This is a genomic window from Serratia sp. KG1D (genome assembly GCF_037150675.1).
Classification (GTDB): domain Bacteria; phylum Pseudomonadota; class Gammaproteobacteria; order Enterobacterales; family Enterobacteriaceae; genus Serratia; species Serratia nematodiphila.
Window position 1 is genome coordinate 1415551 of the sequence record NZ_JBAGIH010000001.1, and the last position, 56501, is coordinate 1472051.

General features: G+C 59.2%; 56 protein-coding genes and 1 pseudogene (2 of these 57 only partly in view). 24 read left to right on the top strand and 33 right to left on the bottom strand.

All coding sequences use genetic code 11. The annotated features are described in order from the left end of the window. The 5 genes from gloA to WFM45_RS07070 form a co-directional block, all read right to left on the bottom strand. A protein-coding gene (gloA, locus tag WFM45_RS07050) for a lactoylglutathione lyase (protein WP_004931325.1) crosses the window boundary here: on the bottom strand, positions 1-122 show its 5' portion. Its footprint begins 286 nt before the window's first position; the window shows 122 of its 408 coding nt (coding positions 1-122); it begins with the start codon at positions 120-122; its stop codon lies off the left edge, out of view. A 341-nt stretch (positions 123-463) separates the two neighbouring features. Beyond that, entirely contained in the window at positions 464-1567 is a 1104-nt protein-coding gene (locus WFM45_RS07055) for an alkene reductase (protein WP_033633184.1), read from the bottom strand. 91 nt (positions 1568-1658) lie between these two features. Further along, positions 1659-2279: a TetR/AcrR family transcriptional regulator gene (locus WFM45_RS07060; protein WP_021505463.1), complete on the bottom strand. Its 621-nt coding sequence runs from the start codon at positions 2277-2279 to the stop codon at positions 1659-1661. A 102-nt stretch (positions 2280-2381) separates the two neighbouring features. Beyond that, on the bottom strand, positions 2382-4019 hold the full coding sequence (gene eptA, locus WFM45_RS07065; RefSeq protein ID WP_004931319.1) for a phosphoethanolamine transferase EptA: 1638 nt from the start codon (positions 4017-4019) through the stop codon (positions 2382-2384). Positions 4020-4157: 138 nt separating this feature from the next. Beyond that, positions 4158-4799, bottom strand: coding sequence for an NAD(P)-dependent oxidoreductase (locus WFM45_RS07070; protein WP_004931317.1), 642 nt, complete (start codon positions 4797-4799; stop codon positions 4158-4160). A 139-nt stretch (positions 4800-4938) separates the two neighbouring features. On the opposite strand from WFM45_RS07070, the gene WFM45_RS07075 reads away from it, so the two are divergent. The 3 genes from WFM45_RS07075 (at position 4939) to WFM45_RS07085 (ending at position 7127) form a co-directional block, all read left to right on the top strand. Continuing rightward, a complete protein-coding gene (locus tag WFM45_RS07075; protein ID WP_193152098.1) occupies positions 4939-5868 on the top strand; it encodes a LysR substrate-binding domain-containing protein in 930 nt (309 codons plus the stop codon). 23 nt (positions 5869-5891) lie between these two features. After that, entirely contained in the window at positions 5892-6131 is a 240-nt protein-coding gene (locus tag WFM45_RS07080) for a DUF1289 domain-containing protein (RefSeq protein WP_015377731.1), read from the top strand. Positions 6132-6230: 99 nt separating this feature from the next. Beyond that, positions 6231-7127, top strand: coding sequence for an aldo/keto reductase (locus WFM45_RS07085; RefSeq protein WP_004931312.1), 897 nt, complete (start codon positions 6231-6233; stop codon positions 7125-7127). A 59-nt stretch (positions 7128-7186) separates the two neighbouring features. On the opposite strand, the gene WFM45_RS07090 is transcribed toward WFM45_RS07085, so the two are convergent. After that, positions 7187-9031, bottom strand: coding sequence for a polyurethane esterase (locus WFM45_RS07090; RefSeq protein ID WP_336954974.1), 1845 nt, complete (start codon positions 9029-9031; stop codon positions 7187-7189). Between the two features lie 241 nt (positions 9032-9272). Between WFM45_RS07090 and sodC the strand changes: the two genes are divergently transcribed. Continuing rightward, the gene (gene sodC, locus WFM45_RS07095) at positions 9273-9794 is read left to right on the top strand and encodes a superoxide dismutase family protein (protein ID WP_015377733.1); all 522 of its coding nucleotides are present in this window, start codon (positions 9273-9275) and stop codon (positions 9792-9794) included. Here sodC and WFM45_RS07100 read toward each other — a convergent pair whose 3' ends face one another. The 3 genes from WFM45_RS07100 to WFM45_RS07110 are packed head-to-tail and all read right to left on the bottom strand — an operon-like array spanning position 9795 to position 12932. Next, positions 9795-11825, bottom strand: a complete 2031-nt coding sequence (locus WFM45_RS07100; protein WP_060559599.1) for an FUSC family protein — start codon at positions 11823-11825, stop codon at positions 9795-9797. A 3-nt stretch (positions 11826-11828) separates the two neighbouring features. Further along, entirely contained in the window at positions 11829-12692 is an 864-nt protein-coding gene (locus tag WFM45_RS07105) for an efflux RND transporter periplasmic adaptor subunit (RefSeq protein ID WP_015377735.1), read from the bottom strand. Between the two features lie 3 nt (positions 12693-12695). Next, on the bottom strand, positions 12696-12932 hold the full coding sequence (locus WFM45_RS07110; RefSeq protein ID WP_004931303.1) for a DUF1656 domain-containing protein: 237 nt from the start codon (positions 12930-12932) through the stop codon (positions 12696-12698). A 180-nt stretch (positions 12933-13112) separates the two neighbouring features. Between WFM45_RS07110 and slyA the strand changes: the two genes are divergently transcribed. Beyond that, the gene (gene slyA, locus WFM45_RS07115) at positions 13113-13544 is read left to right on the top strand and encodes a transcriptional regulator SlyA (protein WP_004931301.1); all 432 of its coding nucleotides are present in this window, start codon (positions 13113-13115) and stop codon (positions 13542-13544) included. A gap of 93 nt (positions 13545-13637) precedes the next feature. Here slyA and WFM45_RS07120 read toward each other — a convergent pair whose 3' ends face one another. Next, the gene (locus tag WFM45_RS07120; protein WP_025159710.1) at positions 13638-14102 is read right to left on the bottom strand and encodes a glycine zipper 2TM domain-containing protein; all 465 of its coding nucleotides are present in this window, start codon (positions 14100-14102) and stop codon (positions 13638-13640) included. Between the two features lie 351 nt (positions 14103-14453). On the opposite strand from WFM45_RS07120, the gene anmK reads away from it, so the two are divergent. The 5 genes and pseudogenes from anmK (at position 14454) to tnpA (ending at position 18655) form a co-directional block, all read left to right on the top strand. After that, positions 14454-15575 carry an anhydro-N-acetylmuramic acid kinase gene (gene anmK / locus WFM45_RS07125; RefSeq protein WP_015377738.1) on the top strand — a complete coding sequence of 374 codons (1122 nt, stop codon included), beginning with the start codon at positions 14454-14456 and terminating at the stop codon, positions 15573-15575. A 45-nt stretch (positions 15576-15620) separates the two neighbouring features. Continuing rightward, positions 15621-15923, top strand: a complete 303-nt coding sequence (locus WFM45_RS07130) for an MliC family protein (RefSeq protein ID WP_004931294.1) — start codon at positions 15621-15623, stop codon at positions 15921-15923. Between the two features lie 89 nt (positions 15924-16012). Next, a complete protein-coding gene (gene pdxH / locus WFM45_RS07135) occupies positions 16013-16666 on the top strand; it encodes a pyridoxamine 5'-phosphate oxidase (protein WP_004931292.1) in 654 nt (217 codons plus the stop codon). 138 nt (positions 16667-16804) lie between these two features. Then, positions 16805-18079, top strand: coding sequence for a tyrosine--tRNA ligase (tyrS, locus tag WFM45_RS07140; protein ID WP_021505454.1), 1275 nt, complete (start codon positions 16805-16807; stop codon positions 18077-18079). Positions 18080-18380: 301 nt separating this feature from the next. Then, positions 18381-18655 (top strand): annotated as a pseudogene (tnpA, locus tag WFM45_RS24645) (IS200/IS605 family transposase). 378 nt (positions 18656-19033) lie between these two features. Here tnpA and WFM45_RS07150 read toward each other — a convergent pair. Further along, positions 19034-22126 (bottom strand): DUF4214 domain-containing protein, encoded by a 3093-nt coding sequence (locus WFM45_RS07150; RefSeq protein ID WP_336954975.1) that lies wholly within the window; start codon positions 22124-22126, stop codon positions 19034-19036. A gap of 522 nt (positions 22127-22648) precedes the next feature. Between WFM45_RS07150 and pdxY the strand changes: the two genes are divergently transcribed. Next, on the top strand, positions 22649-23509 hold the full coding sequence (gene pdxY, locus WFM45_RS07155) for a pyridoxal kinase PdxY (protein ID WP_048323250.1): 861 nt from the start codon (positions 22649-22651) through the stop codon (positions 23507-23509). Positions 23510-23548: 39 nt separating this feature from the next. Here the strand turns inward: pdxY and gstA are convergent, their stop codons facing one another. The 4 genes from gstA to WFM45_RS07175 all read right to left on the bottom strand — a co-directional run bounded on the left by gstA (position 23549) and on the right by WFM45_RS07175 (position 26542). Continuing rightward, positions 23549-24154 carry a glutathione transferase GstA gene (gene gstA, locus WFM45_RS07160; RefSeq protein ID WP_033633168.1) on the bottom strand — a complete coding sequence of 202 codons (606 nt, stop codon included), beginning with the start codon at positions 24152-24154 and terminating at the stop codon, positions 23549-23551. A gap of 92 nt (positions 24155-24246) precedes the next feature. Continuing rightward, complete coding sequence (gene dapA / locus WFM45_RS07165; protein ID WP_049240177.1) at positions 24247-25131, bottom strand: 4-hydroxy-tetrahydrodipicolinate synthase; 885 nt, start codon at positions 25129-25131, stop codon at positions 24247-24249. A gap of 356 nt (positions 25132-25487) precedes the next feature. Further along, a complete protein-coding gene (locus tag WFM45_RS07170) occupies positions 25488-25751 on the bottom strand; it encodes a DUF3811 domain-containing protein (RefSeq protein WP_019455965.1) in 264 nt (87 codons plus the stop codon). A 95-nt stretch (positions 25752-25846) separates the two neighbouring features. After that, the gene (locus WFM45_RS07175; protein ID WP_004938376.1) at positions 25847-26542 is read right to left on the bottom strand and encodes an HD domain-containing protein; all 696 of its coding nucleotides are present in this window, start codon (positions 26540-26542) and stop codon (positions 25847-25849) included. Between the two features lie 201 nt (positions 26543-26743). Between WFM45_RS07175 and WFM45_RS07180 the strand changes: the two genes are divergently transcribed. Then, the gene (locus WFM45_RS07180; protein ID WP_004938379.1) at positions 26744-27136 is read left to right on the top strand and encodes a nuclear transport factor 2 family protein; all 393 of its coding nucleotides are present in this window, start codon (positions 26744-26746) and stop codon (positions 27134-27136) included. Here the strand turns inward: WFM45_RS07180 and WFM45_RS07185 are convergent. Further along, positions 27133-27402 carry a hypothetical protein gene (locus WFM45_RS07185; protein ID WP_004938382.1) on the bottom strand — a complete coding sequence of 90 codons (270 nt, stop codon included), beginning with the start codon at positions 27400-27402 and terminating at the stop codon, positions 27133-27135. The genes WFM45_RS07180 and WFM45_RS07185 overlap by 4 nt on opposite strands. A 276-nt stretch (positions 27403-27678) precedes the next feature. Here WFM45_RS07185 and WFM45_RS07190 point away from each other — a divergent pair, with 276 nt between their 5' ends. Next, on the top strand, positions 27679-28059 hold the full coding sequence (locus WFM45_RS07190) for a nuclear transport factor 2 family protein (RefSeq protein WP_015377744.1): 381 nt from the start codon (positions 27679-27681) through the stop codon (positions 28057-28059). Between the two features lie 7 nt (positions 28060-28066). Here WFM45_RS07190 and WFM45_RS07195 read toward each other — a convergent pair whose 3' ends face one another. Continuing rightward, positions 28067-28447, bottom strand: coding sequence for a RidA family protein (locus tag WFM45_RS07195; protein WP_028128181.1), 381 nt, complete (start codon positions 28445-28447; stop codon positions 28067-28069). 190 nt (positions 28448-28637) lie between these two features. Between WFM45_RS07195 and WFM45_RS07200 the strand changes: the two genes are divergently transcribed. After that, entirely contained in the window at positions 28638-29483 is an 846-nt protein-coding gene (locus tag WFM45_RS07200; RefSeq protein WP_370456260.1) for an aminoglycoside phosphotransferase family protein, read from the top strand. Here WFM45_RS07200 and WFM45_RS07205 read toward each other — a convergent pair. Both WFM45_RS07205 and WFM45_RS07210 read right to left on the bottom strand, forming a co-directional pair. Next, on the bottom strand, positions 29448-29951 hold the full coding sequence (locus WFM45_RS07205; RefSeq protein WP_004938395.1) for a cupin domain-containing protein: 504 nt from the start codon (positions 29949-29951) through the stop codon (positions 29448-29450). The genes WFM45_RS07200 and WFM45_RS07205 overlap by 36 nt on opposite strands. A 100-nt stretch (positions 29952-30051) precedes the next feature. Next, positions 30052-31239 carry a benzoate/H(+) symporter BenE family transporter gene (locus tag WFM45_RS07210; RefSeq protein WP_336954976.1) on the bottom strand — a complete coding sequence of 396 codons (1188 nt, stop codon included), beginning with the start codon at positions 31237-31239 and terminating at the stop codon, positions 30052-30054. A 115-nt stretch (positions 31240-31354) separates the two neighbouring features. Here WFM45_RS07210 and WFM45_RS07215 point away from each other — a divergent pair, with 115 nt between their 5' ends. Both WFM45_RS07215 and WFM45_RS07220 read left to right on the top strand, forming a co-directional pair. Further along, positions 31355-31918: a helix-turn-helix domain-containing protein gene (locus WFM45_RS07215; RefSeq protein WP_015377747.1), complete on the top strand. Its 564-nt coding sequence runs from the start codon at positions 31355-31357 to the stop codon at positions 31916-31918. 194 nt (positions 31919-32112) lie between these two features. Next, a complete protein-coding gene (locus tag WFM45_RS07220) occupies positions 32113-34206 on the top strand; it encodes a prolyl oligopeptidase family serine peptidase (protein WP_336954977.1) in 2094 nt (697 codons plus the stop codon). A 75-nt stretch (positions 34207-34281) separates the two neighbouring features. Here the strand turns inward: WFM45_RS07220 and dtpA are convergent, their stop codons facing one another. The 5 genes from dtpA to rsxD form a co-directional block, all read right to left on the bottom strand. Then, positions 34282-35796 (bottom strand): dipeptide/tripeptide permease DtpA, encoded by a 1515-nt coding sequence (gene dtpA, locus WFM45_RS07225; RefSeq protein ID WP_021505447.1) that lies wholly within the window; start codon positions 35794-35796, stop codon positions 34282-34284. A gap of 604 nt (positions 35797-36400) precedes the next feature. Further along, a complete protein-coding gene (gene nth / locus WFM45_RS07230) occupies positions 36401-37042 on the bottom strand; it encodes an endonuclease III (protein ID WP_004938407.1) in 642 nt (213 codons plus the stop codon). Further along, positions 37042-37740: an electron transport complex subunit E gene (locus WFM45_RS07235; RefSeq protein WP_004938409.1), complete on the bottom strand. Its 699-nt coding sequence runs from the start codon at positions 37738-37740 to the stop codon at positions 37042-37044. The genes nth and WFM45_RS07235 overlap by 1 nt, the downstream gene beginning before the upstream one ends. Continuing rightward, complete coding sequence (gene rsxG / locus WFM45_RS07240) at positions 37737-38366, bottom strand: electron transport complex subunit RsxG (protein ID WP_004938412.1); 630 nt, start codon at positions 38364-38366, stop codon at positions 37737-37739. Before rsxG ends, WFM45_RS07235 begins: the two co-directional genes overlap by 4 nt. Before the next feature lie 9 nt (positions 38367-38375). Then, entirely contained in the window at positions 38376-39461 is a 1086-nt protein-coding gene (rsxD, locus tag WFM45_RS07245) for an electron transport complex subunit RsxD (RefSeq protein ID WP_336954978.1), read from the bottom strand. A gap of 365 nt (positions 39462-39826) precedes the next feature. Here rsxD and WFM45_RS07250 point away from each other — a divergent pair, with 365 nt between their 5' ends. Then, positions 39827-40720 carry a helix-turn-helix domain-containing protein gene (locus WFM45_RS07250; protein ID WP_016927894.1) on the top strand — a complete coding sequence of 298 codons (894 nt, stop codon included), beginning with the start codon at positions 39827-39829 and terminating at the stop codon, positions 40718-40720. A gap of 33 nt (positions 40721-40753) precedes the next feature. Here the strand turns inward: WFM45_RS07250 and rsxC are convergent, their stop codons facing one another. The 4 genes from rsxC to WFM45_RS07270 all read right to left on the bottom strand — a co-directional run bounded on the left by rsxC (position 40754) and on the right by WFM45_RS07270 (position 44905). Continuing rightward, entirely contained in the window at positions 40754-43183 is a 2430-nt protein-coding gene (rsxC, locus tag WFM45_RS07255; RefSeq protein ID WP_336954979.1) for an electron transport complex subunit RsxC, read from the bottom strand. Then, positions 43176-43748: an electron transport complex subunit RsxB gene (rsxB, locus tag WFM45_RS07260; RefSeq protein WP_004938428.1), complete on the bottom strand. Its 573-nt coding sequence runs from the start codon at positions 43746-43748 to the stop codon at positions 43176-43178. Before rsxB ends, rsxC begins: the two co-directional genes overlap by 8 nt. Then, the gene (gene rsxA, locus WFM45_RS07265; protein WP_004938443.1) at positions 43748-44329 is read right to left on the bottom strand and encodes an electron transport complex subunit RsxA; all 582 of its coding nucleotides are present in this window, start codon (positions 44327-44329) and stop codon (positions 43748-43750) included. The genes rsxB and rsxA overlap by 1 nt, the downstream gene beginning before the upstream one ends. A 135-nt stretch (positions 44330-44464) precedes the next feature. Further along, positions 44465-44905 carry a DUF2569 domain-containing protein gene (locus tag WFM45_RS07270; protein WP_004938446.1) on the bottom strand — a complete coding sequence of 147 codons (441 nt, stop codon included), beginning with the start codon at positions 44903-44905 and terminating at the stop codon, positions 44465-44467. A gap of 224 nt (positions 44906-45129) precedes the next feature. On the opposite strand from WFM45_RS07270, the gene WFM45_RS07275 reads away from it, so the two are divergent. Together WFM45_RS07275 and WFM45_RS07280 are read left to right on the top strand one after the other, a co-directional pair. Continuing rightward, positions 45130-46170, top strand: coding sequence for an oxidoreductase (locus WFM45_RS07275; protein ID WP_004938449.1), 1041 nt, complete (start codon positions 45130-45132; stop codon positions 46168-46170). A gap of 72 nt (positions 46171-46242) precedes the next feature. Continuing rightward, positions 46243-47247, top strand: a complete 1005-nt coding sequence (locus WFM45_RS07280; protein ID WP_004938453.1) for a bile acid:sodium symporter family protein — start codon at positions 46243-46245, stop codon at positions 47245-47247. 4 nt (positions 47248-47251) lie between these two features. Here the strand turns inward: WFM45_RS07280 and WFM45_RS07285 are convergent, their stop codons facing one another. The 3 genes from WFM45_RS07285 to WFM45_RS07295 all read right to left on the bottom strand — a co-directional run bounded on the left by WFM45_RS07285 (position 47252) and on the right by WFM45_RS07295 (position 49796). Further along, positions 47252-47797 (bottom strand): AAA family ATPase, encoded by a 546-nt coding sequence (locus tag WFM45_RS07285; protein WP_004938455.1) that lies wholly within the window; start codon positions 47795-47797, stop codon positions 47252-47254. A 109-nt stretch (positions 47798-47906) separates the two neighbouring features. After that, the gene (gene add / locus WFM45_RS07290) at positions 47907-48905 is read right to left on the bottom strand and encodes an adenosine deaminase (protein ID WP_075685791.1); all 999 of its coding nucleotides are present in this window, start codon (positions 48903-48905) and stop codon (positions 47907-47909) included. 135 nt (positions 48906-49040) lie between these two features. Further along, entirely contained in the window at positions 49041-49796 is a 756-nt protein-coding gene (locus tag WFM45_RS07295; RefSeq protein WP_021505440.1) for a DeoR/GlpR family DNA-binding transcription regulator, read from the bottom strand. A 97-nt stretch (positions 49797-49893) separates the two neighbouring features. Between WFM45_RS07295 and WFM45_RS07300 the strand changes: the two genes are divergently transcribed. Together WFM45_RS07300 and WFM45_RS07305 are read left to right on the top strand one after the other, a co-directional pair. Continuing rightward, complete coding sequence (locus tag WFM45_RS07300; protein ID WP_015377759.1) at positions 49894-50490, top strand: NUDIX domain-containing protein; 597 nt, start codon at positions 49894-49896, stop codon at positions 50488-50490. Beyond that, positions 50487-50855 carry an NUDIX hydrolase gene (locus WFM45_RS07305; protein WP_336954980.1) on the top strand — a complete coding sequence of 123 codons (369 nt, stop codon included), beginning with the start codon at positions 50487-50489 and terminating at the stop codon, positions 50853-50855. The genes WFM45_RS07300 and WFM45_RS07305 overlap by 4 nt, the downstream gene beginning before the upstream one ends. A 32-nt stretch (positions 50856-50887) precedes the next feature. On the opposite strand, the gene WFM45_RS07310 is transcribed toward WFM45_RS07305, so the two are convergent. Beyond that, the gene (locus WFM45_RS07310) at positions 50888-52069 is read right to left on the bottom strand and encodes a MalY/PatB family protein (protein ID WP_004938468.1); all 1182 of its coding nucleotides are present in this window, start codon (positions 52067-52069) and stop codon (positions 50888-50890) included. After that, positions 52062-53681 (bottom strand): maltose/glucose-specific PTS transporter subunit IIBC, encoded by a 1620-nt coding sequence (malX, locus tag WFM45_RS07315; RefSeq protein WP_015377762.1) that lies wholly within the window; start codon positions 53679-53681, stop codon positions 52062-52064. Before malX ends, WFM45_RS07310 begins: the two co-directional genes overlap by 8 nt. Before the next feature lie 223 nt (positions 53682-53904). On the opposite strand from malX, the gene WFM45_RS07320 reads away from it, so the two are divergent. The 3 genes from WFM45_RS07320 to WFM45_RS07330 all read left to right on the top strand — a co-directional run. Further along, on the top strand, positions 53905-54936 hold the full coding sequence (locus WFM45_RS07320) for a Mal regulon transcriptional regulator MalI (protein WP_015377763.1): 1032 nt from the start codon (positions 53905-53907) through the stop codon (positions 54934-54936). A 207-nt stretch (positions 54937-55143) separates the two neighbouring features. After that, the gene (locus tag WFM45_RS07325; RefSeq protein WP_085336962.1) at positions 55144-56082 is read left to right on the top strand and encodes an alpha/beta hydrolase family protein; all 939 of its coding nucleotides are present in this window, start codon (positions 55144-55146) and stop codon (positions 56080-56082) included. A gap of 76 nt (positions 56083-56158) precedes the next feature. After that, positions 56159-56501 carry the beginning of a LysR family transcriptional regulator gene (locus WFM45_RS07330; protein WP_085336961.1) on the top strand. 581 nt of this gene lie beyond the right edge of the window, so the window shows 343 of its 924 coding nt (coding positions 1-343); the start codon lies at positions 56159-56161; its stop codon lies beyond the right edge, outside the window.

The window sequence follows — 56501 nt, forward strand, 5'->3', positions numbered from 1 at the left end:
AGGGAGTATTTGTACTCCGGGTTTTCGCTGGTGCGCAGCAGGCGCATGCCTAATACCTTGGTGTAGAAGTCGATGGCGCGTTGCAGGTCACCGACGCGGATCATGGTATGGAGTAAGCGCATAATTCCTCTGAATTGACTGTGCCGTGGCAGACGGCGGGTGGATTGAAGCACAAGCGAGTATAGCCTTGTCCCGCAAGGGAATTCAACGTGACGAACTGGTGACAATGTCACTTTGTGGTCTCGCGTCGAGGGTGTCTAAATATTGATCGAGTGTACCGATCGATACAGAGTAATTGATCTGCACAATCAATTATCTATTCCAGCGGCGATCGTGTAAAAATCGAACGGCAATAAAGATCAACACCAGGGAACACCGGCCCGCCTCGTGCGGGCCTTTTTGCTTTGCGCGCGACGCATAAAAAACGGCCATGCGATTGCGTGGCCGTTGGGGTCAGGACAGGTTACTTCGCCAGAAACGGATAGTCGGTATAGCCTTCGGCGCCGCCGCCGTAGAAGGTTTCCGGCTTAGGTTCGTTCAGCGGGGCGTGCTGACGGAAACGCTCGACCAGATCCGGGTTGGCGATGTAGCTGCGGCCGAAGGCCACCGCGTCGATGAAACCTTTTTCGATCAAGGCTTCGGCTTTTTCGGCGGTGTAGGCGCCGGCACCGACGATCACCCCTTTAAAGTGGGCGCGCACCGAGTCGCGGAAGGCGTCGGAATACGGTTTGCCGCCGGCCCAGTCAGGTTCGGAGATGTGCAGGTAAGCGATATTGCGCTTATTCAGCTCTTCCACCAGATACAGCGCCGCTTCTTCCTGATCTTCGCCGTTGTCCAGCCCGTTGAACGGCCCCAGCGGCGAGATGCGGATACCGATGTGTTCGGCGCCCCATTCGGCGATGGTGGCGTCGACCACTTCCAGCGTCAGGCGGGTGCGATTCTCAATGTTGCCACCGTATTGATCGGTACGTTGGTTGGAAGCCGGTGACATGAACTGGTGCAGCAGATAGCCGTGGGCAGCATGCAGTTCGATGAAATCGAAGCCGGCTTCGCGCGCGTTGGCGGTTGCCTGGCGGAAATCGTTGATGATGCCCGGGATCTCGCTGGTTTCCAGCGCGCGCGGTGTGGAGGTCGGCACGCGCACCCAGGCGCCGGTTTCATCACGCACGGTGGTGCGGGTTTCGGCGTTGATGGCCGAAGGCGCGACCGGCGCTTGCCCGCCTGGCTGCAGGCTGGCGTGGGAAATGCGGCCTACGTGCCACAGCTGTACGGCGATGTGGCCGTTGTTGTCATGCACTGCCTGCGTGATGTTTTTCCATGCGGCGATCTGCTCCGGGGTATGCAGGCCCGGCGCGCCGGCGTAGCCTTTCGCCTGGAAGGAGATCTGCGTCGCTTCGGTCACGATCAGGCCGGCGCTGGCGCGCTGTGCGTAATATTCCGCCATCAGCGGCGTAGGAATATCGCCCGGCTCGATGCTGCGCAAACGCGTCAGCGGAGCCATAAACACGCGGTTGGGCAGGGTGATGGCGCCAACCTTCAGCGGAGAGAGCAATTTTTCAGTCTTCATAGTGCATCCTGTATTTAATAGACCGGTCGTCTAGTAATGGGCGATAAAAAACCATGAACTGCATTTTTTCAATAAAAATAAGTTGTTACCGTTACGGTTGCGGCGGGCGCAGCAGCAACTCGATGCTTTCCAGCGCGCTGGTCAACGGCGCCAGCGAGTGACGGATCTTGGCGCGCAGCGTGGCGCCGAGCCACAGTGAATACAGCGTTTCTGCGGTTGCCGCCGGGCTCATGGCTACCGACAGCGAGCCCTCGGCGATACCGCGCTCGATGGCCTCCTGAAGGTGGCCGATCACGCGAGCGGTGCCCGTTTCCAGCGCATGGCGCATCGGTTCCGACAGATCGCTCACCTCGGCGGAAAGCTTCACCGCCAGGCAGGCGTTGTGGCATTCGCTGCGGCAGTGGTAGCTGATAGCCTGGGCGTAATAGCCGAGCAGCTGGTGGCGGGCATCACCGCGTCTGTCGGCAAACAGCGCCTGCATTTCTGCATCATAATGCGCGAAATAGCGCTGCAGCATCGCTTCGCCGAAGGCTTCCTTCGAGCGAAAATAGTGGTAGAACGAGCCTTTCGGCACGCCCGCGGTGGCCAGCAGTTCGCTCAGCCCCATGCCGGTAAAGCCCAGGCGCAGGCTGAGGGTTTCGCCGGTGGCGAGCAGATGTTCACGTGTATCCACGTTGCAATGCGTTGATTTGGTCATCATGGTGCCGAGCATAATAGACCGATTGGTCTAGGTCAATGGGAATAAAAAAACCGGCGCACAAAACGCCGGTTGTCTGCAAACTATTGTGCCCCAGCAGCACGCGAAAGTTAAGCGCTACGCCGCGTTGCGGCAGCGTTGCAGGATATCCAACTGGGATTGATATTCGCGGGTTTGTACGTTCAGCATGCCCAACAGGGTGTGGAACAGGTTGTCCTGCGAAACCTCGTCCTTTTCCGCCAGCGTATTCAGACACTGGCGATCGATGCCGAAATTGCGCTGATAGTCGGCCGACATCCACATCAGGAAAGGCACGTGCGTTTGCTGGCTCGGCGCGAAGACATAAGGCGTGCCGTGCAGATACATGCCGTTTTCCCCCAGCGATTCGCCATGATCGGACAAATAGACCAGCGCGGTATTGAAACGGTCGTCATACTGCCGCAGCAGCTTGATGGTGGCATCGAGCATCGCGTCGGTATACAGGATTGAGTTGTCGTAGGTGTTCACCAATTGTTCATGGCTGCAATCCTGGATCTGATTACTGTTGCAGGTCGGCGAAAACGCCTGGAATTCTGGCGTGCTGCGGCGGTAGTAAGCCGGGCCGTGGCTGCCCATCTGGTGCAGCACGATCACGCCGTCGTCTTTCAGGCTATTGATGTAGTCGTTCAGCTTGTACAACAGCACGTTGTCCATGCAAACCTCGCCGTCGCAGTCCTGCTGCGGTTTCAGCTTGGTCATGTCGATGTGCGGCACCCGGTCGCAGGCGCCTTTGCAGCCGCCGTCGTTATCGCGCCACAGCACATTGACGCCAGCATGCGCCAGCACGTCGAGCATGCCTTCCTGGTGCGTCGCCTGAGTCGCGTCGTACTCCTTGCGTGGCATGTTGGAGAACATGCAGGGCACGGAGATCGCCGTTTCGGTGCCGCAGGAGCTGGCGTTTTTGAAGTAGACCACGTTGTCCTGCTTCAGGCGCGGGTTGGTTTCGCGTTCATAGCCGCCGAGGGAGAAGTTTTCGGCGCGGGCGGTTTCGCCCACGACCAGGATCACCAACGTTTTCTTGGCCTGCCTGGCGATCAGCGGCCCTTTACGCGCATCTTCGCCGATCTTGACCAGCGGCAGATTGCGGGTGAAGTAACGCTGTTCGGTAAACTTGATGGTGCCGGCCACGAAGTTGGACGGCGTCAACATCTTCACCACGCTTTTATTGTTGCGGATCAGCGAAGCGTAGTCTTTGTAGAACAGCGCGGCGACGATCAGGATCACCACCAACGACAGCATGACGTTGGCGGCGCGCAGTCCGACCATGTACCACCAGGGGCGAGTTTGGCGAATTTGAGTGAAGCAGACCGCCACCGCCGGCAGAATGCCGAGCAGCGTCAGCCACAATCCCATGCGCGGCGTCAGCAGCGCGGTCGCCTCCTGAGGGTTGGTTTCGAAGGCGTTTTGCATCATGTTGCCGTCGATCACCACACCATAGCTGAACATGAAATAGTTGGCTGCGGCGCTGCCGAGCAAGAAAAAGATGATCAGCGGCTTGCGCAGGTAGGGCACGGTCAATACGCTGAAGATGATATTCAACGCACAGAAGATCACCACCGGCATGCTGGCGGCGAAAATCACGCTGTGGGCGCTATCGAAGGTGATATACGACCAGGCGCGCTGCAGGAATAAGGCGTTCTGAAATAAAGTGAAGAACAGGGCGGCGGCGAGGGTAAAACCGAGGCTGTTGCACCGTAAGCGTTGACGTAACCACATTGCCAAATCGGGATCCTGAAAGTAGATAATGCCTTGAAATCTACCGGATGAAACTTAAGAAAACCTTAGAAACTCAGATTACTGGCGGCGGAGAATACGCGGAAAACGCCAGGCCGAGCGGCCTGGCGGCGGGGCGGTTTAGTAGGCGGCGGTGAATTGCGCGCGAATAAACTGAGGCTTTTCAATCTCATCAACGATAGCGACCGCCAGGTCTTCCACCGAAATGCTGGCCGGCGCTTCGCCGTTCATCAGCAGTTGCGTGGTGCCGAGGCGGAACTGGCCGGTACGTTTGCCCGGCTCCAGCAGGGCGGCCGGCGAAAGATAGGTCCAGTCGAGTGCCGACTCGTTACGCAGTTTGTTGCGCAGATCGCGCACCGCCTGCGCGCCGGGGCGGATATTTTCCGGGAACTGCGGCGTATCCACCAGTTCAACGCCCGGCGCCACTTCCAGGCTGCCGGCTCCGCCGACCACCAACAGGCGTTTGACGCCGGCCTGCTCGACCGCGGTGAGGATCTGCTGGGCGCCGCGGGTGGTTTTCTCATACAGGTTGTCTTCGCCCCAGCCGGGGTTGTAGGCGCTGATCACCGCGTCCTGGCCGCGCAATTGTCCCGCCAGCCAAGCCGTATCGGCGACGTCGCCCAGTGCGACGGTCAGATTGGCGTGCTCCGGCAACTCTTTTTTCTGGCGCGCGATTGCCGTCACCTGAATACCGCGAGCCAGCGCTTCATCCACCACGCGGCGGCCAACAAAACCGGTTGCTCCAATAATGGCTACTTTCATCTGTATGCTCCTTCGGGGATAGGTTCAGTATCGTGAGGCAGGCCGAGGTGCCTGCCGCGTGGTTTCTACTCTAGTCCTTAACAATAGCCGTGATTAGTGCCATATTCATGCTTTCTTGATTAAGTAAAACTTCATAATCGTGGATAAACTCAATCGAATGGCGGTATTCGCCACCGTGGTGGCGGAGGGCTCGCTGGCCGGTGCGGCACGGCGGCTGGGCATGACGCCGTCGGCGGTCAGCCAGCACATGCGCTCGCTGGAGAAGGCGCTTGGGGTGCCGTTGCTGCATCGTTCCACCCGCCGTCTGGCGCTGACCGAGGCAGGAGCGGCGTTCTATCCCGGCTGCGAGGCGATGCTGCAACAGGCGCTGCAGGCGGAGCAGCGGTTGGCGGAGCTGCGGGATACGCTGGTGGGGGAGCTGCGCATCGCCACCCCGGTCGGCATCGGCGGCCGATCGCTTGCGGAGGCGTTGTCGCCGCTGTTGCAGGCGCATCCCAAGCTGACGCTGCGAGTGCTGGCGGACGATCGCATCGTCGATATGATAGAACAGCGGGTCGACATTGCGCTGCGGGCCAACCGGCAGCTGGCGGACGCCAATATGATTGCGCATCCGCTGACGGCGTGGCCGATGGTGCTGTGCGCCGCACCGCGTTACCTCAGCCAGCATGGGGTGCCGGAAAAACCGCAGGATTTGGTACAGCACCGCTGGATCTCCAGCGGCTACAGCGGGGCGCATCTGGATTTGCAGCACCAGTCCGGCCAGCAGGTCAAGCTGCGGCTGGCGGAAGGACAGATCGTCAGCGAGAGCATGAACGTGATGCGCGCCTTTACCCGCGCCGGTCTGGGCATTTCCGTTCAGCCGCTGTATGAAATTGGCGACGAACTGCAGCGCGGCGAGCTGTTGCTGCTGTTGCCGGAGTGGCGGCCGGCGCCGCTGCGGCTGCACGCGCTGACGCTGGAACGCACTATGCCGGAGAAAAGCCGCCAGGCGCTGCGCTATTTGCGTGACTATTTTCGCCGCAATGGAGAAAAGGGACTTGCCAGCGGCGGCGATGGCGTCTTCAATTAGCAAGAGAACGCAGGAGGAGCCCCGTGGCGCAGCAGCTTGAGTTTTTCGACATCCCCAGCCCGTGTCGCGGCATTTGTCAGGCCGACGATCGTGGATTCTGCCGTGGCTGCCTGCGCAGCCGCGAGGAGCGTTTCGGCTGGATGAACATGAGTGATGCGCAAAAGCGCGAGGTGTTGCGCCTGTGCCGTCAACGCTTCCTGCGGCTGCAGCGCGCCAATAAAGCGCCTGACGAGCCGCTGCCGGAGCAGCCGTCGTTGTTTTAACCTTTCCTGATCTGCCGCACGTTCGTGTGGCTTACCGCTTCCCTGTGCATCACCGGCTTGTGTATGCTGGCTGACAACTAATGTCATGAGGTTTTCGCAATGGTAGAACGTATTCGTCTCGCGCCGCAGGGGCCTGAATTTTCCCGCATGATTTGCGGTTACTGGCGGTTGATGGAGTGGGGCATGTCACCGCAGCAGCTGCTGACGTTCATCGAACAGCATGTCGAACTGGGCGTCACCACCGCCGATCACGCCGATATCTACGGTGGCTATGCCTGCGAACAGGCGTTCGGCGACGCGCTGCGTCTGAAGCCGGCGCTACGCCAGTCGCTGGAATTGGTGACCAAGTGCGGCATCGCCACCACCGCCAAGCCCGGTAACCCGATTGGGCATTACATCACCGACCGCGATCATATCGTGCAGAGTGCGGAACAGTCACTGCGCCATCTGCATACCGATTACCTCGATCTGCTGCTGATCCACCGCCCGGATCCGTTGATGGACGCTGACGACGTAGCCGAAGCCTTCGTTGCGTTGCACAAAAGCGGCAAGGTGCGCCATTTCGGCGTATCCAACTTTACGCCCGCGCAGTTCCAACTGCTGCAGTCGCGTCTGCCGTTCACGCTGGCGACCAACCAGGTGGAGATCTCGCCGATTCACCAACCGGCCATTCTCGACGGCACGCTCGACCAGTGCCAGCAGCTGCGCATCAAACCGATGGCCTGGTCCTGCCTGGGCGGCGGGCGCCTGTTCAACGACGCCGAGTTTCAGCCGCTGCGCGACGAGTTGCAGCGGGTGGCGCAAGAGATCGGCGCGGAGACCATCGAGCAGGTGGTGTACGCCTGGGTGATGCGCCTGCCGTCGTCGCCGTTGCCAATCATCGGCTCCGGCAAGATTGAGCGGGTGCGTTCGGCGCTGAAGGCGCAGAAACTGGTGCTGAGCCGCCAGCAGTGGTTCCGCATTCGCAAGGCGGCGCTGGGGTATGACGTGCCTTAAGGCGGGCAGAAAGAGGAAAGCCGGGCGGCGAAAGCGCCCGGCTTTTTTTATGCCGATCTTTAGGCCAACACCACCTGATCGGTGCTGATGTGATCGAGCGAGACGCCGATCAGCGTGACCTGGCTGTGGCCGAAGGCCAGCACCAGATCGTCGTTTTGCTGCGTGGCGTAGTCGCGGATATTGCCGCTGGCGCCTTCGGTGCCGATAAATACCAGTTTATCGCTGGCGTTGAAGCCATACAGCTGGTCGCGGCCGAAATCGCCGCTGAACAGGAAGGTGTTGCCGTTGCCGACGCCCTTCAGGATGTCATCGCCGCTGCCGCCGACGAAGGTCAGGTTGCCGCCGGCGTGGCCGATCAGCGTGTCGTTGCCGGCGTTGCCGAACAGCCAGGCGTCGTGGCTGCGAGCCTGCAGCACGTCATCGCCGTCGCCGCCGGTGGCGGCGGCGGCATAGGCTTTGAGGCCTGAGTCCGATTTCAATCCGGCGGCGGTTACCTGATGATCCACTTCTTTGTTGAAGATAAGCCAGGAGGTTTCTTTGCTGCGCAGGGTGCTGATGTCGTCCGCCAGCGTAATGCCGCCCTTGGCGTCGCGCAGGTAAAGCGTGTTGCCGTCGTAGGCGACCTCGGTATTCTTCAACGCCTGCTGGGTATCGAAGATATTGTGGCCTTTGCCGCCGGCGATCAGGTTATAGCCGCCGGCGTCGCGGAAGATATCGTCGCCGTCGCGGCCCTCGAGATAATCGTTGCCTTTGCCGCCCTTGATCAAATCATTGCCGTCGCTGCCGATGATAAACGTCGGCCCGCTGTGCGTTTCCGCGTTGCGGTTCAGGTCTTCCACCCAGGTACTGCCGCGCGTGACGTTCGACAGGTTGGAGACGATGATGGTCGAGTCTTTGTCGGTCAGCGAATAAAACTCGGAGTTCAGCACCCGTATCAGGCCGTCCTGATAGAAGAACGGCAGGTGGGATAGCCAGGTCGGAATGTTGAGAATGGAGAACGGCAACAGATTCCAGGCGTCCGACGCGTAGTGATCGTTGAAGTTGACGATATTGTTGGTGGCGGAGGTATGCGGCGCATCGTGAACGCCCAATGACGGCAGGGTCAGCGAGGTGCCGTCGAGCGCGCGAAACACCGGATCGTTCTCATAGCCGATGTTGATCACCTTGCCGCCGGCTTCGTACTGGGTCGGCGAGGCGAAGGCGACATAGTTGGACTGCGCGTAGAAGCCGCCCCAGTTGGCGTCGCTCTGCGCCGCCATGCTGTTGACCGCCAGCCCGCCGAGGCTGTGGCCGCTGACCACCACGTCCTCGCCGCTCAGCCCGTGGGCCTGCGCGAATTTCGCCACGTCGCCCAGCAAGTTGCCGAACGCCTTCAGCGTGTAGCCGTCGGCGTAGCCTTTCGGCCCGAACCCGGCCAGCAGATCGTTAATCACATCGCCGATGGTATCGCCGATCAACGACTCGCGCGGGCCGCTGGTGCCGCGAAATGAGATGCCAATGGCGGTGAGATTGCCTTCGCTGTCATATTTTCCCAGCACCTCGGCCTGCGCGGTGGTGTAACCGGCGGTCTCGCCGTAGTAGGTGCCGCGCGCATCGGTTTTGCCGGCGTAACCCAACTGCGTGGCGCTGATCACCGACCAGCCGGCATTGTTCACTGCGTCCTGCGCGGCCTGTTCGGAGTCGGGGTTCCAGGGGAGACCGGGCAGGCCGCCCTGCGACTGGGTGCTACCGATGAGCGCCGTGATCAGCGTCAGCGGCAGACCGAGCCCGAAACCGGTCTGGTGATAGCCTTCATCGAAGCCGTTATCGATATTGTGGTAAGCGTAGGTAGAGATGGCCAAGGCGTCGGAAAACAGCGCCTTTGACGCGTTTTCGTCCAGATCCTTATAGCTAAAGATGCCCATATCAGTTCCTTATGAAGTATGCCGCCTGGCCGGGAAGTGAACTCTCGCGCGTCGGCGGTGGAAACAGGGAAACAACGTTAGCCGAACGACAGCTGGTCAGAGGACCAACATCGGTAGAATTATTATTGGTGCTAAATATTAGGCCCGCGAATCAAATTGGCGAGATTGTGCGTTGGTTAACAGTGCTGGCGTTGGCTCTCCTATACTGATAACTCGATATAGTCATTAAGGAGACTGATTGATGAAACGTTATTGGTATGCGGCGCTTGGCTTGATGGCGTGCGGAGCCGCTCAGGCGGCGACGGTCGACGTTGAGATGAATTTGGTGACCGGGCAGGGTATCGGTCAGGATATCGGCAAAGTGGCCATCAGCGAAACGCCTTACGGCTTACTGTTCACGCCGAGCCTGAAAGCCTTGCCGGCCGGGGTGCACGGTTTCCATGTGCATGAGAAAGGCAGCTGCGAGCCGGGCATGAAGGACGGCAAGGCGGTGGCGGCGCTGGCGGCTGGCGGGCATTTTGATCCGCAAAAAACCGGGAAACACCTCGGACCCTATGCCGACGGGCATCTGGGCGATTTGCCGGCCATCTATGTAACCGCCGACGGCATGGCGAACGATCCGGTGTTGGCGCCGCGGCTGAAAAAAATCAGCGAAATTGAGGGCAAGGCGCTGATGGTGCACGCCGGCGGCGATAACCACTCGGATCATCCACAGCCGCTCGGCGGCGGCGGTGCGCGCTTCGCCTGCGGCGTGATCAAGTGATCACCCGCCGCTAACGGCCGGTGCGGCGGCGGGCTGGCCCATCGCCTGTTGCAACTGCTGCAGCGAGCAGTAGAGCCGCCAAATCAGGCCGGCCAGATCGCGCGCCGCCTGTTCCGGGTGGTGCGCCAGGGCGTTGCTCATGCGCAGCAATTCCTGCAGCGTGGCGTCCAGCGAACTGTGCTGCACGCCTTTCTCCGTCATGATGCCGCGCAGGCAGTGGATACAGACGTTGCGCACCGCCGACAGCGGATCTGAGCGGGTTTGCCAGTCGCGCAGTTGCCAGACGATATGGCTGCAGTTGAGCAGCACCACGCCCCAGCGCAGCAACCAGGTGCGCGCCTCCTGATCCTGACTTTGATTGAGCTGGCTGATGCGATGGTAGATCAGCGATTCGAACTGGCTTTCGTTCTGCTGCGGCCGTTTGCTCAACTGATCGATAAAGTCGCGCCGCAGCGCGCGGATAATGCGGCGGCTTTTGCGTTTGTCCGAGCTGGGACGCAGGATCTGAAACGCCAGCCCGGCCAGCAGCACGCCGACGACTTTAGCGATGTTGTCATTGATAAAGGACTGGTAGTCATAGCTCGGCGGATTGCTGACGGTCAGAAACGAGCCCATAAAGACGATCAGCTGCCCCCAAAGCGCGGCATAAGGCGGGTTCTGCAGCTTGAGCATCTGCATGGTCACCAGGATCGGGAACAGGAAGGCGCAGAACACCCAGAAATCGTCAATCTGGATCATCAAACCGAATTTCACCACGAAGCAGGCGACCGAGAGCAGCAGCACCGCCTTGAGCAAGGTGCTGACGCTGTTGATCGGCGAAGGCGTGGAGGAGTAGAGCACGCAGCTGATGGCGGTGAGCGTCAGCGCCGCGCTGCCGGCGTCCCATTGCGTGTTGATCCAGTAGGCGCAGCCGATCACGATGCACAAAAAGGTGCGCAGGCCGTTGTAGGCGGCTTCATAGCTGTCGGTATGGCGCGCCAGCGAAGTGGCGCGCGGCGGTTGGAGATCGCTGACCGCCGTGGCGCTTTCCAACCGCCGCAGCCAGCGGCTGCAGCGCAGGTAAAGCCAACAGAAATCGCGCAACCGCAGCCAGAAGGCGCGATGGCGATAGTCCGCGGGATCGTGCGGCGCGATCTGCTGGAGCAGGCGCGCCAAGCGATATTTATCGGTGGCGGGATCGCGCAGCTCGTCCAGCAGTTGCGTCAGCACCGGCATCAGATTGACGGGGCGATCCGGCCAGTTCAGCAGCATGCGGCGCAGGCTGGAGATGACGCTGGTAATGCGCAGCTGCTGGTGCAGCAGATAGTTGAGCAGGTTATTTTGCCGCCGCAGCCGGTAGTGGCTCCAGAATGCCTGAATGCGCAGCAGGTTCATGGTCAGGATCTGGCCGATGACCCCTTCGTGCGAGGTGCGCATCTGCGCGGTGACCTCCGGCTGCCACAGCATGGCGGCGTGCTCCAGCAGGCGCAGTTGCATGCGCCGCAGCGAGGTCAGCAGGGCTTCGCCGTCGGAGGTGCTGGGCAGGATCATCATCATCAACCCGCCGCACAGAATGCCGGTGATCACTTCGCAAACCCGCGCCTGGGCGATGTCGAAGATCTGCTGGGTATCGGTGACGTTGACCGTGCCGAAGGCGATGATGGCGGCGGTATAGCCCGCCAGCGCGAAGGCATAAGAGACGTTGTTTTGGTAATGGTTGGAGACGTAGGTGCATAGCCCGATCCAGGCGGCGATGAACAGCGTAAACAGCCAGGGATCGTTCAGGCAGTGCCCGGCGATCGCCACCGAGGCGGCGGCGCCCACCAGGCTGCCGAAGATGCGGCCGATGCTTTTGCTGATCACGCCGCCGATGGTGGGGAAGCTCACCACCGCGGCGGAGGTGAGCGCCCAATAGGGTTCGTCGAGCTCGAGCACGAACGCGACCCACAGCGCCAGACACATCGCCAGCGAGTTGCGCAGCGCATAGCGCCATTGGCCGCCGGTCGCCTTACCCCAGGGGGTACGGCTCCACTCCAGAAAGGGCAGGTTCACACTTTAGTTCCGCTGATGAATCGAAATGGTGCAGGTGGTGCCGGCAACCAGCGTCAAATCGGCGGGCACGTTGAGCAATTTTATCCGCACCGGCACGCGCTGAGCCAAACGCACCCAGGGAACATTAGGCTTAACGTCCATTAATAGATCGTTGTTGCTGTCAACGCTCTGATCGTAAATGGCACGGCCGATACTCTCTACTTCCCCCTGCAGCGGGGTGTTGCCGTTATATAAGACAATATCGGCTTTATTGCCTTCTTTTATATGTTTCAGCTTGGTTTCTTCGAAATAACCGAGTACATAAAACGAATGGACATCCACCAGCGCGACCAAAGGCGTGCCGGCGTTGGCGTAGTTCCCGACTCGCGCCTGCAGATTGGTGATATAACCGTCGGTCGGCGCGTAAATTTTGGTTTTGCTCAAATTCCATTTGGCCTGTTCCAGGTTGGCCAGGGCGGCTTTATAGGCGGCCTTCATTGCCTGAGCGGCTAAATTGGACTCATCCAAATCTTCAGCGGAAATAACGTTGCGCGGCAAGCCGCGGCGGCGGGCAGCCTCGTGGTCTGCTTTGGCCAGATCCGATTGCGCTTTTGCCACCGCGGCCTCGGCATTGTCCAGCGCGATCTGGTAGGGCACCGGGTCGAGGGTAAAAATCAGACTTCCCGCAGGTACGAACTGATTGTCATTCGCGCTTATTTTCTCTAATCTTCCAGAGACTTCAGGGGTGATATTGACGAGTTCGGCGCGCACTTTTCCATCACGGGTCCATGGGGATTGCATATAATAATTCCAGAGCCACCAACCGGCGCAGACGGCAATGGCGCAGACGATCACCGTAGAGAAGTATTTTAATGTTTTATGCTGCATGGGTTACCAACTCGCTAAAATCCATAAGGAACCGCTGACGGTCAGAACGAAAATGGACAGGTCCATCAACATGGGATGCCAGATTTCACCGGAATACATCCAGTCTCTCAGCAGTTGATGAATCAGCAGCCATAAGACCAGTCCTAGTAAAAAAGCTTTAAATATAGGTGGAAAATAAAGCGATGCCCCCAGGACCAAATCGGGTAAGGGGGATGAGGTGTGTAACCATGATGTATTCACATTAACAATCCCTAAGGGTGAATATGTTGAATATTTGCATAACGATTAAACGATAACGGCCGAAAATAGTGGCTATTTCCACAATATACATTATATACATTTGTGTTTTTAATGTGAGTTACCCAAAATAGTCTAAACTCTGGGAGGTAATGTTAGCATGCTAATTATAAGGAGGGGGAAGTGGAGTCAACATTAGGTTCAGATTTAGCACGATTAGTTCGTGTTTGGCGCGCGCTCATCGATCATCGGCTCAAGCCGTTGGAGCTGACCCAAACGCACTGGGTCACTTTGCACAATATCAATCGTTTGCCGCCGGAGCAGTCGCAAATCCAGTTGGCCAAGGCGATCGGTATCGAGCAACCGTCACTGGTTCGCACGCTGGACCAATTGGAGGAGAAGGGGCTGATCACGCGTCACACCTGTGCCAACGATCGCCGCGCGAAGCGCATCAAGCTGACCGAAGCGGCCGATCCGATCATCAGGGAAGTGGACAGTGTGATCACGTCTACACGCAGTGAGATTTTAAGCGGCATTACCGCCGACGAAGTGCATCTGTTGGTAGGGCTGATTGGCAAGTTAGAACAAAATATCACCGAACTGCAGAACAAATAATAATATTCTTATTTTTCTACGATTACAGTTTCACAGCATCAGAAATAAAACCGGAGGCGATTGCCTCCGGTTTGCCGTGTGCCGCCTGCTGACTTACAGCGGAGAGACGGTGATGGTGTCGCCCATGCGCGCCATGCGCACGCGCTGACCCGGGCTGAACTTGGTGTCGCCTGCTTTCTGCACCACCACGATGTTCTCTTTCTGGTCGGTTTTGATTTCCAGCTCGTAGCCTGAGGTACGACCGGCCACTTCACCGATGCTGTTGCCCGCCGCGCCGCCGGCGATAGCGCCCGCCGCGGTAGCCAACGTACGGCCGGTGCCGCCGCCAACGGTGTTGCCCAACAACCCACCAATTACCGCGCCGCCGATCATCCCCAAGGCGTTGGAGCCTTCGCCGCCCTGAATTTTAACCGGACGCACGGAAACCAGCGTCCCGTAAGTGACGTTCTGCACCTGCTTGGCCTGCGAGGACGAGTAGACATCGCCGGACATGGATTCATTGGCACACCCAGCCAACGTAACGGCGGCGACGGCAACGACGAGAAGACGCTTGATCATATAAAACTCCTGATGGTAGTAGTCCATAACCTGGCAATGCTCACCAGGCAAGATTCAGTGAAAATGATAGACAAAGTATGGCTGAAAGTTGATACAGCGCCATGCCTCATCGCTGCACGCAGCTTAACTTTTCTCTGTTCAACCAATAATAAACCGCGGTTTACCTTTATGACAGCCTCACCGACATTCCGTTGCCGGTTAACGCACGGTTTAACACATAAAATGTGCCACAGAGACGCATCTGGCTCACGGCGCGTAAAAAAAGCATCATAATTCATGGCGTTAATTCGTCAATTCTGGTTTATTTGTCAGGATAAAATTTGCTTACCGTGCGGGTTAGAGGATGTTGCTATGAAGTCAGGCCGCTATATAGGCGTCATGTCCGGCACCAGTCTGGACGGAATCGATGTGGTATTGGCCGCGATTGACGATCGCATGGTGGCGCAGCAGGCCAGCTATAGCCATCCGATGCCGATGGCGTTGAAAAAAGAGATCCTGGGGATGTGCCAGGGGCAGCAAACTACGTTGGCCGCCGTCGGCCGGCTGGATGCGCAGTTGGGTACGCTGTTCGGCGAGGCGGTGCTCGGCCTGCTGAAGCAAACCGGCATCGACGCGGAGCAGGTCACCGCCATCGGTTGCCACGGCCAGACGGTGTGGCACGAGCCGGAAGGCGACGCGCGTTTCTCGATGCAGCTCGGCGATAACAACCGCATCGCCGCGCTGACCAATATCACCACCGTCGGCGATTTCCGCCGGCGCGACATGGCGTACGGCGGGCAGGGCGCCCCGCTGGTGCCGGCGTTTCATCAGGCGCTGCTGGGGCATCCCGTCGAGCGGCGCATGGTGCTAAACGTCGGCGGCATCGCCAACCTCTCTCTGCTGTTGCCCGGTACGGCGGTGCGCGGTTTCGATACCGGGCCGGGCAACATGCTGATGGACGCCTGGGTGTGGCGCCACCGCGCGCAGCCTTATGATCAGGACGGCGGCTGGGCGATGCAGGGGCGAGTCTGCTTGCCGTTGTTGCAGCAGATGCTGGCGGATCCGTACTTCGCGCAACCGGCGCCGAAAAGCACCGGCCGCGAGTATTTCAATATCGCTTGGCTGGAGCGGCAGCTGGCCGGACTACCGGCGATTGCGCCGGTCGACGTGCAGGCCACGCTGACGGAGCTGACCGCCGTCAGCATTAGCGAACAGGTGCAGCTGGCCGGCGGGTGCGAGCGTCTGTTGGTGTGCGGCGGCGGGGCACGCAACACGCTGCTGATGGCGCGTTTGTCGGCGCTGCTGCCGGGCACTGAGGTCGGGCTGACCGACGATTTCGGCGTCAGCGGTGACGACATGGAGGCGTTGGCCTTTGCCTGGCTGGCCTTCCGTACGCTGTCCGGCCAGGCCGGCAACCTGCCTTCGGTAACCGGCGCCAGCCGTGAAACGGTGCTGGGTGGGATTTATCCGGTTTTGCCATTGGGGGGCCGTTAGCTCTGTTAGGATAGCCTGTGAAGGATTTTTCTAAGGAGCAACAGCATGAAAAAAGTCATTTTCGTCGCCGGCGCGCTGGCGCTGTCCGGCTGCAGCTACATCCTGCCGCAGAGCAGCCAGACGATGCACTACCAGTGCGGCACTACGCCGCTGACGGTGGCGCTCGACGGCAAGGCGAGCGAAGTCAGCCTGCTGATGGATGGCGAGCAGCTGCATCTCAAGCAGGTGCTGGCGCTGACCGGCGCCAAATACAGCGACGGCAAATACACTTTTTGGTCGAAAGACCGTAACGCCTATCTTGAGCGCAACGGCAAGGTAGTCATGAGCGACTGCGTGTTGACGGAGTGAGGGTTGACGGCGGCGTCGGAGCGATTGAGTTCCTGACGCCGCAGGCGCAGAATGTAACGACGGATTTTTTCAGTTGGTCGATAACCCAGATGATTGAAAAGAATGAGTTTGATGTTGCGGACCTGCGCCGTGAATACACCCGGGGCGGCCTGCGCCGCAACGATCTGACCGCCAGCCCGCTCGAACTGTTCGAGCGTTGGTTGAAACAGGCCTGCGACGCGCGCCTTGCGGATCCCACCGCCATGTGCGTCGCGACCGTCGACGAACACGGCCAGCCTTATCAACGCATCGTGCTGCTGAAGCATTTCGATGAGCAGGGGCTGGTGTTCTACACCAACCTCGGCAGCCGCAAGGCGCAACAGCTGGCGCACAACCCGCATATCAGCCTGCTGTTCCCCTGGCACATGCTCGATCGCCAGGTGATTTTCCTCGGCCAGGCGGAGCGTCTGTCGACGCTCGACGTGCTGAAGTATTTCAACAGCCGGCCGAAGGACAGCCAGATCGGCGCCTGGGTCTCGCAGCAATCGTCGCGCATTTCCGCGCGCGGCGTGCTGGAGAGCAAATTCCTCGAGTTGAAGCAGAAGTTCCAGCAGGGTGAGGTGCCTTTGCCGAGTTTCTGGGGCGGATTCCGCGTGAAATTCGACTCCGTCGAGTTCTGGCAGGGGGGCGCCCATCGCCTGCATGACCGTTTCCTGTATCAGCGGGACGGGAATGACTGGAAAATTGACCGACTGGCACCCTGAAGGCGGAAAATCCTCTCTAAGCGCTGGTGCTGATGCCGCCGGCGCTTTATTCTATGCGCTACCCTGAATTTTTATTTCGCCACTGGGCGAAAGGCCGTGTACCGGCAAAGGTGCATTCGTTTATACATGGAGTCATTGATGGCAAGCAGCAACTTGATTAAACAACTGCAAGAGCGGGGCCTCGTTGCCCAGGTTACGGATGAGGAAGCGTTAGCGGAGCGACTGGCGCAAGGGCCAATTGCACTGTATTGCGGTTTCGATCCGACCGCTGACAGCTTGCATTTGGGCCATCTGGTTCCTCTGTTGTGCCTGAAGCGCTTCCAGCTGGCCGGCCACAAGCCGGTAGCGTTGGTGGGCGGCGCCACCGGCCTCATCGGCGATCCGAGCTTCAAAGCGGCGGAGCGCAAGCTGAACACCACCGATACGGTGAACGAGTGGGTCGAGAAGATCCGCAAACAGGTTTCCCCGTTCCTCGATTTCGACTGCGGCAGCAACAGCGCTATCGCGGCCAACAACTACGACTGGTTCGGCGGCATGAACGTGCTGACCTTCCTGCGTGATATCGGCAAGCACTTCTCCGTCAACCAGATGATTAACAAGGAAGCGGTTAAGCAGCGCCTGAATCGCGACGACTCCGGCATCTCCTTCACCGAGTTCTCCTACAACCTGCTGCAGGGCTTCGATTTCTCCGAACTGTACAACCGCCACCAGGTGGAGCTGCAGATCGGCGGTTCCGATCAGTGGGGCAACATCACCTCGGGTATCGATCTGACGCGTCGTCAGCATCAGAAGCAGGTGTTCGGCCTGACCGTGCCGTTGATCACCAAGGCAGACGGCACCAAGTTCGGTAAAACCGAAGGCGGCGCGGTCTGGCTGGCGCCGGAAAAAACCAGCCCGTACAAGTTCTACCAGTTCTGGATCAACACCGCAGATGCCGACGTTTACCGCTTCCTGAAGTTCTTCACCTTCATGAGCCTGGAAGACATCAACGCGCTGGAAGAAGAAGACAAGAACAGCGGCAAGGCGCCGCGCGCCCAGTACGTGCTGGCGGAAGAAGTGACCGGCATGGTGCACGGTGCGGAAGGCCTGGCGGCCGCCAAGCGCATCACCCAGAGTCTGTTCTCCGGTGCGCTGCACGACATGACCGAAGCGGACTTCGCCCAGCTGGCGCAGGACGGCATGCCGACCATCAAACTGGACCGCGACGCCGATCTGCAGCAGGCGCTGGTGAATGCCGAGCTGGTACCGTCACGCGGCCAGGCACGCACCATGATCGGCTCCAACGCGGTAACCATCAACGGCGAGAAGCAGTCCGATGCCGAATACCGCTTCAGCGATTCAGACCGTCTGTTCGGCCGCTACACGCTGCTGCGCCGCGGCAAAAAGCATTACTGCCTGGTGGATTGGCAGTAAGCGAATCAGCAATTTGTGTGATCAGTTTTGATAGAGGTTGATACTTTCAGGCCAGTAACGCCCGATGATATTCATCGGGCTTTTGTTGTAAGCCTTAAACCACCTCCTAAGGAGGTGGTGATTGAACCTGTGAGGCTCTAGCCTCAAGAAAACCCATGCCGGAATATTCCAGCTTACTCACCACAAGTAAGAAGGAAATCACCAACATGGGTTTATACAGGAGTTCATCACATGTGTTTTGGCGTTGCAAATACCACCTGGTTTGGGCACGAAATATCGATTTAAGATCTTCCGCGACAAGGTGGGCAAAGAGCTCTACCGAACAATTTATATCCTCTACAACATGAAGGACTGTGAAGTTCTTGAGTTAAATATTCAGCCAGATCATTTGCATCTGGTTGTGATAGCCCCACCGAAACTATCGATTCCGACGCTGATGGGCGCCCTGGAGGGACGCCGTGCAATCCGGCTTTACAATCGTTTCCCTCATACCGAAAGAAGCTGTGGGGCAATCATTTCTGGGCAAGGGGATACTTCGTCGGTCTGGTAGGAGTAAACGAAGAAATTATCAGATGATACGTGAAGCATCAGGATAAGAAGGACCAAGAGCTCGAACAGCAGATGGAGTTGTTGCAGGATTAACTCGAAATTAGGGGGCGTCGTGCAAAGCCATTTCAACGATAGATGTGCGGTCGCCGTGTGTTGCAGATTTCTACCGATTCCATGACCATCTTCCTCGCTTGTACGGTATCTTCCACCTGTAGGACAGGCACTGCGTTTTATTTATTACGCCCGTGCATTCTGGTGAAGTGATACCGATCCGATATCGGGACGATGTATGCTGTTCCTGTTCCTCAAGAATATAAGGGGCGAGTGGCGCCCCCATTTGACCGCTTCACTGTAGCCCGGGCAATTCTCCGATAATACAGAGGGATTGCCCATTGTTCTAGTGTACTATACTGTGGTCTCAATGTGAGTTTCTGCTATTCCATTGGTAGTGACCGGCAGTACATGATAACGCAGCTCGCTGGCGGCGAGATAAATATCCTGATCCCCGATCGAAAACACGGAATCATTCGCATCAAATGTTTGATTGTGGTTCCGATCTACAATTACATACACCGATTTCCCCAGTTTCGCTATCCCCACTTCCGCCAAGTTGTTCGTACTGGCGCCTTGGGTTAATTTTGCCAAGGCTTGCGAGAAAAGCGATTCTGCATCGTCGGCGTTTATCCCACTGAACACAGTGTTCAGTTCCGCTGGAGTAGTGGCACTACCATATAATGCGACTTTTTTCTGCCCATCGTTTGAGAAACTCCATTGCTCGTAATTGTCGCCGAGCAGGATGGTGCTTTGCTGGAAATTTTTGTTTAGAGTTATCAGATTATCTATCTTACTGTCTGTGAATGTGAGTTGCCGAGCAATATCAACGGTGGTGTTGCCCTCGACAGTGGCGGAGTTAACGGTCAGACCGGTGGAGCCGATGTTCAATTGTTCGCCCTTGAGCGCATTGATGACACTACCGAATTCTGTGCTGTTGTTCAGATTTGTCAGCGTGTTGTAGAATCCACCTCCGCCAGTCCCCGCTTTCTCCGATACCAGATTGAGGTCGATCAAAGAGTAGACTGACCCAATGGAAGCATCAATACCGTTAATGGTTTTAAGGTTGTCGGTAAAGTCGGATTTTATTGTCAGATCCAGCGTGATATGTGGGCCGGTTGTTCTGCTACTGAGTTCTATAGTGGATATGTGATTATCCCCACCACTTAACGTTAACGAACGTTCAACGTTGTGGGATGATGAGGCATATGTCGTGAAGGCTAGAGTGTTTTTATGCGCAGATGTCAGACTGATCGTGCCCATATCGATATACCTTAAGTCCATTGCGGGCTCGGTAAACGAGAGGGTAAATTTGTTGTCGCTCTGCTGTGTATCGTAAATATTGATACGACTTTTATTAGTTAGATCTCCGTTGACCAGCAATGTGTCGCTGGAAAGATTCAGCAAAGTTATTTCCCCGGAAAATGCGGAAATAATAGGACTGGAAGAGCCTGTATAGTTGCTTTCATGCTGGGTCGCATGTTCGGCTTGTTGTAGGGAGTGAATATTATTGTAAGCTTGGTTGAAGACCGTTGCTCGTTGGTCAATTACGCCAAAGTCAAATACATTGCTACCTTCCGTTGCCACCAATTCTCCATTCAGGTAAATATTTCCGGTGCCGCGATAGTGCGTGAGTTCGATGAAGGAAAAATACAAAAACTGATTGAGATTACTGGCGATAATACCCTGTAGGCCATTGCTTCCAGAGTTGGTCAAATAAATATCTTTGGTAATCAGGTTAGCGGAAACAATGCCAGTCTGTGAGGATGCGGTTGTTGCTCCATCCATATTTACCGCAGTGACATGCTGGCTAACGCTGTTGGCACCACCGTTGATGCTGTTACCCTTCCACAGCAGAGAGCTGCCAGCATGCATGTTTATGCTTAAATTAGCGTCATCGAGATTAGTTTGTGGTTCAACAAACACAGTCGTGTTGACCACCTGTATCATTCCACCTGCGTTGACGATCCCTGTGTCGTCTATCAGTAGAGTGATATGCTGTTTGGCGTTGAAGCTGGTCAAAAGCTGGCTGCTGGTTGCGTGGGCGCCGTTTAACACAATTTCGGTAACGGTGTCCGAAAGGAATCCTAAATCAACGCTGTGATTAGTAGTTGCATTAATTTTCAAGGTGGTTTGTAACCTCAATGAGGAGATTTCTGCGTTAGTCAAAGCTTGGATAGAGTGCCCATTAACAGCCGCCATCAGTTTGCCGTCTGCAGAGATGGTAAAAGTTCCATTGAATTTCTGCTCGTAATTCAGAGAACCGCCGATCATCGTTTCGTAAGCTTGAACCAGACTATGACTCGGTGGAACAGGGTGCGTGTCTAGCGGATATTTTCCATCACGAAAAGCTTTAATAATCATTGCTGTGGCGGCGAATTTGTCATTGGCTGCTTTCAGCAGAATCGCCTGTGACTCCGAGGCACTGAGCGTACTTTTATAAAGAGTTTGATAAACGCTGTTGAAATCGCTAGCAGCAGAGAACTGGGCTGATTTAGCGAGCTGTTTTAGCAGCACAGTTTCACCGATGCCGCTAGCCAGCATTTTGCTCCAGGTGTCCAAAGCGCTGGCTGAAACGGTCGTTTTAGCTATGGTGAGATAAAAAGCGGCGACGGTCTCCTGATAGATAACCGCAGGCATCTCTCCCGCCATGTATACATGAGTCGCCTGCTCAAACTGCGCTTTTGCTTCTGGATGCGAGCTGTCAGCGCGAATATCTGCGATCATCTTGACGACGATATCACCTCGCGTTTTGCCGTTATTTCCCAGTTCAAGCAGATAACGGGTTATGTCGTCAGGTGTCGCTGCTAGTTTGAAGGTATTTTGGAAAAGGATTTTGATGAAGTCTTCGTTATTCAGTACCGTAAGGGCTGAACGACCTTCGATAAATTTTTGCGCGATATAGCCTAACTTAGTACGATCACTATGCAGGTAGTCTGCCCAGAAATTGATACCTTCAGCGACAGGAATTCCACCGATAACGTAATAAATCGCTTGAATGTTGGCTGCATCGGGGATGAACTCTGGCGATTTATTCAAGGCAGGATGCAAAGTGGTCGCAATGTTATTCGCAAGGAACTCTTGTTGCGCAAGCACCACCTGATCATCACCCTCGTAAGTTTCGAGTTGATTAATGATGCTGATGGCAATTGTTCCAAGATAGTTGCCTTGTTCTAGCAGGGAAACCCACTTTGACAAGGTATCCGAATCAGGTGGTGTACCGGTAATATTACTATAGATATAGTTTATTTTCTCTTCGTTACTCATGCCCTTGTAGCGAGTCTGTCCGTCCTGTGAGCTGATCAGTTGGCTGGCAAGCTGGCTTGGCGAGAGTTTGCCACTTGATATCTGGTAAGCGAAGAAGTTCAGCGAGGCGGTGTCTGCTTTATTGCCTAAAATAGCTTGATAAGCTACAGCAACTTTTTGCTGTGCTGACAGATTGTTCATATTGATATAATCCCCAGATTCTTATTGAAAACAGCAGTAAAGTGTTATTTCAATCATCCATTTCAGTGCTTCGTCATGACGGTGGTAAAGCATGGTTTTGTCCGATGATTGCTTCGGTAATTTCAGCGTCGATAGCGATGAGTTAAATCCCAGTTATCTTTTAACTTATTGATTTTTATTTGATTATATGCACTCTCCTGTTTTGGCGTGATATCGAAAGGAAAATCAACTTCAGATTGTTGGGTAAAGTCCCATAAACCAATAAGTACAGTAGATAAACGCCAAAATGCAATGCGACCTGACCTAAGGATATTCTGGTTTATTTCTCTAGAAGATAGGGCATCACTGATGAGTTTGCTTTTTTTTTATTCTGAGTTTCGCTACAATATGCCGCCGTCGAAAGCATAAAAATTCCTCTTATTTCTTGTTTTTAACAGCGCCGGCATGACGTTTTCGCGTTGTGCACCCATTATCATTTCGCCGCGGGCTGATGCACACGGCATGGCGAGGTCAGTTGTTCCGATGAAAAACATTCTTTCTATCCAGTCGCACGTGGTGTTTGGTCACGCCGGCAACAGTGCGGCTGAATTTCCGATGCGCCGCATGGGCGTCAACGTCTGGCCGCTGAACACGGTACAGTTCTCCAACCATACGCAATACGGCCAGTGGACCGGCTGCGTCATGCCGGCCAATCACCTGACCGAGATCGCGCAGGGCATCGCCAATATCGATCAACTGAAGCGCTGTGATGCGGTGTTGAGTGGCTATATCGGTTCGCCGGAGCAGGGCGACCATATTCTGGAGATCGTGCGCCAGGTTAAGCAGGCGAACCCGAATGCCTGGTATTTCTGCGATCCGGTGATGGGACATCCGGAAAAAGGCTGCATCGTGGCGCCGGGCGTGGCCGAGTTTCACTGCCGCCAGGCGTTGCCGTGCAGCGACATGATGGCGCCGAACCTGCTGGAGTTGGAGATGCTGAGCCAGATGGCCGTCGCCAACGTGGCTGATGCGGTGCAGGCCGCCCGCGCGCTGATCGCCAAAGGGCCGCGGCTGGTGCTGGTCAAGCATCTGGCCCGGGCCGGCTATCACGCCGACTGTTTTGAAATGCTGCTGGTGACGGCGGACGAAGCCTGGCACATCAGCCGGCCGCTGGTGGACTTCGGGGCGCGTCAGCCGGTCGGCGTCGGCGATTTGACCAGTGGTCTGCTGCTGGTGGATCTGCTGAAGGGCGAGGCGCTGGATAAAGCGCTGGAGCACGTGACCGCCGCCGTGTATGAGGTGATGCTGACCACGCAGGCGATGGGAGAATACGAGCTGCAAGTAGTGGCGGCGCAGGATCGGATCGTGCAACCGCGCAGCGAATTCAAAGCGGTAAAACTGTAAGCGGCATCGGGCCCCGGCGAGAGCCGCCGGGGCTGAACCTTACTTCAATCCTTCGGCGTTCAGCGCCGCATCTACCGCCGGGCGTGCCGCAACGCGATCGAACCAGGCCGCCAGATGGGCGTGCTTGCGCACATCGAACTGCAGGGCGAATGCCCAGCGCAGCACGGTGAACAGGTAGGCGTCGGCCACGCTGAAACGGCTTCCCAACAGGAAGTGCTGCTTCGCCAGTACCGAATCCAGATAGCTGAACTGCTGCTCCAGCCTGGCGCGCGCGATGGTTTTATATTCCTCGGGCGTTTTCGGGTTGAACAGCGGGCTGAACCCTTTGTGCAGCTCGGTGGCGACGTAGTTCAGCCATTCGATCGCGTGGTAGCGCGACAGGGTGCCCGCCGCCGGGATTAGGTTGCGATCCGGCACACGGTCCGCCAGATATTGCACGATCGCCACGCCTTCGGTCAGCAGGCTGCCGTCATCCAGCAGCAGCGCCGGGACCTGTCCCTTGGGGTTGATGGCGAGGTAATCGGCGCCGCTCTCGGTTTTCTTCTGCGCCAGATCGACCTTCTCCGCCGTAAAATCCAGCCCTGCCTCACGCAACACGATATGCGGGGACAGCGAACAGGCGCCGGCTTTATAGAACAGTTTCATCGGAAGCTCCTTGTTGATGACGAATGACGGGCATGCTTAACCTCTCATCGTAGTCCCATAGCACCAAAATTACAGCGGCTTAGCTAACAAATTTAACCGACGATCGCCTCGGCGGGCTGCAGCTGCGCCAGCGTCGCGGCGATCTGCTGCTGCAGCGCCGGCGGCGCCACCTGCATCGGCGAACGCAACTCGTTGGCGATCAGCCCCTGCTGGGCCAGCACCGTCTTGACCGGCGCCGGATTCGGGAAGCTGAACATCTGGTGGATCATCGGCAGCAGCTCGTAGAAGTTGCTGCGCGCCGCAGCCAGATCGCCGGCGGCGACCTGCTGTACCAGCTGGACGAAACGTTCCGGGTGAACATGCGCGGCGGCGGAGATGGCGCCGGTGCCGCCGAGGCACAGCGTGGTGAGGATCAGATTGTCTTCCCCGGTCATCACATCGATTTCGCCATCGGCGATCAGCGCCATGGTGGTGTCAGGGTTGCCGCCGCAGTCCTTGATGGCGGTGATGCGCGGATGGCGTGCGAGCCGGCGCAGCGTGGCCAGCTCCATGGCGATGCCGGTGCGCTGCGGAATGTTGTACAGGATCACCGGCACGGTGGAGGCGTCGGCCAACTGGGTAAAATAGTCGATCAGGCCGCATTGCGAAGGGCGGATGTAGTAAGGCGCCGGGATCAGCACGCCGGCGATGTCGCGCAGCTGAATGGCCTGCTGCATTTGCAGCGTGGCGGCCATGTTATTGCCGGAAAGGCCCATCACCACCTGGCGTGCAGGCGCCACTTCCAATACGGCGTCGAGCACCGCCAGCTGTTCTTCTTTGCTCAGCGCGGCGGCTTCACCGGTGGAGCCGCAGACCACCAGACCATCGATGCCGGCGTCGAGCAGGTGCCGCGCCAGGCGTTGCACCGCCGGCAGGTCGACGGCATTGTGATTGAAAGGGGTAACCATCGCCACCCAAATACCCGAAAATGAGGCCATAAAATATTCCTTCTGTGTGACCGACAGAGAAGCCAGATGAGAAAATTGAAGGCGGGGCGTTGCGTGCCATCCAGTCAGCTCATCTGACGGGACAGCGCGCCCCGGTCAAATGAGCGTCTGTTTCTTCGATGTAACCGCCGCCAAACCGCCAAGGGGCAACGCAGGCGTCATCAGAATATCAGCGTTGCGTGGGTAGGCCATGGCAGTCTCGCGAAAAGGGGAAGTGGGGTGATAATGAATATTCTTCATCAGGCTGTCAATTTACAACAGATTGATAACATTGTTATTCATGATTCGCCGGTGAGGATGAGTTTGGCTAATAAATAAAAATCCCCGCCGCGGCGGGGAGGGTTGGCTCAGCGCGGCGGGCGGGAGCCGATGGTGGCAGACCAACTGAAAGTGTCGCCACTTGGCCGGTAGCGGTTGGCTTTGCGTTCTGCACGCTCCGCCTTGGCGAGCTTCGCTCTGGCGGCCATGATGCGCGCCACCGCCTCATCCTTGACCTTGTGCTGTTCGGCGTTGGTCAGCGGCCTGCCATGGCTTTTACGCGCCTTGTCCAATTCGGTTTTCACTTCCCGCTGTTCGCTTTCCGTCATCTCTTTCAACGTCAACTTTTTCATCTGTGCCGCCCGTTCGGTGAAGTTGACTTACAGTTTAGCGGCGTTATATGACCGAAAATGTTATGGGCATAACGAAAATGCCCCGTAGGCCGGCATTACACCTCTTCCAGCAGATCGTCGACAAAGCGCCGCATGCGTTCGGTGCGCTGTTCGGCCATCTGCCGCCCGGCAGCGGTCTGGAAGCCGTCTTGCAGCTTGAACAGTTTGGTTTCGAAGTGGTCGAGGCAGAAACGCTTGTCGTCGTATTGGCGATGTTCAGCCCGCGGATCGGCGGCGTCATACAGCGCGCTGCGCATGCGGCCGCCGATATAGAAGCAGCGCGCCACGCCGATAAGGCCGATAGCGTCGAGGCGATCGGCATCCTGCAGGATCTTCGCCTCCAGCGTTTGTGGCGGGATGCCGGCGGAAAAACTGTGCGCTTCAATGGCGTGAGCCACCGCCGCGATGTCCGCCGGCGCCCATTCCAGCCGGGCCAGCGTCAGCGTGGCTTGCTCCGCCGCCATGCGCGAGGCCAGATGGCGCTGCGGCGAATTCTTTTCCACCGCGACGGCGTCGTGCAGCAGCACCGCCGCGCAGAGAATGCGCCGGTCGCCGCCTTCCAGCTTGCTGATCCGACGGCAGTTCTTCCAGACCCGGTGCAGGTGCGCGACGTCATGCGAACCGTCGTCCGACTCGAGGGTGAGCGGCAGCAACGTTTGTGCCAGCGCCTGGTAAGGGGAGAAAGGTTGTAACAGCTCTTGCGTCAGCGAGGGTAAAGACACGTTCAGCTCCTGTTGAGGGAAATCGGTCAATCAGCATAGCCGTGCCGGATGCCGGGAGGATGACAGTAAAACGGCTATTGTTTACTAAAGTGCAACCCACTATTGTCATAACTGCGGTTTTTGCAGCGAAACAAGCAACCTAGAATAGCCGAATTCCGCCGTCTCCGCTTGGTGAGAGCCTGTGTCCGCGGGGATGGCCGGAATATCCTCATCAGCCATGGGAGAAGAGACATGCCAACCCCTCTTGAAATAGTGCGCGCAACCTATGAAGGCAGCTCCGAAGAAAACGGCCGCAATCTGCTGGCGGCGCTGGCCCCCGATGCCGAGTGGACCGAAGCCGCCGGTTTCCCTTACGCCGGTACCTATATCGGCCCGGAGAACATCATCAAGAACGTGCATCAGCGCCTGGGCAGCGAATGGCAAGGTTACCGCGCCGACGTCGATCACTTTTACGACGCCGGCGACAACGTGATCGCTCAGGGTTTTTATCACGGCACCTACCGAGCCACCGGCAAATCCTTCAGCGCCTCTTTTGCGCATATTTATACGCTGCGCGCCGGCAAAATCGTGAAGTTCGTACAGATCGTCGACAGTGCTAAAGTGCTGGAGGCGATGCAGCCTTAATCGCCGCTGCGCTTGCCGAATTTGCGGTCAAACTCGCGCCGGTAACCCCGGGCCTTGTTGCGATCGCGGATCCACAAATAGCCGCACACCAGCGCAACCGCTCCCGAGAAGGTGACGTTGCGCATATCCCGGTCATACCAAAACACCAACAGCGCATCCAGCGCCGCAATCAGCGCGATCCATTTGTACATATGGGATTGGCGCCGCGTGGCGGCGTTGAGTCGTTTTAACTGTCTGGCTTCGTCCAACACCGGTTTTTGCTGCATAGCGTTTCGTTATCGTCAGGCTGTTCACGCTAAATTAGCAGAATTTCCCTCACCGTCGCAAAGATTAACGCGCGGCGTCATGCGGTTTTCACCGCCCCTGGCGCGGCGCAGAAAATTTATGCGTGGGCGCTTGAATTGTTCATTGGGCGTGATAGGTTATTTATTCGTTATTTTTGGGTTTTTATTCATAATTCGCCGTGTCATCAAGCTGCAGCACTGGGCGGTTAACGTGATGGGTTCGACACATGCGGCGGTTAACTTCGGCAGGAGGATGTGATGAACGATAAAACGGCACGCCCGCAGGATGTGGTTCAACAACAGCTTGACGCCTATAACGCCCGCGACATCGAGGCCTTTATGGCCTGCTGGGCGGACGACGCCCAGTATTACGAGCATCCAGACACGCTGCTGGCCAGCGGCAAGGCGGCGATCCGTGAACGGCATCTGGTGCGTTTCCAGGAGCCGAGTCTGTATGGCGAACGGATAAAACGCATGGCGGTAGGCAATATGGTGGTCGATCAGGAAGTGGTGACGCGCAATTTCCCGCAGGGGCGCGGCAAAATGGATGTCATCGCCATCTATGAAGTGGAACAGGGGCGGATCGCCAAAGCCTGGTTCAAGATCGGCCCCTGCGTGCCGGATGAGGGCGCGCTCTAGCCGCGCATTACTGCAACGCCATCACCGCCTCTATTTCCACACACACCGCGGGTGAGAACAACGCGCTGACCGCCATCAGTGAACAGGCCGGCAGCGCGCCATCGAAATAGTCAAACAGCACCGGGCGCACGCCCGCCAGATCGGCGATGTCGGTCAGGAACACGCTGATTTTAATCAATGCCTTGAGGTTGACGCCTTCGCTGGCGGCAATGGTGGCCAGCTGTTCGAGGATCTCCTGCGTTTGCTCCGGCGCGCTCAACCCCTGAGCGTCGGTGGCGAAGGCCGTCAATCCGGAAACGTATAAGCGATCGCCGTGGCGCACCGCATGCACATAGGGGCCGCCCGGCGTCGGCAACTGCGGATAATTCGTGCGTTTTAATGATGTCATGGTCAAACCCCGCGCAAGACCGGTTAATAAAATCGACAAACTTGGTTAGGATACTGAAGAAACGGCGGCCAGGCGCCGCGCACCGATGATATTTGAGAGTATCATCCCTCTTTATTTTATACGTCGTCTTCACCCGAATGTGACAGTGCGGCGCAGCTCGGCCACAAGGACGCATGAGACGATGAACCCGATTTTTACTCCCTACCTGCAACGCTGGCAACTGGAACAGGATGGCAAAGCCTTCGAAACCCACAGCAGTCTGCTGATGCCGGTGCGTTACCGGGGCGAGGCCGCCATGCTGAAGATCGCCCGCGAGCAGGAGGAGCGCTTCGGTGGCCGGCTGATGTGCTGGTGGCGCGGGGAAGGCGCCGCGCTGGTGCTGGCGTGGCACGACGACGGCATTCTGCTGGAGCGCGCGCAGGGCGAAGGTTCGTTGGCGCAGCTGGTGCGTGATGGCGACGATGAGCAGGCCACGCAGATCCTGTGCCGGGCGATCGCCGCCTTGCATGCGCCGCGAGAGGCACCGCTGCCCGAATTGATCCCGCTGCAGGAGTGGTTCAGCTCGCTGTGGCCGGCGGCGCAGGCGCACGGCGGCATGCTGCGCCTCAGCGCCACAACGGCGGCGGAATTGCTCAGCAGCCCGCGAGAAGAAAGCGTGCTGCACGGCGATATCCACCATGACAATGTGCTCGACTTCGGCGAACGCGGCTGGCTGGCGATCGACCCCAAGCGTTTGTACGGTGAACGGGGCTTCGATTACGCCAATATCTTCTGCAATCCCAACTACGGTATCGCCACCGATCCGGCCATTTTCCAGCGCCGCGTGGAACAGGTGTGCCGGTTGGCCGGGTTGGATCGCCGGCGCTTGCTGCAATGGATCCTGGCCTGGTCGGGGCTCTCCGCCGCCTGGTTCATGGAAGACGGGCAGGCGGCTGACATTGACTTTCGCGTGGCCGAACTGGCGGCGCGCGCGTTGGATATCCCGTTGCCGGACGGCGATTCAGGGTTCATCCTGCCAGTAATCGAGCGAGGTTGAAGGGCGCTGCAGGTAGCGCACCTGCTCGCCGTCTGCGCTGCGCGCCATCGCCTGGTATTTGCCGGAATCCGGGTACATCACCAGCTCCGGCTGTTCGCGCGTGCTGACGGACAGGTACTTCAGCGGCGCATCGGAAGTGTTGATGATCTGGTGCGGGTATTCCGGGCCCGGCGGAATGAAAATGACATCCCCGCTGACGATCGGCAGCATTTCACCTGCCACCCGCAGCGTACCGCTGCCTTCCAGAATGATGAACATTTCCTCCTGAGCGTAGTGAAAATGGTAGGGGCAGGAACGCATGCCCGGCGCCACACAATCGAAAGAGGCGCCCAGCTTGTCGGCGGCGGTGCCGGTGCCGAGACGGGCGCCGACGCTGTCATACAACGGCGGCCGCCGGTCATGTTTCATCTCTACCTGTTCGACATTGCGTATCAGGCGCTGAGCCAACAGCGCGGCTTTCTCAGTCATAAGCTTCCTTGGTGACGGCGTCACTTATTAGGTGAATTGACAGTCAAACGACAGAGAAAGTGAAGGCGCCACGGCGTCGCTTGTCAATGTAGACCGCCCGTTACGCCTCGGAGGTTCGCCGCGGCAGCGACAGCAGCAGATGAGCGATGGCGCCGCCGACAATGCCCCAGAATGCCGAACCGATGCCGAGCAGCGTGACGCCGGAGGCGGTGATGAGGAAGGCGATCAGCGCCGCGTCGCGCTGTTTTTCATCATGCAGCGCGCGTTGCAGGCTGCCGCCGATGGTGCCGAGCAACGCCAGCCCGGCGATGGTGTGGATCAAGGCGACCGGCAACGCGCTGAACAGCAGGCCGATGGCGCCGCCGAACAACCCGGCCAGCAGGTAAAAGCCGCCGGCGGCCACCGCGCCCATATAGCGCCGATGCGGATCGGGATGCACGTCCGGCCCCATGCAAATGGCGGCGGTAATGGCGGCGATGCACACCGAGAAACCACCGAATGGCGCCAGCAGCAGCGCGGTCAGCGCCGTCCAGGCGATCAGCGGTGAGGTGGGGACACGGTAACCCGCCGCCTGCAGCGTAGCGATCCCGGGAGCGTTCTGTGAAGCCATGGTCACCACGAAGAAAGGCACGCCGATGCCGATCAGCGTCGGCCAGCTGAAATGCGGCGCGATAAATTCCGGCACGGCGAACGCCGGCGTCTGCTGCGTCAGCTGGATATCGCCCTGCAGCGCGGCGATCGCCAGCCCAATCGCCAGCGTCAATACGATGGCGTAGCGCGGCAGGTAACGGCGGCTGAGCAGATAGGTCAGCCCCATACCGGCGCTGAGGAGGAAATTGAGCTGCAGCGAAGCGAAGGCGTCCAGCCCGAAACGCAGCAGGATCCCCGCCAGCATCGCGGCGGAAATCGCCTGCGGAATATAATCCATCAGGCGAGCGAACAGCCCGGTGACGCCGCACAGCAGGATCAGTCCCGATGCGAAGATAAACACCCCGATCGCCTCGTTGATCGGCGTGCCGGGCAGGCTGGTGACCAGCAGCGCCGCGCCGGGCGTCGACCAGGCGGTGAGGATCGGGGTGCGATAGTAAAGCGACAGCCCGAGGGAAGTGACGCCCATTGCGATCCCAAGCGTGCTCAGCCAGCCGCCGATCTGCGCCGGCGTAGCGCCCGCGGCGGCGGCGGCCTGGAAAATGATGGCGGCAGAGCTGGTGTAACCGACCAGAACGGCGACAAAGCCGGCCATGATGGCGGGCAGGGTCAGATGACGCAGGGTGACGGCAGGGCGCATGAGCAGCTCCAATCGGTGGTTGTGCGTTATAACGTACGGCAAGAAATCAGCATAGCACCGTGCGCTATAGCGCACAAGCGGGTATAATCGGGCACGATACGCAGAGGAGAACAGGATGCAGGAACTGGCCGGCCATTTGGCGCACACCCTTCGCACGCTGCGCGCACAGCGCGGCTGGAGCCTGACGCAGGCGGCGGAATACACCGGCGTCAGCAAGGCGATGCTCGGGCAGATTGAACGCGGCGAGTCCAGCCCGACGGTGGCGACGCTGTGGAAGATCGCCACCGGTTTCAACGTGGCGTTTTCCGCCTTTCTTGAGGCCTCACCCGCCCAGCAGCAGGCGACGCTGCACCGCTATGGCGATCTGCCGGTATACGATCAGGACAACGCCGACATGCGCGTGGTGCCGCTGTTTCCCTACGATCGCCAGCTGGGTTTCGATATGTTCGTCATCGATCTCGCGCCGGGTGCGCTCAGCGAATCGTCGCCGCATGAGCCGGGCGTGATCGAGCATGTGATCGTGATCAGCGGCCGATTAGAATTGGCGATAGACGGCGCTTGGCACAGCCTGGCGGCCGGCGAGGCGATGCGCTTTCAGGCCGATCGGCCGCACGCTTACCGCAACGCCGGTTCGCAAACGGTGCGCATCCACGATCTGATCCACTATCCTCAATCCTGATTCAACGCGGCGGCCATGGGCTTTGACTCCGCGCCGCCAAACGCCTACCTTGTTGAAAATGACTCTTATTTCACAGGCTGTCGCCCATGACGGGGCGGCGTTGCAGCCGACTCAAAAGGAGCTTGATTTTGCCGGTCACCAATCGACGTCAGTTCATTAAACTCAGTGCGCAAACCGCAGGAGCCGTATTCGCGATGACTTCATTACCCAACAGTATCCGCCTGGCGATGGCGGCGGAGGGCGGCGCGGCCGCCGGCGATGAATTCCTGTGGCTGGAAGAGCTGCAGGGTAAAAAAGCGCTGCAATGGGTGCAGCAGGAAAATCAGCGCACCGTGGCACGTTTCGGTCAGGGCGAAGACTTTCAGCGCATTGAGCGCGAAGTCCTGGATATCCTCAATAAAGACACCCAGATCCCGTGGGTGAGCAAACGCGGCGAGTACTATTACAACTTCTGGCAGGATCAGGCCAACCCGCGAGGCCTGCTGCGGCGCACCACGCTGGACGAGTACCGCAAGGCCAAACCGGCCTGGGAGACGGTGCTGGATATCGATGCGTTGGGCAAAGCCGAGGGCAAGGATTGGGTTTATCAGGGCTCGCAACCGCTGGCGCCGGAATACCGTTATTGCCTGATGCAGCTGTCGCCGGACGGCGGTGACGCCACCGAAATCCGCGAATTCGATCTGGTTGCCAAACGTTTCGTCAAAGACGGTTTCAACGTGCCGGTGGCGAAAAGCCGGGTTTCCTGGGTCGATCGGGACACGCTGTTCATCGCCACCGATTTCGGCCCCGGCTCGATGACCCAGTCCGGCTACGCGCGCATCGCCAAACGCTGGCGGCGCGGTACGCCGCTGAGCGCCGCCGAAACGCTGTACGAAGCGCAGCCCGAGGACATGGCGGTCTTCGCCTATCACGACCGCACGCCGGGCTTTGAGCGCGATTTCGTCGGCCGCAGCCTGGACTTCTATCGCCGTGACTATTTCTTGCTGGCTCAGGATGGTCGGCAGAAAAAAATCGACATCCCGGCCGACGCCGAGCTGGACACGCATCGGGAATGGCTGCTGATCAAACCGAGCAGCGACTGGGAAGTGGGCGGCAAGCGTTATCCGTCCGGCGCGCTGCTGGCGGCCAACTTCGATGACTATCTGGCGGGCAAGCGCGAGCTGCAGCTGCTGTTTACCCCGACGGCGGAGCAGGCGCTGAGCGGCTACAGCGGCACCCGCGATCATCTGATCCTCAGCATCATGGATAACGTGGTCAACCGGCTGGAGGTGCTGACGCCGCAGGGCGGCAGCTGGCAGCGTCGTCCGCTGGGCAACCCCGGCGCCATCAGCACCCTTTCCGCCGGCGGCATCGACGAAGAGAGCAACGCCTATTTCCTGACCGTCAGCGGGTTCCTGCAGCCGACCTCGCTGTATATGGGCAATCTCGACGGCGGTGAGGCGACGCTGTTGAAACAGGCGCCGCAGGACTTTGACGCCGCCGGCTATCAGGTCAGCCAGCATTTCGCGCGCTCCAAGGACGGCACCCGCGTGCCGTATTTCCAGATCGCCGCCAAAGATCTCAAGCTGGACGGCAGCACGCCGACGCTGCTGTATGGCTACGGCGGATTTGAAGTGCCGCTGTTGCCGGGCTATCTCGGCGGCAAGGCGCCGGCCTGGCTGGAGCGCGGCGGGGTGTACGTGGTGGCCAACATCCGCGGCGGCGGCGAATACGGCCCGGCCTGGCATCAGGCGGCGCTCAAGCAGAACCGCCATCTCGCTTATGAGGATTTCGCCGCCGTGGCCGAAGATCTCATCGCACGCAAGGTGACCTCGGCGCCGCATCTCGGCGCACGTGGCGGCAGCAACGGCGGCCTGCTGGTGGGCAATATGCTGACGCTGTATCCGCAGCTGTTCGGCTGCATCGTCTGCGAAGTGCCGCTGCTGGACATGCAGCGCTATACCCAGCTTTCCGCCGGCGCGTCGTGGATCGCCGAATACGGCGATCCGAGCAAGCCGGAGGAGTGGGCCTACATCAAGACCTTCTCGCCATACCACAACATTCAGGCGCAGACGGCCTACCCGCCGGTGCTGTTCTATACCGCGACCAGCGACGATCGGGTCAACCCGGCCCACGCCCGCAAAATGGCGGCGCGCATGCAGGCGATGGGGTATCAGCAGGCCTATTTCTATGAAAATACCGAAGGCGGGCACAGCGCCGCCGCCGACAAGCAGCAGGCGGCGTTCCACAGCGCACTGGTAAGCGAATTCATGTGGGCCAACCTGAGCGGCAAACCCAAGTCAGCGTAAGCCTTTTTCTTGCGGCATAAAAAAACACCGGGGCGTTAACCCCGGTGTTTTTATTTACGCTCAATCCGTCGGCGGTCAGCGAGCCGCAGTGGCTTCCTGCGCTTGCCGATTGGCGTCTTCGGTGGTGTCCAGCGTCATGCGGTACAGCTTCGGCGCGGTCAGCATCATCAGGATAGCGATGACGGCGGTGACGATGCCGATCTGCATAAACACATGGCTGTAGATGGCCAGCGAAGCGTGCGCGTCGTTGATGTCGCTTGGCACGGCGGTCAGACCGGCAACCTTACCGGCGATCAGCGCGGCGGCGGCGGTAGTCAGGAACCAGGAGCCCATGATGAAGCCCATCAGACGCTGTGGCACCAGCTGTGCCACCATCGCCAGACCCAGGCCGGAAATCATCAGCTCGCCGATGCTCTGCAGCGCGTAGCTCAGGATCAGCCAGTTGACCGACACGATGCCCTGTTCGTTGGCGAAGCTGGCGCCCCATGGCAGCACCAGGAAGGCGCAGGAGCAGAGGATCATGCCGAAAGCGAACTTGTGCGGCATCGGCAGGCGATCGCCCATTTTGTTATACAGCGCGGCCAGAATCGGGCTGGCGAGCATGATCCAGAACGGGTTCAGCGCCTGATACTGCTCCGGCTCGAAGGCGACGCCGAAGATGCTGTGTTCCACGTTATGGATGGCGAAGAAGTTCAGCGAGGTTGGCATCTGGCTGTACAGCACGAAGAACACCACCGCTTCCAGCATCAGCAGGAAGGCGACGATCATCTTGCGGCGTGCGGCGCCGTGCAGGGCGAAGGTTTCCTTGGCGAACACCAGAACGATACCGGCGGAAACGAGGGCCAACGCCCAGCGCGCGATCACCTGGTTGTGCAGCAGCCAGCTGGACACGGCGATCAACGCCACGATGCCGACCAGCACCATCAGCAGCTTCGGCAGATGCAGCGGCTTGAAGTCAGGTCTGGAGCCGTTTTCCTTCACCCACTTGTGGCACATCATAAAGTTGACCAGGGTGATCAGCATGCCGACCACGCTCAGGGAGAACGCCACGCTCCAGCCATATTTCGCCGCCAGCCACGGGGTGGCCAGCATGGAGAAGAAGGAACCGATGTTCACCGACATGTAGTACATGGTGAAAGCGCCGTCGATGCGCGGGTCATCTTTCTCATAGCAGGTGGACAACAGGGAGGACGGATTAGCCTTGAACAGGCCGCTGCCCACGGCGATGGTCGCCATGCCCATGTAAACCCAGAAGATGTCGTGGCCGGAGTAGGCCACCATGGCGTAACCGGCGGCCAGCACCAGTGCGCCGAGCACGATCACGCGTTTGGCGCCCAGCACCTTGTCGCCCAGCCAGCCGCCGATGGCGACGAAGCCGTATACCAGGGCGCTGAAAGAAGAGAACAGGGTGATGGAATCGGCTTCGCTCATGCCGAGCATCTTGACCAGATAAACCGCCATGATGCCCTGCAGGCCGTAATAGCCGAAACGCTCCCACAGTTCGATCGAGAAGATCAGGTAGAACGCTTTCGGTTGTTTGAACGCGTTAAGGCTAACGCTCTCCGGGTGTTGGTTGTTTGCTGTTGACACTGGTACCTCTGTTTTTTCGCAGCCCGTCTTTGGAGGACGGGAAAGTACAAAAGTTGATGCGGAACGGCATCCTTTTGCGTTGTTATAGGATGGGGACGGCGGTTAATGTTCACTATCTTTGTCAACGTGGCAAGCAGTTTGTCATATTCGGTTACATTTAACGCTCGCAGGATTATGCTGCGATGTTGCAAATGTTATGCAGTATTAACTTTCGGGTTTTAATGGTTTGCCGATTTTTTGTTTTGATTAAAAGCTATACGGATTTTAAACAGGGACATATTCTGCTGAATTGCTATTTTTTAGCGCATCAGTGTATGTGTGGTTGTTAATCCATTGGAATGTTGTGCATATGCAGCGTTTTGTAAAATTATAGAAATTTAGGAAAACGGGGCTGGCATTTGTGAACGCCTTGTGATCCTGAAAGCGTGACGTTCACCGCAATTTTTGACTAATTTTTCGCTTGAAAATAACGCGGCACTGAGTTTTTCACTGAAAACCGCGATAACGCCGGGGTTACTGCTGCGCGATATCACATTTCCGATAAAAAAGAGGCGCTGGCGGGGGGAGTGGCGGCGACGGGTGCGGTTTGCCGCACCCGTCAGACTCAGGATTCTGGATAAACCTTCTCTTTATACTCGCATAGGTCCTCGATGATGCAGGAGCCGCAGCGCGGTTTGCGCGCGATGCAGGTGTAGCGCCCGTGCAGGATCAGCCAGTGGTGGCAATCGACCTTGAATTCGGCGGGCACCACCTTCAACAGCTTCTCTTCCACCTGATCGACGTTCTTGCCCGGCGCGAAGTGGGTGCGGTTGCACACCCGGAAGATGTGGGTGTCCACGGCGATGGTCGCCCAGCCGAAGGCGGTATTGAGCACCACGTTGGCGGTCTTGCGGCCGACGCCCGGCAGCGCTTCCAGCGCGGCGCGATCTTCCGGCACTTCGCCGCCGTGCAGCTCCAGCAGCATACGGCAGGTTTTGATCACGTTTTCGGCCTTACTGTTGAACAGGCCGATGGTCTTGATGTACTCCTTGACGCCATCAACCCCCAGCGCCAGCATGGCGGCGGGGGTGTTGGCGACCGGGTAAAGTCTGGCGGTCGCCTTGTTGACGCTCACGTCGGTGGCCTGCGCAGACAGCAGCACGGCAATCAGCAGTTCAAACGGGGTGGTGTACACCAGCTCGGTGGTCGGGTGCGGGTTGTTGTCGCGCAGCCGGGTCAGAATTTCCAGTCGCTTCTGCTTGTTCATCAGGCCTTCTCAGCACGTCCTTGTTCCAGCAGCGGTTCCGCCGCCACGGCGCGGGCTTTGCGCGCCTTCATTTTTTCGTCGATCAGATATTTGACCGCCAGCAGCAGCCCCAGGCCGATAAAGGCGCCCGGCGGCAGCATCGCCAGCAGGAATGGGCTGTCGAAATGCACCACTTCGATGCGCAGCGACTTGGCCCAGCCGCCCAGCAGTTGGTCGGCGCCGTCGAACAGCGTACCGTTGCCCAACAGTTCGCGCATTGAGCCCAGCGTCACCATCACGCCGGTGGCGCCAAGGCCGATGGCCATGCCGTCCAGCGCCGAGAGGCCGACCGGCTTCTTGGCGGCCACCGCTTCGGCGCGGCCGACCACGATGCAGTTGGTCACGATCAATGGAATAAAGATGCCGAGCGACTGATACAGGCCGAAGGCATAGGCGTTGATCAGCATCTGCACGATGCTCACCACCGCGGCGATGATCATCACGTAGATCGGAATACGCACTTCGCTCGGCACCCAGCGGCGTACCGCGGAGATGGAGGCGTTGGTCAGCGTCAGCACCAGCGTGGTGGCCAGCCCCAGGCCCAGCGCGTTGGTGACGGTGGAGGTCACCGCCAGCAACGGACACATGCCCAGCAACTGCACCAGGGCGGAGTTGTTTTTCCACAACCCCTGAACGATCAATTCTTTGGCTTCACTCATTCGGCGGCTCCACACGCAGGTAAGCTTTCAAGTTTAGGCGGCAGCGTTTCCATATACAACGCCGTGCGGCGCACCGCATTGACCACCGCCCGCGGGGTGATGGTCGCGCCGGTGAATTGGTCGAACATGCCGCCGTCTTTCTTCACCGCCCAGCGCTTATCGTCCGGGCCTTCGATTTTCTTGCCGCTGAAGAAGGAAATCCAGTCGGAAATGCGCAGTTCAATTTTGTCACCCAGCCCAGGCGTTTCGTGGTGTTCAATCACCCGGGTGCCGAGCACCGTGCCGTTGAAATCGGCGCCGACCAGCAGCTTGATGGCGCCGGAGTAGCCGTCCGGCGCGGTGGTTTCCAGCGCGGCAGCCGTCGGCTGCCCGTTTTTGCGCGCCAGGTACAAGCGATGCGGCGCGCCGTCGCCCAGCGCCGGATCGCTGACCAGCAGGCATTCGTTCTGCATGATGTTGTCGTAGTTTTCCGGCGGCACCACCTGATCGAGCAGCGCTTTTTGCTGCAGCGCCGCCTGATGGGCGATGGTGGTTTTCGTCAGGGCGTAAACCACGGCGGTCAGGCCGGTGGTGACCGCCGCAAACACCGCCAGCGTGGTGCCGTGCTTTCTCATGGAATTCAGCATGGCGGCTCCTTAGCGATGGCCGTACACGCGCGGCTGCGTGTAGTGGTCGATTAACGGGACGGTGATGTTGGCGAGCAGCACGGCGAAGGCCACGCCATCAGGGTAGCCGCCATAGACGCGGATTAGCCAGACCAGCACGCCGATCAGCGCGCCGTAGATTAAGCGGCCCTTCGGCGTGGTGGAGGCGCTGACCGGATCGGTGGCGATAAAGAACGCACCCAGCATGCTGGCGCCGGAGAACAGGTGGATCAGCGGCGAAGCCTGATGCGCCGGATCGATCCACCAGGCCAGACCGGAACAGAAGGCGATGGCGGCCAACATGCTGAAAGGGATTTGCCAATGGATCAGGCGGCGCGCCAGCATAAACAGGCCGCCGGCCAGGAAACCGAGGTTGACCCACTGCCAGCCGATACCGGCCAGCGCGCCGCCGAACAGCGGCTGCTGCAACACCTGTTCCACGCTGTGGCCGCTGCGCAGGCCGGTTTTGAAGCCGTCGAGCGGCGTGGCCTGGCTGATGCCGTCCACGCCCATCTGCAGTTCGTGCAGCGTCGCGCCCTGTGCGGTATGGCCGCTGAAAATCGCCAGCAGCGTGTCGTGGAGCGACAGCGCGGCGGCGCGCAGTTCATCCGGCGGCAGCCAGCTGGTCATCTGCACCGGGAAGGAGATCAGCAGCACTACGTAACCGACCATCGCCGGGTTGAACGGGTTCTGCCCGAGGCCGCCATACAGCTGTTTGGCGATAACGATGGCGAAGAAGGTGCCGATGACGATCATCCACCACGACGCCAGCGGCGGCAGGCTGATGCCGAGCAGCAGCGCGGTCAGCAGGGCGGAGTTATCCGCCAGCCGGCTGCGCACCGGCAGCTTGCGCAGCTTGAGGATCGCGCCTTCTGCAGCCAGCGCGACGATCGCCGCCAGCGCCACCTGAATCAGCACGCCGTAGCCGAAAAACCAAATCTGCGCCGCAATGCCGGGAATGCACGCCAACATGACCCATAGCATAATGCGGCTGGTGCTTTGCTGGTTGTGGGTGAAAGGCGAGCTGGCGATGTGTAAGCCTTTGGCGGCTGTGGGTGATACCGGCCTGAACTTCATAGAGTAACGATACCTTCTGCGCCGCGCCTGCGGCAGTTTCGATGCGCCATACTGCGGGCGCGGCAAAAATGATAGCCGAGCATTCTACCTGATTCGATGCGAGGGTAATACGCCTTAATGATAGGGGTATTCGGCTTTCCGCACATCTGGCGATCGGGGTGGCGCGATTTGATTTTTTTTTGGCCGGGAAATGGGCTAACGTGAGGAATTGTCAGTGGAACTTGCGCCGTCATCGACCGCGGAAAATGGGGTAAACGTCTGAATGAGATATCATTTTTCTCCAGATTTCCGCACAAAATAACAACTTTCACATAATCCGTGTAGGTTACTATCGCGAACATTATTGAGTCAGTGAATCCATAATAATGACAAATGAAGACATTTTTTTTATTGAAGAGCTAATTGAGTGGGTGGAGATACATCTGGAGAAACGGCCAAACCTGGATGAAGTCGCGCGTATTTCGGGCTATTCCAAGTGGCATCTGCAGCGTAAATTCAAGCGTATTACCGGCATTCAACTCGCCACCTATATCCGTTCGCGCATCCTGACGCGCGCCGCGGTGGCGTTGCGCATTACTCGTCGCTCCATCATCGATATCTCCGATGAGCTGGGCTTCGACTCTCAGCAGACCTTTACCCGCATGTTCAAGCAGCGCTTCGGCACTACCCCCAATCGCTACCGCTCGATGGAGCACTGGGACGTGAAAAACCTGATGCCGCGCTTTAACTTCGAAGCCAGCTACGGCGCCGGTTATTACCCGGAAGTGAAGCGGCTGACGCTGCCCGACATGCAGCTGGTCGGCTTCACGCGCCGGCTGGATTTCGCCTCCGAACAGGAGCTGGAGTACTCTTCCTGCATGGCGATGAAGGATGAGATTTTCAACGACTTCTTCAAGGGGCTGCACGTCGACTGTCGGCGGATTTACAGCATCTACTCCCCTCATGCCGGGGAGGGCGACGAGCTCTCATCCACGCTGGTGATGGCGGTTGATCCTGAACACAGAAAGGATATTCTTTCCAACCATCAGATAGACACCTTCCATTTGCCGAGCCGTGAGTTTATCTCTATCAACCATAAGGGGTCGGCGAAAGAGTGTTTGCAGTTTTTCGGCTACCTGATGTCGCATGTGATGCCGGGGTTGAAGGATGAAGTGCGCGGCAGTATGGAAATGGAGATCATTCAAACCAAAGAGTGGAATCCTGAATCCAAACTGCGTCAGATTGAAGTGGATTACACCTACCTGATTTCTATCGATTAAATGGCGCCTGGCGTCAGCCAGGCGCCGCTATCATTATTTGTCTTCCGTTTCCGCCGCCAGCGATTCTCTGGCGGCTTTTTTGGCTTTGGCGCGGGCGATAGCCGCGGCGACCGCCGCCTTGCGCGGATCTTCTTCGGCGGCAGCCGGCGCCGGTTCCGTCGGTGCAGGGGCATCCGCCTGCTGCGCCGCTTTCTTGGCCTTGGCGCGGGCGATAGCCGCCGCGACCGCCGCCTTGCGCGGATCTTCTTCGGCTGCAGCCGGCGCCGGTTCCGCCGATGCAGGGGCATCCGCCTGCTGCGCCGCTTTCTTGGCTTTTACGCGCGCCAGTGCCGCCGCGACCGCCGCCTTGCGCGGATCTTCTTCGGCTGCAGCCGGCGCCGGTTCCGCCGGCGCAGGGGCATCCGCCTGCTGTGCCGCTTTCTTGGCTTTTACGCGCGCCAGTGCCGCCGCGACCGCCGCCTTGCGCGGATCTTCTTCGGCTGCAGCCGGCGCCGGTTCCGCCGATGCAGGAGCATCCGCCTGCTGTGCCGCTTTCTTGGCTTTTACGCGCGCCAGTGCCGCCGCGACCGCCGCCTTGCGCGGATCTTCTTCGGCTGCAGCCTGCGCCGGTTCCGCCGGCGCAGGGGCATCCGCCTGCTGCTCTGCCTTTTTGGCCTTCACGCGCGCCAGGGCGGCCGCAACGGCCGCTTTACGCGGATCGTCCTCTGTTGCCGCCGGGGCGGAGCTGTCTGCGGCCGGCGCCTCTTTGCGCGCTTTCACGCGGGCCAGCGCCGCGGCCACGGCGGCTTTACGCGCATCGTCGCCGGCGGTCGCCGGTGGCGCTTCCGTTTCCACCTCGGCAGCCAGCTGGGCACGACGTTCGCGCGCCTGCGCTTTACGTGCTTCGCGGGCAGCGATCATCTCGCTGTTATCCGGCTGCTGGCCGTTGACCGGCGTAACCGCCGCTTCGGCATTCTTGCTGCGCACGCGCGCCAGCGCGGCCTGCACTGCGCCCTGATCGTCGTCGGTCAGTTTGACGGCGGCCTTTTTATGTCGCTCTTCACGCGCCAGTTTTTCACGCTCCAGACGCGCCAGCTTGGCCTCGTAACGCGCCTTGGCCTCGGCGGTGCGCGCCGCTTCCAGATCGATAGCCTTGATTTCGGCCTTTTCCTGCCGGTAGTACTGTACCAGCGGGATATTGCTGGGGCAGACGAACGCGCAGGCACCGCATTCGATGCAGTCGAACAGGTTATGGTTGCGCGCCTTGTCGTGCTCCTGCCCGCGGCTGAACCAATACAGCTGTTGCGGCAGCAGCCCGGCAGGGCAAGCGTCTACGCACAGGCCGCAGCGGATGCAGGACTGCTCCGGTTCCTGCGGCGTCATTTCATCCACCGTCGGTGCCAGAATGCAGTTGCTGATCTTGACGATCGGCACGTTCAGCGCGGGCAGGGTGAAGCCCATCAGCGGGCCGCCCATGACCACCATCTGCTGCGCCTGCGGGCGGAAACCGACGAAGTCGAGCAGGTGCTGCACCGGCGTGCCGATGCGAGCCCACAGATTGCCGGGGCGCTCGATCGCCTCGCCGGTCAGGGTCACTACGCGCTCAATCAGCGGTTCGCCGTCGACGATCGCTCGCTTGATGGCGAAAGCGGTGCCGACGTTTTGCATCAATACGCCGATAGCGGAGGAGTGCTTACCGTGCGGCACTTCCTTGCCGGTCAAAATTTTGGTCAGCTGCTTGGCGCCGCCGGACGGGTATTTGGTCGGGATGACGCGCAGCGCAATGCCGGGCTGGCCGCGCAACGCCTGTTTCAGCGCCGCGATTGCCTCCGGTTTATTGTCTTCGATGCCGATCAACGTGAGCTTGGGTTGCAGAATGTGTTGCAGGATCTGCGTACCTTCAATGATCTGAGCGGCATGTTCCTGCATCAGACGGTCGTCGGCGGTAATGTAAGGCTCACACTCGGCGGCGTTGAGGATCAGCGTTTCCACGCCGCTCATGCCGCCTTGCAGTTTGCTGGCGGTCGGGAAACCTGCGCCGCCCAGGCCGGCGATGCCGGCCTGATGAATACGTTGAATCAGTTCCGCGGCGGGCGATTGGCGATAGTCCGCCACCGGATCGCGCTCGCACCAGCGGTCTTCCCCGTCTGCCTCGATAATCACGCACAGCTCCGTCAGCCCGGACGGGTGCGCGGTGATGTGCGGCGTAATGGCGCTGACGGTGCCCGAGGTCGGGGCGTGCACCGGCACGGTGCGGCCGCGGCCGACGGTCAGCGGTTGGCCTTTCAACACCCGATCGCCGGCGCTGACGCACAGCTCGCCTTCCGGCCCCAGATGCTGTTGCAGCGGAATGATAAAGGTCTTGGGCAGGGGCGCGACACGCAGCGGCGCACCGCTGGACTGCGTTTTCATTTCCGGTGGATGGATCCCGCCGTCGAAATCCCAGATCCGGTCTTTTTTAAAGGCGGCGAACAGATTAAGCATGTTGCTCCACGTGGATCACTTGCACCGGGATCGTCTTCATGTCCCACTTCCAGTTGGCGGTGGTGGTAGCGACCGGTCTCATTTCAATACAGTCGGTAGGACAAGGGGCGACGCACAGATCGCAGCCGGTACAGAGGTCGGTAATGACGGTGTGCATGGCGCGGGTGGCGCCGACGATGGCATCCACCGGGCAGGCCTGAATGCACTTGGTGCAGCCGATGCAGTTGGCCTCGTCGATATAGGCCACTTTACGCTCCGGCTCGGCGGCGGCTTCGCTGCCCAACGGCTGCGGTTCTACGTTGAGCAGCTCCGCCAGTTTCAGCATCACCTGTTCGCCGCCCGGCGCGCATTTGTTGATCATCTCGCCGTTGGCCACCGCCTCGGCATAGGGGCGACAGCCGGGGTAGCCGCACTGGCCGCACTGGCTCTGCGGCAGGATCGCATCGACCTGCTCGGCGACCGGATCCTCTTCCACCTCAAAACGGCGCGCGGCGTAGCCCAGCACCAGTCCGAACAGCAGCCCGAGCGCGCTTAGAGCCGCGATAGCTATCCACAACGCAGTCATTAGAATTTCACCAGCCCGGTAAAGCCCATAAAGGCCAGCGACATCAGCCCGGCGGTGATCAGCGCGATCGAGGAGCCGCGGAACGGCGCCGGCACGTCGGCGACCGCCAGACGTTCGCGAATGGCGGCGAACAGCACCATCACCAGCGAGAAACCGGCGGCGGCGCTAAAGCCGTAAACGGCGGACTGCAGGAAGTTGTAGCCGAGGTTGACGTTAAGCAGCGCCACGCCCAGCACCGCACAGTTGGTGGTGATCAGCGGCAGGAAGATGCCCAGCAGGCGGTAGAGCGCCGGGCTGGTTTTGCGCACCACCATCTCGGTGAACTGCACGACGACGGCGATCACCAGAATGAAAGAGAGCGTGCGCAGATACACCAGATCCAGCGGAACCAGAATAAAGGTGTTGATCACCCAGGCGCTGACGGAGGCCAGCGTCATGACGAAGGTGGTGGCCATTCCCATGCCGATGGCGCTTTCCAGCTTCTTGGAAACGCCGAGGAACGGGCACAGGCCAAGAAACTTCACCAGAACGAAGTTGTTCACCAGTACGGTGCCGACAAACAGGAGCAGGTATTCGGTCATTGCGATGCCTAAAAAAATAAAAGCCGCCTATTATCGGGAATCGGCGGCCGGACGACAACATATGAATCGCAGGGGTATTGCCTTTTTTGGCGAAAATTTACACAAAATACCCGATAAAACGTGCTGCAACCGCCTTTAACGTTCGGTAAAGGTGCCTTTGACCCGCTGCGAACGCTTGATGTAAGGCACCAGCAACGCCGCCATCAGCAGCGGCCAGCCGAGGCTGCGCACCGCCACTTCGTCCGGCACCGGCGCGAAGGCGAAGGCTTTCACCGCCAGGATCACCGTGATCAGCAGCCACAGCAGGAACAGTTTAGGGAAGCGCTGCGATCGCTGGCAGAACAGAAACACCAGCCACAGGGTAAAGCCCCACATCAAGAGCGTGGTCAGCACCGAAAAGTACCATTGCAGGGTAAACGCCTGGGCGTTGGTCAACAGATAGTCGCGCGACTCGGGCATGAAGATCGCCATGGCGTACAGGAGCAGCATCAGGCTGGCGCTGAGCAGGGTAACGATCAGATAGGCCAGCGGGGCCAGCAACCAACCGCCGATACGAGAGTATTCAGCTTGAGACATAAAACGGCTTCCTGATTGAATCGGGGATCACAGGCGGCATAGCTTAGCGGGTAATATAGGCTTCGTCATCTCTATCAAGCGGATAGCTCGGCATCGCGACGCCAGGCCGCACGTTTGGCTACTCCGGCCTCGCTTCAAATTAACATCTCATTTACTTCTTGTTCCATCCGGCCGCATGGTGTCAAATCGAAAGGGTCTGTCGTGAGCCTGCAAGAGGAAATCCCATGGCTGAAAAAATTCGTGTCGGGCTGGTCGGTTACGGCTACGCCGGTAAAACCTTTCATGCGCCGCTAATCGCCGGTACGCCGGGGCTGGAACTGGCCGCCGTTTCCAGCAGCGATGCCGGCAAAGTGCACGCCGACTGGCCGTCGATGACGGTCGTGGGGGATGCGCAAGCGCTGTTCGCCGATCCGGCCCTCGATCTGATCGTAATTCCCACCCCCAACGATACCCATTTCCCGCTGGCGCAACAGGCGCTGGCCGCCGGCAAGCACGTGGTGGTGGATAAACCATTTACCGTGACGCTGTCACAAGCACAGGCGCTGCAACAGCAGGCGCAGCAGAGCGGTTTACTGCTTTCGGTGTTCCACAACCGTCGCTGGGACAGCGATTTCCTTACCCTTAAGGCGCTGCTGAACGACGGTTCGTTGGGCGAGGTGGTGTATTTCGAGTCGCATTTCGATCGCTACCGGCCGCAGGTGCGCCAGCGCTGGCGCGAACAGGGCGGCGCCGGCAGCGGCATCTGGTTCGATTTGGGGCCGCATCTGCTCGATCAGGCGCTGCAACTCTTCGGCAAACCCGAGCGGCTGTTCGTCGATCTGGGTGAGCTGCGGCCGGGGGCGCAGGCGGTGGACTATTTTCACGCGCTGCTGAGCTATGGCGATCGCCGCGTGGTGCTGCACGCCAGCATGCTGGCGGCGGCGGAGAGCCCGCGCTACGTCGTGCACGGCACCCGCGGCAGCTATGTCAAATACGGCCTCGATCCGCAGGAGGACCGGCTGAAGGCCGGCGAGCGTTTGCCGCAGGCCGATTGGGGCTATGACATGCGCGACGGCGTGGTGACGCTGTCACGTGACGATCTGCTGGCGGAGCAACCGCTGCTCAACATTCCCGGCAATTATCCGGCTTATTACGCGGCGGTGCGCGACGCGATCACCGGCATAGGCGAAAACCCGGTGCCGGCCGCCGACGCCATCGCGGTGATGGCATTGATTGAACTGGGGCTGGAATCGGCCCGGCTGCAGCAGGCGCTGCCGGTGGTTTGATACCGCCCATTTCTCTGTGCCCGGCGAAGCGTCGGGCCTTTTTACGACTTTACGTGCAAGGAAATTCGTTTCATGTCCTGGTTGCAGCGTTTGCGCATTGATAAATTTTTGCTGGTTCTGATTTTGGTGGTGATCGTCGCCTCGCTGTTCCCCTGCGAAGGCATCTGGAAAACCTTCTTTGAACACCTGACCACCGCCGCCATCGCGCTGCTGTTCTTTATGCACGGCGCCAAGCTGTCGCGCGAGGCGATCGTCGCCGGCATGAGCCACTGGAAGCTGCATCTGCTGGTGTTCCTCAGCACCTTTGCGCTGTTCCCGCTGCTCGGGCTGGCGATGAATCTGCTGGTGCCGGGCATCATGACGCCGACGGTCTATCTCGGCTTCCTCTATCTGTGCGCGCTGCCGGCCACGGTGCAGTCGGCCATCGCCTTTACCTCGGCGGCGGGCGGCAACGTGGCGGCGGCGATCTGCAGCGCCTCGGCGTCCAGCATTCTTGGCGTGTTCCTGTCACCGCTGCTGGTGGGTGCGTTGATGCATACCCAGGGCGGCAATACCGACGTGCTGCACGCCATTGGCTCAATCATTCTGCAACTGATGGTGCCGTTCGTGATCGGCCATCTGGCGCGGCCGCTGATCGGCAAGTGGATCGACCGCCATCGCAAACTGATTAACCTGACCGACCGTTCGTCGATCCTGCTGGTGGTGTATACCGCGTTCAGTGCGGCGGTGGTGGAAGGGATTTGGCACCGTATCGACGGCTGGTCGCTGCTGACCATCCTGGTGATGTCGCTGGTGCTGCTGACGGTAGTGCTGGTGATCAACACCTACGCGGCGCGCTGGCTGGGCTTCAACACCGCCGATGAAATCACCATTGTGTTCTGCGGCTCTAAAAAGAGCCTGGCGAACGGCATCCCGATGGCCAACGTGCTGTTCCCGGCCGCGGCGGTGGGCGCCATGGTGCTGCCGCTGATGATTTTCCACCAGGTGCAACTGATGGTGTGCGCGGTGCTGGCGCAGCGCTATGCGCGTAAAACCGCCAAACAGCGGGCCGAGGCGGAGGCGCTGGCGGCTAAATAGGCCGCTAGCGGTGGCTCAGCGCGTCGAGCAGAAAGTCGGCGCGCTCATCGGGTGAGGCGCGCGGCAGCTCTTGCAGCCGATAGCCATAACGGCGATAGATGGCCACCATCGCCCGATAGGTTTGCTCGGCTTCGGCGAAAGACTGTTTTCTCTCGCTGTCCTGCGCATAAATCGCTCGCCACGGCGGGGCGATGAACACCGTATCGGCATAGCGAAAGGCGTCGATCGCCGCCGTTAAGGGGGCGGGGATCGATAATCCGCACAGCGTCAGGTAACCGGCGATATCCGGCAGGCCGCGATCGAAGAACCAGCATGTTGCGCCCGTCGCTTCGCGCCATGAACGCAGTTCCCAATCGAGCATCCGCTCGGCGAAAGCCTGGCGATCGCCCCACGGCAGCGCATTGCCACCAATACTCACCTGATCTTGAATAATCGCCCGGCCCGCCTCCTGCGAATGCGGGTAACCGCGGCGATGAAGAACGTCGATGAGCGTGCTTTTGCCCGAACCCGGGCCGCCGGTCAGCACGATACGGCGTAGTTTGTCAGACATACGGATCTCCTCTCTTGCAACAGAGTGATGGGGTGAAAACAGCGATAAAGATGAGCAGGCGGAAGAAGACGGGGGATGAGAAGAAGGCGCCGTTTGGCGCCTGGGGAGATTAGCCCTGAACTTTGGCGCGTAGCGCCTGTTTTTCCTGCTCGCTGAGGAAGGCCAGCTTCAGGCCGTTTTCCTGCGCGGTGCGGATTTCTTCCGGCGTCAGCCCGGCCTGCGGCGCGGCGACGCGGTATTCATGCTCGATCTCGATGCCCTGAACCGCCGGATCGTCGGTGTTGATCGACGCCAGCACGCCGTGGCGCAGGAAGGTGGCCAGCGGATGCTGCGCCAGCGACGGCACGGTGCTGGTTTGGATGTTGGAGGTCAGGCAGGACTCGATGCCGATGCCGTGTTCCGCCAGGAAGTCCATCAGCGCCGGATCTTCGACCGCTTTCACCCCGTGGCCGATACGTTCGGCGCCCAGCTCGCGGATCGCCTGCCAGATGCTTTCCGGGCCGGCGGCTTCGCCCGCGTGCACGGTGATGCGCAGGCCGGCGTCGCGCGCACGGTTGAAGTGACTGAGGAACAGGCTGCCGGGGAAGCCCAGCTCATCGCCCGCCAAATCCAGTGCGGTAATGCCGTCGCGGTGCGCCAGCAACCCTTCCAGCTCCTGCAAACAGGCGGCCTCGCCAAAGGTGCGGCTCATGATGCCGATCAGGCGAATGTCGATATCGCGATCGCGGCAGCCCGAGCGGATCCCGTCGATCACCGCTTCCACCACGCCGGCGACCGGCAGCTGATGCTTCATCGCCATGTAGTAAGGGGAAAAACGCAGCTCGGCGTAGTGCAGGCCGGCGTTGGCTGCGTCCTCGACGTTTTCGTAGGCCACCCGGCGGCAGGCGTCCAGATCGCCCAGCACCGCTACGCCCCAGTCCAGTTTCTGCAGGAAGCTGACCAGATCCGGTTCGGCGTGGGTGATCTGCACGTGCGGGCGCAGGCTCTCCAAATCGTTGGCCGGCAGGGTGAGGTTGAACTGGCGACCGAGGTCGAGAATGGTCTGCGCGCGGATATTGCCGTCGAGATGGCGGTGAATGTCGGTAAGCGGTAGGCGGGGATCGATCATGCTGGGCACTCGCTAATTATCGTAGGTAAAGTGCAGAACAGTATAAAAACAAATGAATGAAACTTGCCATCTCGTTGCATAAAAAAGTGACTTGCATCACAAATAATGCGAGGAGTATCGCATTATCGTCGTGAATCAGGCTTTCAACACGCTGACGCCCGCCTGCTGCAACGGCGCGATCAATGCGTCGTCGGTGGCGCGTTCAACGATGATGGTATGCGCCAGCGTAATGTCACCGATCGCATACTGCGAGGCGGCGTTAAGCTTGGCGGCGGAGGCCAGCACCACGGTTTCCGCCGCGCGGGCCGCCAGTGCCCGCTTGATGTAGGCCTCTTCCAGATCGCCGGTGCTCAGCCCCGCAGTGGGGTGCACGCCGGTCACGCCCATAAAATAAATATCGGCGCGAATATGCGACATCGCTTCCACCGCGGCGGCGCCGACGCTGACGATCGAATGCTTGTACAACCTGCCGCCGATCAGGATCACCTCCACCGTGGGATGATCGGCCAGGCCCACGGCGACGCTGGGGCTGTGGGTGACGATGGTGGCGTTCAGGCTGAGCGGCAGCTGCCTGACCAGCTCGGCGGAGGTGGTGCCGCCGTCGATGATCACCACCTGGCCGGGGGCGATCAGCGCCGCCGCCACTTTGGCGATTGCGCGTTTGGCGCCGGATTCCAACTGATTGCGTTCGGCGAAGCTGGCGATGGCGGATGAAACCGGCAGGGCGCCGCCGTGCACCCGCTGCAGCAACCCCTCGGCGTCCAGTTCGCGCAGGTCGCGCCGGACAGTGTCTTCCGACAGCCCGAACAGCTCGCTGAGCTGCTTGGCCAACACCTGGCCGTCCTGAGCCAGTTTCTCCAGGATGATTTTCTTGCGCTGGCTGGTCAATATGGCCATTTTTCCCTCAAATTTGCATTGCACGAAATATCTTGATCATACACGAAACTGCACGATAGTATCAATTTCCTTCCTCTGGCGGAGTAAACCGATGATAGCCACCAAAGACCGAGTTCGCATTGTCGAAACCCGGGTGTTGTCCGATGACTGGTACCTGCTGAAAAAAACCACCTTTGATTTTCTGCGGCGCGACGGCGTCTGGCAGCGGCAAAGCCGTGAGACTTACGATCGCGGTGACGGCGCGGTGATTTTGCTGTTCAACCGGCAGGCGCAGACGGTGATCCTGACGCGCCAGTTCCGCTTTCCGGTGTTCGTCAACGGTCATGACGGCATGCTGATTGAGGCCGCCGCCGGGCTGCTGGACAACGCGTCGCCGGAGGCGCGCATCAGAGCCGAAGCGGAAGAGGAAACCGGCTATTTCGTGCAGAACGTGGAGAAAGTGTTTGAAGCCTACATGAGCCCAGGTTCGGTCACCGAGAAGCTGCACTTTTTCGTCGGTGAATATCAGGCGGGCGATCGCGTCAACGAGGGCGGCGGGGTGGCGGCGGAGGGCGAGGATCTGGAGGTGATCGAGCTGCCGCTGGCGCAAGCCCTGCAGGCGATTCGTCAGGGCGCGATCGTTGACGCCAAGACCATCATGCTGCTGCAGTTTGTCGCCTTGAACCGGACGTTGGAGGAAGAACGATGAAAGCACAACAAATCCTGATCGCCGGCCCCTATCGCAGCGGCACCGATGGCGATCCGCAGCGTATCGCCGCCAATCTGGCGCGCCTGGAACAGGCGGCGCTGGCGGTCTACCTGCGGGGGCACGTGCCGGTGATCGGCGAGTGGCTGGCGCTGCCTTTGGCGGCGGCGGCAGGCTCCACTCAGGTTGGCGATGCGGTGAGCGAGGCGTTTCTTTACCCGGTGGCTCACCGACTGATTGCGCAGTGTCAGGCGGTGTATCGCATCAAAGGGGCGTCTGCGGGGGCCGATAACGACGTGCGGTTGGCTAACGAATGGGGATTGACGGTCTATCGTCATCTGGAGGAAATTCCGTCTGTTCAGGCGTAACGGAGGGGCGGGCAGAGGCTCGCCCCCTCGCGTTATTGCTCGTCCAGCACCACCCTCAACCCGGCGATCAGCTTGTCCATGCCGGCCTCCAGCTTGCCGCGCGGGCAGCCGACGTTAAGGCGCAGGAACCCGCGGCCTTCCTCGCCGTAGGTAAAGCCCGGCATGATCGCCACCTTTTCGCGCTCGATCAGCGCCTGCTGCAGCGCCCGATCGTCTACGGCCAGCGGCCGCAGATCGATCCAGGCCAGGTAGGTGGCCTGCGGCGGGCGCCAGCCCAGCGCGGGAAACGCCTGCTCCAGCCGTTCGGCGACGTAGCTCAGATTATCCTGCAGATAGTCGCGCAGGGCGTCCAGCCAGGGTTCGCCGTGGCGATAGGCTGCCACGTGCGCCGCCACCGCCAGCACCGCCGGCGAGGAGAGGCCGTCGCGGGCTTTGAGCTGCTGGAAATAGGCTTCGCGGCTGGCGTCGTCGCTGATAAAGCCGTAGGCGCCGGTCAGTGCTGGGATATTGAAACTCTTGGAGCCGGAGGTCAGCAAGGCCCAGGCGCCGGTCGCCACCTGGCTCCACGGCGTATGGCGGTGTTCACCCCATGCCATATCCATGTGGATTTCGTCGCTGATGACGCGCACGTCGTGGCGCTCGCACAGTTCGGCCATCTGCTGCAACTCGTCGCGGCGCCACACTTTGCCGGTGGGATTATGCGGGCTGCACAGCAGCAGGATCTTGGTTTGCGGCCGCGCCAGCAACGCCTCAAGGTGCGCCATGTCGCAGCGCCAGTCGTCGCCGGCTTTGTGCAGCGGGCAGGCCAACAGCTGGCGTTGGTTGGCGAGGATCACCTTGTAGAAGGCGTCGTAGGCCGGGGTATGGGTCACCACGTAGTCGCCCGGCACGGACCATTGGCGGATCAGCTGCGCCGCCATGTAGATAACGGAGGGGCCGTACACCGCCGTTGCGGTGTCGATGGCGACGTTGAAACGTTGCTGATACCAGTGGCGCAGCGCGCCGAGAAAATCTTCGTGCTGCCAGCGGCTGTAGCCCAGCACGCCGTGCTGCAGGCGTTGCTGCAACGCCTCGAGAATGCACGGCGCGGTGGCGAAATCCATATCGGAGATGGTGAACGGCAGCAGGTCGTCGCTGCCGAAACGATCGGCGATATAGTCCCACTGGGTGCACCAGGTGCCGTGGCGGTCGATCGGGGTGGAGAAATCAAACATGGGTGGCTCCCTGCAGCGCCGCGGCAGGTTGCGCCGTGGCTATCAGTGAGTCTAATTCATCTTTCACCGATTGCACCTGCGGGCCGATCACCACCTGCAGATTATGGTCGTTGAGATGCACTACGCCGATGGCGCGGTTGGCCTTCAGCGCCGCGTCGTCCACCCGGCTCATGTCGTTGACCGACAGGCGCAGGCGGGTGATGCAGTTGTCCAGCGTGATAACGTTGCCCGGGCCGCCGAGGGCCGCCAGAATCGCCGGCACGTTGTAGCCGGATTTGCCCACCGCGCCGCTCGGCGCGCTTTGGCTGACGGCGCTGTCGCTCTCACGGCCCGGCGTTTTGATGTTAAAGCGCTGGATGGCGAAGCGGAAAATGGCGTAATAGCCGACGAACCAGACGGCGGCCACCACCGGCACCAGATACCACTTGGTGGCGGTGCCGTGCAGAATGCCGAACACCACGAAGTCGATGATGTTGCCGTCGGTGTTGCCGATGGTCACGCCCAGCAGCGCCATCACGGTAAAGCCCAACCCGGTGAGCAGCGCGTGGATCAGATACAGGAACGGCGCGACGAACAGGAACAAAAATTCGATCGGTTCGGTGGTGCCGCCGACCACGCAGGCTACCACGCCGGAAATCAACAGCCCTTTGATTTTATGGCGGTTCTCCGGTTTGGCGCAGTGGTACATCGCCAGCGCCGCGCCCGGAAGGCCGCCGAGGAATGCCGGCATTTTACCCTGTGACAGGAAGCGGGTGGCGCTCTCGGCGAAGCCGGTGGTGGTCGGGCAGGAGAGCTGCGCCTGGAAGATGGTCAGGGCGCCGCTGACGCTGTGGCCGCACACCTCCATCGTGCCGCCCGCCTCGGTAAAGCGGATCAGCGCCACCAGAATGTGCTGCAGGCCGAACGGCAGCAGCAAGCGTTCGCCGGTGCCGAACAGCATCGGGCCAAAGGCGCCGGCGCTGTTGATCACCCAGCCCAGCCCGGTGATGCCGGCGGCAAACCACGGCCAGATCAGCGGGATCACCAGGCCGCACAGGCCCAGCACCACGGTGGTGACGATTGGCACGAAGCGCGTGCCGCCGAAAAACGCCAGCGCGTCCGGCAGGCGGATGGTGTGGAAGCGTTCATGCAGGCGATAGACGATGATGCCGACGATCACCGCGCCGAGGATGCCGGTATCGATCGACTGAATGCCGAGGATGTTCTGGATATTGTTGGCTTTCAGCACCAGCGGATCGCTGGTGGGCAGCACGCCGGCGGCGGTCAGGTAGAAGTTGGTGCCCAGATTCAGCACGGCGAAGCCGACGAAACCGGAGAAAGCGGCGACGCCTTTGTTTTCGCGCGCCATGCCCAGCGGAATGGCGATGGCGAACATCACCGGCAGGAAGCTGAAGGCGAAGGAGCCAACCTTGCTCATCCAGGTGAAGATCAGCTGGAAGATCGGGTGGCCGATAAACGGCATCAGGGTGATCACGTCGCGGCTGCTCAGCGAGCTGCCGATCCCCAGCATGATGCCGCAGAAAGAGAGCAAGGCGACGGGCAACATGAACGTTTTGCCCAGGCTCTGGAAGAACTCCCAGAGGGTGATTTTGGGTTTGTTGGCTGCTGACATAACCGACTTCTCCTGGCGAAAAGACGAGCAAAAAGGGGACTGTTGATTAGGTAAAAAGAAGATAAAACGTTTTACCTAGCAAAAATGCGCCGCCAATCACAAATCTGCCGCCCGGTTTTTGGCGACAATGCGGCAGGCAGTAAAACGTTTTACTGAGCTAACGGATTCGGTATACCCTTGATCATTACGGCGCGGGTTGCCCAGGAACGGGTTCGCAGAGACTATGAGCATCAAAAAAATCACCATCACCGATGTGGCGCAGCAGGCGGGCGTGTCGGTCACCACGGTTTCCCTGGTGTTGAGCGGCAAGGGGCGGATTTCGCCGACCACCGTCGAGAAGGTCAATCAGGCGATAGAGCAGCTGGGCTACGTGCGCAATCGTCAGGCGGCGACGCTGCGCGGCGGTGAATCCGGGGTGATCGGCCTCGTTCTGCGCGACATTTGCGAACCCTTCTATGCCGAAATGACCGCCGGGCTGAGCGAAGCGCTGGAGGCGCACGACAAACTGCTGTTTTTAACCCAGAGCGGGCGCGACGGCCAGGGCTTGCAGCGGGCGTTTGACGCGCTGCTGGCGCAGGGCGTCGACGGTATCGTGCTGGCCGGCGGCATTCGCGCGGCGGCTGGGTTGAAGGAGAAGGCGGCCGAGCAGGGCGTACCGTTGGTCTGCGTGGCGCGCTCCAGCGGTCTCGATGGGGTGGACGTGGTGCGGCCGGACAACATGCAGGCCGCCAAACTGGCCACCGAATTTTTGATCAAACGCGGCCACAGCCAAATCGCCTACCTTGGCGGCCAGAGCGACTCATTGACGCGCGCCGAGAGGTTGGGCGGCTTTTGCGCCACGCTGGTGCAGTACGGCCTGCCGTTTCGCAGTGAATGGATCGTCGAGTGCGATTGCCGGCAGCGTGAGGCGGCACAAGCGGCGGAACAGCTGCTGCGCCACTACCCGAACATTACCGCTGTCGTCTGCCACAAGGCTTCGGTGGCGCTTGGCGCCTATTTTGGCCTGACGCGCAGCGGCCGCAGCATCGGCTCGGACGGGGTCGACGCCTACTACGGCCGGCAGGTGGCGCTGATCGGCTTCGGCGACGTGCCGGAGGCCGAGCTGACCGAGCCGCCGCTGACCTTCGTCTCCAGCTCGGCGCGGGAAGTGGGGCGCAGCGCCGCCGCGCGCCTGCTGCAGCGCATCGGTGACGCCGACCTGCCGGCGCAGAACGTCATTCTGCCGCCGACGCTGATCCGGCGTGGCTCCGCCTAGGCTGTGGTTCTTAATTGCATGAAATGAACATCCCGCTTCCCACGATTCATGCGCTGATAAGTGCGTTTTCCAACCATTGTTACTGAAATATAGAACAATCAGTTTGCTCAAGTGAAATTTATCCCGGCATGTATGAATAATATACTGCCAATGTGTTCCTTAGACATATAGAGAACATATGTTCATTTTTGCAAAAGAGGAAAAGATATGTCGTTGCATACAAAACCTTCGCAACAGGAATCGGATGCAATAGTCAGAAATATTGTTTCCATGTTCGGTCATCCGTTTCGTTCCCCGGTGCTTGGATCACCTGCAGACTTAGGCCTTGAATTCGAAGCTGTAACCTTCCCGTCTGAGGATGGCGTACAGCTTGAAGGCTGGTTTATCCCACGTGAAGGATCAGATAAAATTATCGTTGCGAATCATCCGCAATGGTTCAGTCGGACCGGTTTACCGGCTCATCTGGAGCCCTGGAAATCTATTGGTGGCCCAGCTGGAAATGATTTCGAAGTTAATTTTCTTGCAGATTATAAAATATTGCACGATGCCGGCTATAATGTTCTGACTTATGATTTACGTAATTTCGGGTTGAGCAATACCGGCACCGGTGGGCTTGGCAGTAACGGAATCTGGGAGTCAAGGGATGTCATCGGTTCATTAAATTACGTCCGTTCACGTCCTGACACGAAGAGCATGACCATAGGCCTGTTCAGTCGCTGTATGGGGGGGAACGCGACGTTTTACGCCATGGCCCGTTACCCCGAGGTGTTTCAGGGCGTTCGGTGTTTGGTCTGTCCTCAGCCTATATCCGTCAGGGCCACAATGATTAAAACGCTCGAATTACTCGGTATCCCGGATCGGCTTGACGATGTGGAAAAAGGCATGCTGATTGAAACGAGCCTGACCTTCGATGACATGTCGCCTGTAAAAGCCGCATCAAATATGACTCTGCCGACTTTCATCTATCAGGTTCACGACGATTTACTCACATCACCGGATGATGTTCAGGCCATTTTTGACAGCATACCTACATCCGATAAACAGTTGTTCTGGATTCAAAATACCACCCGCCGCTGGGATGGATACCTATATTTCCAGCGGGAACCTGAGCAAATGCTCAACTGGTTCTCAACGCACATGGTCTAAATAGCAGCTATGCTCAGTTTGCAATGAAGGCGACAACCTGGCCTTCATTGCTTTTTCTTATTATGAGGATTGCCAGATGACCAGTGATGAGCTGAATCTTGAACCTTTAAGAGTTTTTGCTCTGGTGGCAGAAATGGAAAGTTTTACCCGCGCAGCAGACGCTCTGGGGGTACAAAAGGGCCGCATTTCTATTGTGATCCAACAGCTTGAGAAACGGATTGGCACCCGGTTATTACACAGAACCACTCGGCGAGTGACATTAACAGAAGATGGGAAAACCTTTTTAAATCGGGCCCGCGATCTGCTTGCAGAAAACGAAGCGTTGCAGTCAATGTTTATGGATAAGTCTGCCCTACAGGGGCGCTTGAGGATTAATTTGCCTTCTGAAATATCTCGCGTTGTGATTATGCCACGGCTGG

Coding starts and splice junctions, on each gene's coding strand:
- eptA (WP_004931319.1), bottom strand. CDS start 4,019: ATGTGGTTACGTCAACGCTTACGGTGCAACAGCCTCGGTTTTACCCTC.
- WFM45_RS07220 (WP_336954977.1), top strand. CDS start 32,113: ATGACTTCATTACCCAACAGTATCCGCCTGGCGATGGCGGCGGAGGGC.
- WFM45_RS07320 (WP_015377763.1), top strand. CDS start 53,905: ATGAGCATCAAAAAAATCACCATCACCGATGTGGCGCAGCAGGCGGGC.
- WFM45_RS07090 (WP_336954974.1), bottom strand. CDS start 9,031: ATGGGCATCTTTAGCTATAAGGATCTGGACGAAAACGCGTCAAAGGCG.
- WFM45_RS07285 (WP_004938455.1), bottom strand. CDS start 47,797: ATGTCTGACAAACTACGCCGTATCGTGCTGACCGGCGGCCCGGGTTCG.
- WFM45_RS07130 (WP_004931294.1), top strand. CDS start 15,621: ATGAAAAAAGTCATTTTCGTCGCCGGCGCGCTGGCGCTGTCCGGCTGC.
- WFM45_RS07060 (WP_021505463.1), bottom strand. CDS start 2,279: ATGCTCGGCACCATGATGACCAAATCAACGCATTGCAACGTGGATACA.
- rsxA (WP_004938443.1), bottom strand. CDS start 44,329: ATGACCGAATACCTGCTCCTGTTTGTCGGCACCGTACTGGTGAACAAC.
- pdxH (WP_004931292.1), top strand. CDS start 16,013: ATGATTGAAAAGAATGAGTTTGATGTTGCGGACCTGCGCCGTGAATAC.
- rsxD (WP_336954978.1), bottom strand. CDS start 39,461: ATGAAGTTCAGGCCGGTATCACCCACAGCCGCCAAAGGCTTACACATC.
- WFM45_RS07055 (WP_033633184.1), bottom strand. CDS start 1,567: ATGAAGACTGAAAAATTGCTCTCTCCGCTGAAGGTTGGCGCCATCACC.
- tyrS (WP_021505454.1), top strand. CDS start 16,805: ATGGCAAGCAGCAACTTGATTAAACAACTGCAAGAGCGGGGCCTCGTT.
- rsxG (WP_004938412.1), bottom strand. CDS start 38,366: ATGCTGAATTCCATGAGAAAGCACGGCACCACGCTGGCGGTGTTTGCG.
- pdxY (WP_048323250.1), top strand. CDS start 22,649: ATGAAAAACATTCTTTCTATCCAGTCGCACGTGGTGTTTGGTCACGCC.
- WFM45_RS07250 (WP_016927894.1), top strand. CDS start 39,827: ATGACAAATGAAGACATTTTTTTTATTGAAGAGCTAATTGAGTGGGTG.
- WFM45_RS07205 (WP_004938395.1), bottom strand. CDS start 29,951: ATGACTGAGAAAGCCGCGCTGTTGGCTCAGCGCCTGATACGCAATGTC.
- rsxB (WP_004938428.1), bottom strand. CDS start 43,748: ATGACTGCGTTGTGGATAGCTATCGCGGCTCTAAGCGCGCTCGGGCTG.
- WFM45_RS07280 (WP_004938453.1), top strand. CDS start 46,243: ATGTCCTGGTTGCAGCGTTTGCGCATTGATAAATTTTTGCTGGTTCTG.
- gstA (WP_033633168.1), bottom strand. CDS start 24,154: ATGAAACTGTTCTATAAAGCCGGCGCCTGTTCGCTGTCCCCGCATATC.
- dapA (WP_049240177.1), bottom strand. CDS start 25,131: ATGGCCTCATTTTCGGGTATTTGGGTGGCGATGGTTACCCCTTTCAAT.
- WFM45_RS07085 (WP_004931312.1), top strand. CDS start 6,231: ATGGTAGAACGTATTCGTCTCGCGCCGCAGGGGCCTGAATTTTCCCGC.
- nth (WP_004938407.1), bottom strand. CDS start 37,042: ATGAACAAGCAGAAGCGACTGGAAATTCTGACCCGGCTGCGCGACAAC.
- WFM45_RS07180 (WP_004938379.1), top strand. CDS start 26,744: ATGCCAACCCCTCTTGAAATAGTGCGCGCAACCTATGAAGGCAGCTCC.
- add (WP_075685791.1), bottom strand. CDS start 48,905: ATGATCGATCCCCGCCTACCGCTTACCGACATTCACCGCCATCTCGAC.
- WFM45_RS07170 (WP_019455965.1), bottom strand. CDS start 25,751: ATGAAAAAGTTGACGTTGAAAGAGATGACGGAAAGCGAACAGCGGGAA.
- anmK (WP_015377738.1), top strand. CDS start 14,454: ATGAAGTCAGGCCGCTATATAGGCGTCATGTCCGGCACCAGTCTGGAC.
- WFM45_RS07150 (WP_336954975.1), bottom strand. CDS start 22,126: ATGAACAATCTGTCAGCACAGCAAAAAGTTGCTGTAGCTTATCAAGCT.
- WFM45_RS07070 (WP_004931317.1), bottom strand. CDS start 4,799: ATGAAAGTAGCCATTATTGGAGCAACCGGTTTTGTTGGCCGCCGCGTG.
- WFM45_RS07305 (WP_336954980.1), top strand. CDS start 50,487: ATGAAAGCACAACAAATCCTGATCGCCGGCCCCTATCGCAGCGGCACC.
- WFM45_RS07215 (WP_015377747.1), top strand. CDS start 31,355: ATGCAGGAACTGGCCGGCCATTTGGCGCACACCCTTCGCACGCTGCGC.
- WFM45_RS07210 (WP_336954976.1), bottom strand. CDS start 31,239: ATGCGCCCTGCCGTCACCCTGCGTCATCTGACCCTGCCCGCCATCATG.
- WFM45_RS07120 (WP_025159710.1), bottom strand. CDS start 14,102: ATGATCAAGCGTCTTCTCGTCGTTGCCGTCGCCGCCGTTACGTTGGCT.
- rsxC (WP_336954979.1), bottom strand. CDS start 43,183: ATGCTTAATCTGTTCGCCGCCTTTAAAAAAGACCGGATCTGGGATTTC.
- WFM45_RS07190 (WP_015377744.1), top strand. CDS start 27,679: ATGAACGATAAAACGGCACGCCCGCAGGATGTGGTTCAACAACAGCTT.
- WFM45_RS07105 (WP_015377735.1), bottom strand. CDS start 12,692: ATGCAGCATAAAACATTAAAATACTTCTCTACGGTGATCGTCTGCGCC.
- WFM45_RS07185 (WP_004938382.1), bottom strand. CDS start 27,402: ATGCAGCAAAAACCGGTGTTGGACGAAGCCAGACAGTTAAAACGACTC.
- WFM45_RS07300 (WP_015377759.1), top strand. CDS start 49,894: ATGATAGCCACCAAAGACCGAGTTCGCATTGTCGAAACCCGGGTGTTG.
- WFM45_RS07325 (WP_085336962.1), top strand. CDS start 55,144: ATGTCGTTGCATACAAAACCTTCGCAACAGGAATCGGATGCAATAGTC.
- sodC (WP_015377733.1), top strand. CDS start 9,273: ATGAAACGTTATTGGTATGCGGCGCTTGGCTTGATGGCGTGCGGAGCC.
- WFM45_RS07275 (WP_004938449.1), top strand. CDS start 45,130: ATGGCTGAAAAAATTCGTGTCGGGCTGGTCGGTTACGGCTACGCCGGT.
- WFM45_RS07195 (WP_028128181.1), bottom strand. CDS start 28,447: ATGACATCATTAAAACGCACGAATTATCCGCAGTTGCCGACGCCGGGC.
- WFM45_RS07310 (WP_004938468.1), bottom strand. CDS start 52,069: ATGTTTGATTTCTCCACCCCGATCGACCGCCACGGCACCTGGTGCACC.
- WFM45_RS07270 (WP_004938446.1), bottom strand. CDS start 44,905: ATGTCTCAAGCTGAATACTCTCGTATCGGCGGTTGGTTGCTGGCCCCG.
- WFM45_RS07235 (WP_004938409.1), bottom strand. CDS start 37,740: ATGAGTGAAGCCAAAGAATTGATCGTTCAGGGGTTGTGGAAAAACAAC.
- malX (WP_015377762.1), bottom strand. CDS start 53,681: ATGTCAGCAGCCAACAAACCCAAAATCACCCTCTGGGAGTTCTTCCAG.